The following is a 54,895-nucleotide window of genomic DNA, read 5'->3' on the forward strand; positions in this document are numbered from 1 at the left end:
CGTCGCTCACGTACTACTCCTCTAGTTGAGGTCCCATATTCGCACACTGGAGATCCTTGGCAAGCTGCCTTGCAGCGCCCCCCTGACATCCCTTCAATGGCTTCACTCTGAAGCCGATAGTGGTGGTTGGACCTAACGTTGATCGGTCGCTAGCATGGCTTCCCCGCATCGCGAGAACGCAATGCGAAACAGAAAGAAAGCGGGAGACCTCAATTGAGGCGTTTGCGCAATTTGTTAATAACCTCCCGCAGATCGTTCGCATACTCCTCGATCATCTGCAGAGTCTCACTTAGTCTCGAAGGTTTAGCATTGGCCGCGTCTTGAACAGAGTGGGGCTTCTCTTGGGGCGCTTTCATGCGCTGATAGTTCGGAGTGAACGAAAGAGAAGTGTTGAGCTAAATCAATAGACGAGCACAAATCTATCGGAAAGCGAGCCGGAATACAGTGGTACGTCGCACCGGAAGGTAAGACGATTCGGCTGAACCGCTTGGTGAAAAACGTCAACGCCAGCTCAGACCGACCGGGTCAAGATTCGCGCCCGGCGTCAAGACGTTAGCTCAAGGTGCTGCCCCTATTCTGAAGCGGTGCTCGAAAGCAGATGCGATCCAGAGGGCTCATGTCGATTTGATACCGGACGCTTGACCCCAGTCAGTGATCATCCCTCACACGCTCGGCAGACGGAAGCCTGGCAACTTCCAAAAAGCAAAACCCCCGGCAGTTTCCCGCCGGGGGCCTTGGAGGTCAGGTCGTTAGACCGAACTTACCAGTTGCGCTGAGCGCGGAGGAGCATAACGACCGAGTCTTGGTCCCTCAGCTCATAACTCGCGGCCGGCTTGGCCGCGGGACCGTTGATAGCCGTGGTGGTCACGACGCCAGCGTACTTCTGGTCAAGGCGGGTCCAGGAGACGTCCGCCGAGAACGTCAGGTTCTTGACCGGGGTCCAGCGGGTGATGACGCCCACCGTGCCAAGCGCGAAGTCCGGATTGCAGGACGTCACGCCGGCAACTCCCGAGATGATGCCCGCGGGTCCGCAGAGGAAGCTCTTGGCACCGCTGCCGAACTGAGCCTGAGCGTACGAACCGTAGATCGCCGTGTTCCAATACGCATCCCAGTTATGGGTGTACGCACCACGGAAGCCCCAAGTCTTGATGGTTTCCTGCTGACCGCCCGTGACGAACACGGTGTCCGGAGCACTCGCCGCCGCCAGGCTGGCGTAGGCAATGCCCGAGCTACCGTAAAGCGCGAACGTGCTACCCGCGAGGTTCTGGAAGTTGTAGCGGGTCGCACCATCGGTGTAGACGCCCTGGATGTTGATCACGTCACCCGCACCGGTCGGGATGTTCTTGATCGACAGAGCGAGCTGAGCCGCCCAACCCCACTTGTCGTCGGGATGGCCAGTCGCCTCGGTCGCGCCGTAGTAGGCAACGTGGTTGTCATGCGCAGCCACCGACGCCTGGAAGAGACCCCAAGCCTGGTCGACACGCACCATACCGACGAGGTTCGGAGAACGCGAGCCGCCGATGGCGTTGGAACCATAAGCGGCGCCAGTCACGCCGCTGAGGCCGGCCGCACCGCTCATGTTGAGGTTGCCGGCCTGCATGTAAGCCGTCGCATCTTCAGCCGAGAACGACGCCGTCACGCCCTGGCCGAAGTCAGCAGTGTAGCTGAACTGGTTGATACCGGTGACCGTGCCGCTACCGCCGGCGAGACCGTCGAAGTTGTTGCCGGGATAGTTGGTCCAGGGCGCGTCGAACTGCGACACGGCCTTACCCATCGTGAAGCCAGCGAACTGGATGAAGGCGTAGTACACGCCGAGCGAACCACCCGAGGTACCACCGTCGGTCGGGTTGATGGACGAGCCAACCAGCGTTGGGGTTGCACCCGAGGTGTTGAGAGCCAGCGTGGAGCTGTAGGCGGTCGCGCCGGTCGCGCTGCCGGTGCCGTTGTAGTTACCGGTGGTCCACGAGAACACGCCGTCGAAGAAGGTACGGACAACGCCGTATTCAGTCGCGGTGCGGGTGTCGATGTTCAGGTCTTCACGAGCGCGCATGGTGTAGTAGTTGGTCAGGCGGTTGCGCGCGCCGTTGTTACCGGAGGACTGCCAGTTGATGTCGCTGTTCGTGTTCAGCGCGACTTCAGCGCGCAGATAACCACCCAGCTTGATGCAGGTGTCGGTGCCCGGGATGTAGTAGAAACCCGCGCCGTAGAGCGAACAGATCTTCACGTACTCGACCGCTTTGGCCTTTACGGGAAGATCAGCCGCTTGTGCCCCACCAACAGCGAGCAGACCCGCCGCGGAACCGAGCAAAAGGCTCTTAACCAACTTCATGTTAAACCTCCAAGTTTGCCATAGGGAAGGTTCCGGATCCGCTGGGTGAAGACACCCTAAGGTTGGTTCCCTTGTCCCTTAAATTCACCGCTTAGTCGCTTCGCGCCTTCGGACACACCCGCTGAACGCGAGGGACTTAAGCGAACCACCTAACACGGGACGACCTCGGGATGCCCCCCTCCGTCGCACTCACGATATGAGGCAAAGACCTCCGATCAATCAATGACAGAGTGCCTCGGATGAGGTCTGAATGGCGCGTTTTTGGACGGATGTTGCACAAATATCACTTTTTGCTGAACGGGCGCAGTGCCCTAGTACGTTGTTATTGCTTAGAAATTTGCCTGACGTTCACAAACTCGGTCAGGGAACCATTTCGTACGGATCCGGTTCTCCCCAGCCTTGGTGCTTGGTCTCAACGGATCACGTGGCAGAATCATTCATCCCCAGTTGTCGTGCAAGCATCATGGGTGAATGAGCGAGAGCTTCGGCTTAGTGCACGGTGAGCAGATGCAGTCTGCACAGATTCCGGATCAGCGCTCTTGAGCGATCGCGCGGACGGAGCGTCTGACAGTGCTTGCGTATCCGGCCCGGACTGCTGCCTTTTTTAGGTCTGGGATCGCTGCCGGGTTTTTCCCTTGGACTGGCTACATAGCCAAAGGAACGGATAGACCAAACCCGGACGTACCTGAGTGTACTGGCCAGGAACTTTGTTCGACCCAGCGTTCCATCCCCTCCCCCTCTCTCGCTGAGACGAGCAGACATCCTGTCCGAAGGCGCGCGTGGTCACCAGTTGCACAGATGCTACCACCCATGAGTCGGGGAAGCAGGGTCTTTTCTCGGTTGCGTGTAATGAAGTACTTGGCCAGCCCCTTCGCCAGCCTGCATCGTGCGCCACAGGACGACACCGGTGAAGACAAGCCGTCGCTCAGAACTCGATCATGGGCTCACGATGAATGTCGATCCCGCTTAGGCCCGCTGGATCGTTGAGCAAGTCGCGCGACGTCCGGATTAAAGTCGTAAGGCCGAATACGGCTGCTGTGGACCAAGAGCTGACCCGTTCGCTGCCGCAGGGCGCCCGCAGGTGATTAGCTTGAACAAAGAAACGACGGGCGCCTCGCTATCGGGGCACCCGTCGAACTTAGTCAACCGAAGCTCAATTTACTTGGCGATTGCTGCTTGCGCTGCGGCGATCTTGGCTTTCACAGCCTCAAGATTAAAACTCGCCCCTTTCTGCATTGGCGGAAACTCGATCGCAGTCATCGCCAGCTTTTCAACCTGTTGTTGGACAAATACGAAGCGCCAGAATTCGTATTTGAACCAATCGAAATATTGCTGCGCGCCCTCCTTGGTCCCATTGTTCGGCCAGCCCGTGCGCTCAAACGGATCGAGGCGGAGGTTGGTTATGTAGGGTACATCCGGCTTGGTTTTGTCACCCAGCCAGCCCCCGGGCTGATCGATGAAACGAAACTTGTAGTCATCGATGCGAACCGCGCCGAGTTCGCTTTCGCCGAAGTACCAGATCTCGTGCCTTTTCGACGGCCCTTGGCCCGTGATCATATCCATCTGATTGTAACCATCGAGATGGCACTTGAACGTGGTATCGCCGATCTGTTTGCCCTTCTTCAACTCTTCCGCGACGTTGGGATTGCCCGCGGCAGCAAGAAGTGTCGGGAACCAGTCGAGGCCGGAGATCATGCCATTTTCCACCTTGCCCGCCGGCACCTTGCCCGGCCAGCGGATCATTGCTGGCGCGCGGAAGCCGCCTTCCATCACCGTGCCTTTGCTCTGCGCGAAAGGGGTCTGTCCGCCGTCAGGCCAGGTGAACACTTCGGTGCCGTTGTCAGTCGTAAAGATGACGATGGTGTTGTCGTCGACCCCCATGTCCTTGAGCTTCTTCATGACGATACCGACGTCATCGTCGAGTTGCGCCATACCGGCTTCATGGATAGTCCAGCCGTTCTTGGAGTTGCGTAACGCCTGATATTTCGGCGACAGATGGGTGACGATGTGCATGCGGGTCGGATTGAGCCACAGGAAAAACGGCTTGTTCTCGGCCTTCGCCTTATCGATGAACGCCAGCGAGAAGTCGCGAATTTCGTCGTCCACAGTTTCCATTCGCTTCGGATATAGCGTTCCCGCGTCCTCGATCTTCTGCTTGCCTACCCTGCCCCAGCGCGCATCTACCGTCGCGTCGTCAACGCTGGTGGCATATGAATGAATCATGTTCCGCGGCCCGACGGTGCTCAGCAGATCCTGCGGATAGGCGGGATGAGCTGGATCTTCCATCGCGTCGAGATGATAGAGGTAGCCGAAGAATTCGTCGAAGCCGTGAACGGTTGGCAAGAACTCGTTCTTATCACCGAGATGGTTCTTCCCGAATTGGCCGGTCGCGTAGCCCATTCCTTTTAGCGCCTGAGCGATCGTTACCGCCTGAGCCGGCAGACCAGTGGGAGCGCCGGCTTGGCCAACCGTAGTCATACCGGTGCGGATCGGTAGCTCGCCAGTGATGAAGTTGGCGCGGCCGGCCGTACAACTCGCCTCGGCGTAATAGTCGGTGAACAGCATGCCTTCGGCGGCGATCTTGTCCAGGTTCGGTGTCCGGCCGGCCATCATGCCACGGTGATAAGCGCCAAGATTCCAGATGCCGATGTCGTCGCCCATGATGACGACGATGTTGGGCTTCTGTCCAGCGGACGCAGCTGCGGGCGCTGTTGTCGCCTGCTGCGCCTGCGCAGGGCTCGTCAAACCGACGGCTGCGAGTGCCGAGGCGGCGACGAGAGAGCTGCCGCTCAATAGCAGTTCACGGCGCTTCAATCCTGCGCTGCTCGGTCCGGTAGCGAGCTCTGACTTCTCGAATGCCTTTTTGTCGCTCATGACGAGTCCTTCTCCCTGTTCGCCTGACTAACGGGCTTTAGCTCAACGCAAACGAAACTCACGCACCGCACATGAGATTTTGTGATCCGACCCGCTGATGCCGACGCCGCACTTTGACTGTGTTTCCAACGATCGACTATGCACAAACGGCAGCCGCTTCGAACACGCGCAGTGCGTTTTGGACTCAACCTCGACAGTCGCGGCATGTCAGCTAAGAGCCAAGGACGAATGCGACACCGCACCATTGGCGGCCGAGGGGTCAACCTGAGCGCCGCCACACGCTAAAAACGTTAGCCTCTCTCCAAGGGGAGGCAGCACACTGGAAAATATCTGGACCGAGAAACATTTTGCTCGTCGAGAACGCTAAGATGAACCGACACGAGCGTTGCAATAGTGCTTACGTCGAGAAGCATCTGAGACATGGGCAGATGCAAGCTAGGCGATGGCCTTTTTCATCAGGATTTCGTCCTGGAGATACATCGGAATCCAACATGGCTCGCCGAAGTATCGATCGGCTCGGCATGACGGGCTGCCGGGCGATACCGTCGGCAGTAGTTCGGCGCGCACAGATGCGAGCCTCCCTTGAGCACTCTCCGGGGAATGCTGATGTTTGGGGTACGTGGGTCGTAGCTTTCGCCTTCGGCGCCGCCGCGGGGATTCTGCGGAATGCAACAAGCCTTCGGCGCATCGGCGTCGTGCTTCGGCGAATACCAATCGGCCGTCCACTCCCAGACATTCCCGATCATGTCATAGAGGCCGTACCCATTCGGCGGAAACGCGGTCACCGGCGAGGTACGTTCGAAGCCATCGGCTAAGAGGTTCTCATGCGGGAAGTTACCTTGCCAGGTGTTTGCCATGTGTTTGCCAGCAGGGGTCAGTTCGTCTCCCCACGCGAACTCCGCCTCGCTCAATCCGCCTCTCGCGGCGAATTCCCACTCGGCTTCGCTCGGCAGATCCTTCCCGGCCCATTTTGCGTAGGCTTCTACGTCGCGCAGTGCGACGTGGACGACGGGATGATCGTCGAGGCCACGGATATTGCTGTGGCGTCCGTTGGGCCGCCGCCAGTTGGCCCCGAAGGCGAATGTCCACCACTCGCCCCAGTAACGCAGATCCACGGGCTCTTTGGGCGGAGTGAAGACAAGCGAGCCAGCTTTGAGCATCCGCGGCAATGCATTTGGATAATCCTTCGCGTCGGGAGTTATCTCGGCGAAGGTGACGTAGCCGGTCGCGTTGATAAACTCGCGGAACTGGCGATTGGTTACAGGGGTCCGGTCAATCCAAAAACCGTCCACGGTGACGCGGTGGGCGGGCGCTTCTTCCGGATAATGCCTGTCCGAGCCCATCCGAAACGTACCGCCTGGTACGTGCACCATGTCCGGATGCGGCGAACCTTCAACGGGGCGCCTCAGATCAGATTGGGGGGCGAAATTCATGTGACTTCCGTCTTGCCGGTCACTTCGGTAGCAGAGTGCCAAGCCTGCGCCGTCCGCACTATGCAGATTCGGCAGAATCCTAATTCCGGAAGAGAAGAGAGAGCCTTAGCTACGGACTCGAAAAGCCAAGATTACCAATCCCGCCCCCTGAATGAGGAGTAGCGCACCAAAGACAACCGGCACGGCCAATGCTGCTGCTATCGGAGACCCTAATAGCAGCAGACCAACCAGGCCGTTGATCGCTCCCAGAATAAGCGGCCCGATGCCGCCACCCTTGAGGCCGGCGATGATCTGCAGAGCGCCCATGACAAGTCCTTGGACGCCGAGAATGAGCACCAGCACCGTCGGCACAGTCAGGGCAGCAACGAGCGGGTGCCGCAGAACAAAAAGACCTGCGAGAACGCCAACCACCCCGCTGAGCAACGACCATATCCATGGCGTTGAGCGATCGACAAAAACTTGGACGAATGCAAGCAAGCCCGTTATGAGCCAGTAAAATCCCAAAAACGTTGTAAGCGCGAGGATCGTCGCGCCGGGCTGGGTGACAAGCATAAGGCCCAGGATGATACCGGCAAAACCTTGCAGGAGGAAAACCCACCAGATGCTCGACTGCTGGGGCAGGATGGCGATGTTGGTCATGACCTAACCTCCCGAGACGTTGCTAGTTGTTGGCCGGCGGCAGCCTCAGCTTATCCATCGCCTGTTCGACAGAGAACGAACCCGGACGTTGCCGAGGCGGAAATTGCGCGAAAGTTGCTAGATGCTGCCCTACAATAGCCTGCGCGGGCACGACCACGAACGCATGCTCGATGAACCATCGGACATAGTCGCCGGATTCATGTTGGGCGCGCTCGAACGGATCGGAGCGCAAGTTGAACAACATGGGGAGACGGAGCTGAATCATCGGTTGTTGCCAGACGCTGAAACCTTCGGCCTTCTGCTCGAGAAACACTGCTTTCCACTGCTCGAAGCGAAGCCCGGCGAGGTCGCCGTCATCGGTCCAGTAAAAAAATTCTCGACGTTTGTCGGGGCCCTTTCCTGCCAGCAGGTCGCGCTGATCATAGCCGTCAAGGTGAACCTTGAAGTTCTGGCCCGCCGCGTCATAACCTTGGAGCAACTTTTCCTTGATGGCGGGCTCGCCGGCCGCAGCGACAAGTGTCGTCGCCCAATCTTCGGCGGAGAAAATTTCGTTGATCTCTGTTTTCACCGGGACGAGGCCGGGCCAACGGATCATCGCTGGGACCCGATATCCGCCTTCCCAATTGGTGTTCTTCTCGCCTTTGAACGGCGTGGTCCCGCCATCGGGCCAGCTGAAAGTTTCAGCGCCATTGTCGGTGGTGTAGACAACGATCGTGTTGTTGGAAATACCAAGGTCGTCGAGTTTCTTCAGTAACTGGCCGACCTGCCCGTCGTGCTCGACCATACCATCGGGGTAGATGCCCAAACCCGTCTTGCCTTGGGATTCCTTCTTGAGGCGAGTCCAGATGTGCATGCGGCTGGGATTGAACCAAACGAAGAATGGTTTCTTGTCCCTATTGGCGCGATCGATGAAATCTGTTGATGCCTTGAGAAACTCCTCATCAATCGTTTCCATGCGCTTCTTGGTAAGAGGACCGGTATCTTCACACTGCTGTTTGCCAAGAGGTCCAAAGCGGGGATCATCGCCGGGCATCGCAGTTGCGGTCGCTAGACACTTCATGACTCCGCGCGGACCGAACTGCGCTCGGAACGATGGATTAGTCGGGTAGTCCGCATGCTCGGGTTCATCCTCGGCATTTAGATGATAGAGATTCCCAAAAAACTCATCGAAGCCATGGACGGTGGGCAAAAACTCGTTGCGATCACCCAAATGGTTCTTGCCGAATTGTGCGGTTGCGTAACCCTGCGGTTTCAAGAGCTCCGCAATCGTTGGATCTTTCGCGGAGAGCCCTTCCTTGGCTGCAGGCAGCCCGACTTTCAAAAGGCCCGTGCGCAGCGGACTCTGTCCGGTGATGAAAGCAGCACGACCGGCCGTACAGGACTGTTGTCCATAATAGTCAGTGAAAATCGCGCCCTCGTTGGCGATACGATCAATATTGGGAGTCCGATATCCCATCATGCCCCGGTTGTAAGCACTGATGTTCCAGTAGCCGATGTCATCAGCCATAATCACTAGAATGTTGGGCTTCTGCTGCTGTTGCGCTCGAACAGAAGTGTTGACGGCCGCCAAGGCGGCGAGTCCGAATAGGCTTGGTCGGATGATCTTGCTGAAGCCCATTTTACATCCCTGTGATTCCTGCAATCTATGGAACATGCGGCCGGCCCTTCGCGGCCGGCCGCAAATTGCGATTGAGTCGAGCACGAAACCTCGCTAGTCGCTGCGTCCAGCAGTCTTGGCCTGCTTGAGTTGCTGGATCACTTGGTCGAGGTTGTAGCTTGCAGGATCCTGGAGCGGCGGATATTCGACGTAGGTCTCCAGTTCCTTCAGCCACAGCGTCTGACCGATGGGCAACATGTTCCAGTCGTAAATGTAGGCCGTCGAAGGTGAACCGATCGTGCCGCCTTGGCCCATGAGGGTCTTGAATTGCGACCCGACGGAGGTCTCGAACGGATCTCGTTTGATGTTGACGACCTGCGCCCAGTGGTAGGGAAGCGCGCCGGCAATAAAGCCAGATGGAGCATCCGATACCATCGTGAAGTAGATCTTCCAGTTCTTGTAACGCACCGCCGACGGATCCTTGCCGGAATAGTAGAAGAACGTGTCGCGCGCAGACTTTTCTGAACGTCCAGACAGGTACTCGGTCTGATCGACACCATCCAACGTCGTCTTAACGATGCCGGGATATTGTCCGGCCTCGATGCGCTTCTTCAAGCCGTCGCCCTTGGCGCCGCCCGCGATATCGACAAGCGTCGGCATCCAATCTAGCGACGCAAAAATATCGTTCTTAATGGTGCCTGGCTTGATGACGCCCGGCCAGCGAATGAGCGCAGGAGCGCGCATGCCGCCTTCCCACGTGCTGAGCTTGCCGCCCTTGAAGGGGGTGGTGCCGCCGTCAGGAAAAGTGATCGTCTCGGCGCCGTTGTCGGTCGTAAACACGATGATCGTGTTGTCGAGTTGGCCCATGTCCTCAAGCTTCTTGATGACGTAACCAATATTGTCATCCAGTTGCTTCATGCCGGCCTCGTTGAGGCCCCAGTCCTTCCCGCCAGGTTCGCCAATCATGCCCGCGTACTTATCATTCAGCACGGTCGTGACGTGCATGCGTGCCGGATTGTACCAGGCGAAGAACGGCTTGTTGGTTTTCTTCGGGTCATTGCGATCGAGGAAGTCAACGACCTTCGCCGAGATTTCCTCGTCGACGCTCTTCGAGCGCTCAAGCGTCAGGGGACCCTGGTCGCTGCACGTCATGTTCTTCGCGGTGCCATCGGAGGACTTGCATGACAGCACCGGGCGCGGCGGTGTCAGGCACACCAGTGCCGTTTTCGGGTCAACCGCGCCCGCGACCTCCGGCAGCCCCGGAATTGGCGTGTTCTTGCACGGCGGAGCAATGGTCTGTTGGCTGGCAGACTTGTTGAGGTCAGGGAAGCTCACGCCCTGCATCGCGTCGAGATGATACAAATAGCCCCAGAACTCCTGGAATCCATGAGCCGTCGGCAACGCATCGGTATGATCGCCGAGATGGTTCTTCCCGAACTCGCCGGTGTTGTAGCCGAGATCGAGCAGGAACTTGGCCAGCGCCGGCGTGCCGGGCCGCAGATAGGATGGACTGCCGGGCAATTGCGGAGGAATCATACCGGTGCGCAGCGGGTGCATTCCGGTGAAGAAGGCATTTCGCCCTGCCGTGCAACTTTGCTCGGCATAATAATGGGTGAAGATCGCACCCTCGTTGCCGATGCGATCGATGTTGGGTGTCTCGCCAACCATCAATCCGCGATGATAAATGCTTGGCTGGTATAGTCCAATGTCGTCGCCCATGATGAAGAGGATGTTGGGCTTTCCGGCTGGTGCCTGTGCGAAGGCGGGCTGGGAGATTGCCGGCAGACTGACTGCCGCCAAGGCGGTTGCTGACACCAGCATACGTTTGAAGTTTCTAGTGATCTTCATAACTCCGGCTCCTAGCTGTCACGATACTTGATCGGCAGACTTCTCGAAGTATGGGGGTTCAGAAGCGAAGAGGAGCTGCCCCACTCGCAGAGCTCCGCTCTCCGTGAAGGTTAGTCTGTCCGATCTTTCTTCGATCGCGCTATGCGAATTCGGCACAGCGCTTAAATTACTCCTCCTTGCTGGAGACGCGGCGCAACGTTGATGACGGCGTTTCCCCGAAGACGTCGCGGTAAGCCACCGCGAAGCGCCCGAGTTCGGTGAAGTGATGATTTCGCGCAATCTCTGAAACACTGGCTGATGCCGGATCGGCGCAACGCAACGCTGATCGCGCCCTATTCAATCGCTGCAACAGGTAGTAGCGGCTTGGACTAACGCCCAGAAATTCTGCGCAGCAAAGACGCAAGGTGCGCTCCGGCACCCCGATTGTCGTGCAGAGCTCCGACAGATTCAAATGTGGCTCTCTTTGTCGAGCCAAGCAGTCCTCAAAACTAACCATAATATCCGAGTGGCGTCGCCTGGAGTTCGGGGGCCTGCCCCCATTCTTGATCGACAGGCATTTGACAAGCGCGCTGAGCAACTCGCGCTCGAGCGAGGCGGCGCCCGCTATTGAGAATACATCCCCCATCAGTTCAGCGAGATCGCACAGTTTCGAAATCATGGCCAGAAGCGTTTCGGTGGCGTCGTGTGCAGGCATGACGTCACAGGATTCTGATGGCACTCTGATACTTTCGCCGATCAACCTTTTGCTGCATGCGGCGAGCTCGTCTGGCGGCAGAGATATAAGGCACCACTCGGCTCCTCCGGTGGTGCGCTGGTGTGCTCGCTGTTCAAGGGAATGGAACACCAGGTCGCCGAAGTTCAAGGCCACGCCGCAATAGACCATGCTCCGCGTCCGGCTTGTCGAAAACGAGATATGCACATGGGCCGACGGCAAGGCGAAAAAGGCGATGCGGGGAAGGTTCTCTCTTCCTCTCAGCACGTGCAGGCGTCCAATTTTCAAGTGGGTCAATTGCCCCTTGAACTCTCCATTAGCTGTCACAAAAAGCTCGACCTTTTCTGCTCCAATCGCCGCACCGTAGGCGTCGGGACTAACGAAGATCGCCGTTCCGTTCTGGATCATCCGAATCGTCTCGTTCGAGATGGCCGCCACCGTCGCCAGCCCAGCTGGGCTACAGCATGGTAGATTGGCAACGACCTGCCTATGCAGCTTCGGAAGCCGATTGTGCTCCTTGGCGTCTTTTGCTGCCTGACGACCAGCGCTAGGCAACTCGTGCTTTGCTCCGAGTGTTGCGCCGGTACATCAACTACCCACAGTTTGTGGTTTTTGCCGATTTTGCATAGCTTAAGGCCGAACCGCGGATAGCATATGACAAGCAAGTATCGAGGAGCGGGCAGATGCGGCGTGATCGTTCGATCAGGAACTTTCAGCTCGGCGCCGGTGCGATCTGTGCGATGCTGATCCTCACAATCCAACAGTCCGGCGCCGACGAAAGCGGCATTTCGTTCTGGCTGCCTGGCCAGGTCAGCAGTCTGCCAGCGGTCCCGCAGGGCGCGCCGGGCTGGTCGATGGGAACGGTCTATTACCACACGAGTGTTGCAGCCTCCGGCTCCGTCGCTGCGGCAAGAGAGATTCAGGTTGGCAGGTTCGCGCCGACCGTCAATGTCAGCCTCAACGCCAGCCTGAATGCGCAAGCCGATCTCTTGTTGCTCAACCCGACCTACACTTTCGCCACGCCGGTGCTTGGTGGTCAGTTGGCGATGGGAGTAACCGGCATATTCGGCCGGTCAGCCGCGACCATCGATGGAACACTGACAGCTAACGTCGGAGGATTCGCGGCCACCCGGATGGGAAGTATCGGAGATTCGATCACCTCTGTCGGCGATCTCTACCCGATGATCACCCTTAAATGGAACGCGGGTGTCAACAATTACATGACGTACATCACGGGCGACATTCCGGTCGGCGCTTACGATCCAAGTCGCATCGCTAACCTTGGGATCGGCCACGGTGCAATCGATGCCGGCGGCGGCTACACCTACCTGAACCCGGCTTCCGGCGTGACGATTTCCGGCGTTGCGGGGGTTACCTACAATTTCAAGAACCCCGACACTCAGGTTCAAAGCGGGGTCGACTTCCATTTCGACTGGAGCACGGCGCAATTTCTTACGAAACAGGCGTTCGTGGGCTTCGTTGGTTACGCTTATCAGCAAGTCTCAGATGATACCGGCGGCAATCCACTACTTGGCGGCTTCAGATCCCGCGTTCTTGGCGTGGGCCCCCAGTTCGGATACATTTTTCCCATTGGCGACATGCAGGGATATTTAAACATCAAGGCGTATGGGGAGTTCAATGCGGCCAACCGGCCATCTGGTTGGAATACTTGGCTGACGTTTGCGATTGCCCCGACTGCGGCAACGGATGCCAAGGCCGCTCGGCATCTTGTGACGAAGTAATTGGCGCAAAGCCGCCGAAGCCTCTCAACGCGCCTTCCTACTTTCCTTCTAATTGCTCGATCGAACGAGCTTGCCAGCAATTCCGCACGCATTCAAGCCGGCTAATCACGACCAACGGCTAAGGCCATCGCCACTTGGCACGCGTGGCTGCAACGGCGCCCGGGGACGCCGAACGAAGTGCAGATAGATTGAACCGAAAAGGGCTTCAGCGCGCATCGAAGGGAAAGATCACTTTCCAGTCTTTTTTCATGTCGATCACGGTCCAACCATTTGTGGCGGCCGCGTCCAAAGCAACGTCGAGATGTCCAAAATGCGACTGCCGATCGTAGGCGTACTCGCGTACTGCGTCGGTGTGATGAACGATCGCCCCAAAGCGCAAGCCGTCGCTGATGGTAGTCCATTGGAGCATTTCGAGATCTCCGTCTGAGTTTCCGAATGCAGCAATCGGGCGGCGGCCTATGGCTTCGTTGATGCCGACGGGCTTGCCCGCCTTATCGTCGATGAAGTTCAACTCCGGCAAACGAAACAGCGTAGGAATTCCGTCGCGCATCTCGAATCTGGTCTTGATAGATGAGCCTACGACCTGGTCGGGAGGAACCCCGTAAATCTTATCTGTCCAAGGACGCATGAACTCAACTCCACCGCCCGAGACGATAAAGGTCCTGAAGCCGTTCGCCCGGAGATAAGAGAGCAACTCAAGCATTGGCTGGTAAACCAGATCAGTATAGGGCCGCCGGAAGCGCGTATCGCGCGCCGTGGCGAGCCAATCGATTACTATTTTGGAGAACTCGTCAGTAGTCATCCCGGCATGGGTCTGCATGATCAGATCGAGCAGGCTGCGCTCGCTGAAGCCCGCCAGTGCTTTCATGTCGCCCTCGAGGACCGACTGGAAAGGCTCGGTATATCGCCATTCCGGATGCAAGGGCGCTAAAGTCTTTACCCGCTCAAGCGCGAATGCCAGCTGAACATACATTGGTTGCTCAACCCAAAGCGTACCATCGTTGTCGAAGGTCGCCACACGTGCGGCGGGCGCCACATACTGGGAACTTCCGGATGTCGTAACTCGACGCACGAAATCAACGATAGCTTGTTTCGTCGACGTATCGTTCCATGACGGCAACGGGTCATCTTGAGCAGACGCGCGCGGAAGCCAGCTGAGAGTCAGCGCCAGGCCCAAGATCGCGCCGGCAACGGCGCGCCAAAGTTTGCGCCTCATAGCTCACCTCCAAAAGCTGATCGTTTAGAGCGGCCCGTCTAGTCAAAGCTTGATAGACTTGGATGCTCACCGTCTATGCAGTTTCGGCGGATCTTCGGAGGACACTGTTTACCCAGCCACCAACGAGGGCGCTCGACATTGCTTAATCCTTCCAAAATATGTCCCCCTACCCCGCACGTTCACAAGGAACTGTCGCAAAATCAAATGATCTTGGATTTTCTCCGGAATTGCATAGCGCGCGTGAGCGTTGAACTTCAGACTACGGCAAGCCACTGCCATAAACCACCTCCAGGCACGATCGCTTTGGAGCGCGAGGACAGCAACTACTCCATGTGGCCGACTGCACGATTGTAGGAATTGCTCATGATCACTGCTCGCTCGTTCGCTATCATTCTCATCCTTGAACATTTGCTGCCGTCAGCGGCCATCGCCAAAGACGGGCACGAAGACACCGTGGCGATTCGTGATACCCGGTCCGCTCCGCGGGTGAGATCCAGTATCGTCGCTCGACAGGATTTGTTTGATAGGCGCAACCCAAATAACCTTCGCGTAGACTGGCCCAGCCCTCCTGCTCAACCCGGGCAGTTCTGAGGGAGCAATCTTATTGGTGAACGCATCCATCCGGGAAGTTTAGTGATCTCGTGCCGACCACCGAACTGTCTTATCACTTTCAAAGAGGCCAAGATGCGCAAGATGCTCCTTATCGCGACAACAATGCTTTTGGCGGCAAGCTCGCGTGCCCAGGCACAAACGGACCTCACCGCATACGCGGATGCAAACGGATACATCGACGTCCAAACATTGACCTGCGCCGCGCTTGCGGGCACCTGGCAGGGGGACGCCGATCGGCTCACCACCTGGTATAGCGGCTGGTACAACGGCCTCGCCAAGAAGCATTACTTCAATATAGCGAGATCGAAGGAGCTCGAGCACGAGGTGATCGTCTACTGCAAGGCAAATCCTCAAATACGGATCATCGAGGCCATTGACGTCATGCTCAAGCAAGAGAGACTCTCGACCGGCTTTAAATGATAGTGCCCGCAACTGTTTAGATGCGCTGAGGTGGAGCACGTACTCCTTTCGAAACCGCCTTATCCAGATTCTGCATCAGCATTGGTTGGCGCGAAAATTAGATTCGATCGCCGGAATTGCATAGTCAAACGCGCAATGCTCTTCCATCGTCGCCCGAGCGTCGGGACGCCTTGCGCAAATTCTGGAAGCGAGAACGTCCGAGAACGTCAGGAATAAGGGGGCGATATGACGAGCAAGACCAAGACTGCCGTGCTCGCAGGATTTTTGGGCGTTTCCATCGCGTTCACAGCGATCGCCGGCGCGTTTGGGCAGACTGCTCCAACATCGTCCTCTATGAAAACGATCGGCACTCCTACCGCCGGTGTCAAACCGGAAATCGTCCCGTCGTTATTCGTGATGAACTCCCGCAGCGCGACGCTGCAGGGGGACAATCTTGTTCTGACTGGTGTCACGCCAAGCTCAATCATCTTCGCCGATCGCCCAATACGAGCCGCCGGTCACCAGGCCACCGCCGACGTGATTGCAGAATGGGGCGCAGGCGAGGACAGCTTCGCTAAGAATCCGCCCAACGCGACGGTGTCCGTTTTAGCGAAGGACGGCTCAGTGAAGGATGCAGTCGTGGTGCTGAAGAACCCGAAGCTCGAGAGTGACAAGCTGACTTTCACCGTGCAGACGCTGGAAGGTGATCTCGCCGGCGCCGACGGAGCGGCAGCGATCTTCATCGATATTATCGGGCGACCGCTAACGCCGCTATCGTTTGCCGGAGTTGCCCGCCGTTCAGCATTCCGCGGCGCAATGTACGCGGGTGCTGCAGGGGCTGCCGCATATGGGGCGGCCGCTTATGCCGCGCCTTATTATCGGTCCTATCCGCCCCCTCCGGCCTGCGGCTACTACCCCTACCCGCCCTGCTATTGAAGACGCACCTCCGAGAACAGACCCTCTTGCCTTCGGAGCTCGGCGTCCATTACCGCATGCGCTCGATCCTGCGAACCGCTCGGCTAATGCTCCTCCCGACTCCCGTCCGTAAACTTGGCGACTTCAACTCACAGGGACCAGTCATGTGGCGTTTGGCACGTATCGCTCTCCTCGCCACCACGACCGGCGCTGTTAGCGCATCGGCATCTGCTGCCGACCTCCCCGGCCGAATGGAGCCACTTGCGCCGGTCGCGTATGCGCCTGCGTTTTCCTGGACAGGCTTCTACGTTGGTGGCGAGCTGGGGTGGATACAAACCAACCCCCAATACAAGACCGGCGCCCTATTGCTCGGGGCTCCATTCCTGCTCACATCCGGCTCACGCAAGGATGGCCTGACATATGGAATTCTCACTGGCTATAACTACCAAGCGGGTCAGTTTGTGCTGGGTGTGGAAGGCGATTTTCAGGGATGGACGGTCGGCGCTATTCGCTACACCGCGATCACCGGCGATTTCCTTACGGCGCATAGCAAATGGGGCGGCTCGATACGCGGCCGCCTCGGCTACGCCGCCGACCGGGCCCTGCTCTATGTGACGGGTGGAGCGGCGTTCGCATCCATCGAGACCTCGATACCCTTTACCGGCATTTCAGTCGGCGGCGACGGCACGCGCGTGGGCTGGACGGTCGGCGCCGGGCTGGACTACGCGATCACAAACAACTGGTTCACGGGCCTCGAGTATCGCTACTCGCAGTATCAATCCAGATCCTTGGTGTACCCGATACCGGTTCTCAATCTTGGCATCATCGGCCTTAAGCAAGAGCTGAGCAACAACCAGGTCAGTGCTCGCCTTGGCTATAAGTTCTGAATCGTTTTCGAACCTGGCTAAGCGATCGACTAATTACAGCAACGCGGGATTTCGTCATGCTCAAACATCTAGGCACGCTGTTGCTCGTAGGGCTCGCCACGGTATTTGTATCACCTGCGTTTGCCCAGCAGCCGCCTCCCGGAGTTAGCGTCGGTACTCTCACGTGCAAAATGGCACCTTCCATCGGCTTGATCTTTGGATCCCGCCAGCGGATGGCATGCCGCTTCGCACCCAATGGCCCTTATCCGCCAGAAGCCTATCTTGGTGTAATGGGCACTATTGGTATCGATATCGGGATTACGGCAGGCGGGGCGATGGCGTGGGGCGTCTTTGCACCCACAGCAGGTCCACGGCGCGGAGCGCTATCCGGCACTTATGTGGGTGCGAGTGGCGCCGTTGGCGTAGGCGTCGGGGTCGGCGCCAATCTGCTGTTCGGTGGAACGGGGCGTTCGATCGCCTTGCAGCCGCTCTCCCTCGAGGGCTCGGTCGGCATCAATTTGTCGCTTGGAGTTTCAAGCCTCACGCTTACCCTGGCGCAATGAATTCCAGCCAGAGAACATCCCCAGTTTTCATCACGAACCTGCAGCCAGTTCCAACGACCGCGCGGTTCGGAGCCAGTCATCAGAGGACGTATCGATGAGAATGACAATGAGATCAATTATCATCCTTGGGGCTTTCTCGTTGCTCGCCATTTGCTCGATCGGCAACGCCTCCGCGCAGGCAGACGTCGGAAAGGCGCTTTTGGAAAAGCTGACCGCCAGGGTGGCAAAGCTTGAGAGCGCCTGCGCAAGCGACATCAAGAAGTACTGCAAAACAGTGACGCCTGGTGAAGGGCGCATGATTTATTGCATGCAAGCCCATGAAGACAAGATCAGCCCCAAATGCGCTTTTGAACTCGGGGAAGCCGCCACAAGTGTGCAAACGACCGCAGACGTTCTGAAAGACGCTGTGCTTGCGTGCAAGGCCGAGATAACCGGAACGTGCGGAAAGATAGTGCCCGGCCAAGGTCGAATTGCTGCTTGTCTGCTGTCGAATAAATCGACAGCGTCGGCAGGTTGCGTGGAAGCCATTCAGAAGGTCGAGACCATGTCATCTCAATAGCACATCAAAGCTTTCGAACTTGCCGGGTTCCGCATCGGCCTGCCGGTCTCACGAAAGCCGCTGACCCAAGCGGTGCCGAAGCACTTCCGTGCTGACCAACAACCGGAAGAATGGACCGATGGCGGGACACGAAAGCCACTATCGAGTATCAGACAGGACATTGCTGGTTTGCTCGCAAGAGCGGCTGAGCCTACTCCAGCACACGATCAATTCACGTTTCCAATAACCAGCTTCTTAAGACTCGCCAAGGCCCCGTAACACTCCGCCAATTCCAAAAGCCTCCGTCTTTGCGGTCCATCCTCCATGCTTGCAGCGTCTTGACTGAGGATTTGCGAGAGTTCGTCGCACTCCTTCAAGGTTAGATGTTGATCTTCGATCGAGGGTCTGACGTTTATCGATTTGTTCACGCTGGCTACCCTTCTGGCGGCGCTCGCGATCAAGCCATTAAGGGGAATTTTGCGCTATAACATGGGATAAATCCCGTGATCTTTCTCAATGTCTGTTCCAGCGGAGCAATGTGAGTGATTCCGGAATGCTTGTCCGCTTGTAATGCCGATTTTGCATAGCCTGCGGCGGCCCGTCTCTTCAGAGTGAGCTCGTTCACGAAGCGAAGGGTCCAAACATGTCGTCGCCCCACAAACACATTCTCGCTTCACTCGCATCTAAGCTGGGTCATGCAATCCCGCTGATTCTTTGCGTCGCATTTACCCCCAATGCGGTCTGGGCAGCGCCTCTGACACCGATTGCGCTAACACCGTCTGCGGACATCGAGCAGGTTCGCGCCGCCGTTCACCGCGGCGGCGCGGTGGTCGGCGCTCGGGGCGGCGCCGTGGTTCGCCGCGGGACTGCCGTCGCTGGGCCGCGGGGCAATGTTGCGGTCCGGCGCACCACGGTGGTTCGCCCAGGCGGCCGCTGGGCCCGTCCCGGCTGGTATCGGTGGCCCGTCGGCGGCGCCATAGCTGCCGGGGCGGCTATCGGTTTCGTCACGGCGGCCACAGCCGCAGCCTGGGCGGGAGCTCCACCAACACCTGGAATGTGCTGGTACTATACAGATCCGTCTCGAACGCAGGGTTTCTGGGACTATTGCGCTCAGTAGCCCATGGCTCGGCAACGCCGGTCAGGCGGCGCCGCTGAGGAAAGCTTCTCGAAACATCGAGCTTGCGGCCGGAAACTGTAGCTCACGTCAGGACTTCCGCACGATTGCGGTCGCGCCGCGATCGTGCAGGCAACTGCTTTGATCAGACGAGTCGTCCGACCGTAGTCCACCAAGAGAAAGCTCTTTCAGTTGGACTAGATGCCATAACGCCGGCATATCGCCCGCAGCCTGGAGACGCATCCTGCGCAGGGCGCGCCGCGGGTCTCAACCTCGATACCCGCCACGTATTCCCCGGGACCGCACTGGGTGATTGATTTGCCGGGCTTTGGGCTGGTCCAAGGGCCTTGCGTGGTACCAGGAGGGATCGGCGCCGTCGGGACGGTTGTTTGCGCAAACACGACAGAGTTTGACGCGATCAGGATGACGATGAGGCTCGCGATTTTCATAGAAGAAGCTTCGCATCCGACAGTTCGAAGTAAACACCCAGTCGCTACAGCGCGAACTCGCTGTGCTCTCGCTATCGCCAGGCGGTCTTCCAGCCGAATCCAACACTCATCCAGAGCGCATTGTCCGGGACGAGAGCATCTGCAGCACTCCAGCCGCTGATCTTGAAGACCGGCGGCTCAAGCACGTTCAGTTCTGGCGCAGCGAAAGCGGACGGGACCAGCTGAGTGACGGGCGCAACAGCAAGGCAGGCGGCGCCGGCCATGAAGGTACGGCGATCGACGATCATGTGGTGGCTCCTTCTTCCAAACAGCCAAATTGCAATTCTCGGAACAGCCGCGTATGCCCCCACGCCCTAGTTGCCCTCGCAAAGACCTCGGCGGCCACATCGTCCTGGCCTGCTTCGACGGCAATAGCGTGAGTCTGTTTGAAGGCGCGGAGTGTTGGGCGATTTCTGAGATTTACTTGCGCGAGTTCGAGTGCCCGCAACAGATCGCCTCCGCTCCCGGCATAAAACTCCGCGCCGTGATCGGCAAACGCCAGCAGGTGCTTGTCCAACAGGTTCTCAAACCCTGTTCGCGCAGCCTCCATATGCTGCTCGGCCTCAACGGCTCTTCCGGCAACAAGCAGGACGTCGGCCAGCCGCCACGCTGCTTCGGGATCCCCGCTTGCAACGGCCGGCCTGAGCGTCGCTTCGGCTTCGCCAAGTCGCTCCTCCGCCAAAAGGATCTCCGACAAATGAACGCGGGCCCGGACGTAAGACGGCAGTGTGAGCGTCGCCTTGAAATACCATTGTTCGGCGCGCGACAGCTGTCGGTCTGGAGCCAGCTCGCCCCAGAGCATGCCTAGTTGGAAACAGATCCAGGCCACCGGAAATGGCGAGACATCCTGATAATCTCGCAATGCCTGTCGCAGCGTCCGGTCGGCCTCCTTAAACTCTCCAACATCCGCCAACACTCCTCCGAGTGCGACCATATCCTCCAGGCGCCCGGACGCTGCGACCATCTCGCGCCGCTCATCAAGCACTGCTCCCAGGTTCCTGCCGCAGGCCTGATCCACGGATAGCATGACGCGCTTCACGTCTGCGGCGGGGGCGCCACCAAGGCTCGCCTGAGCCAGATAATGCCGCGCGTCCGAGAAACGATGCGCCGCCGAAGCGACTTGCGCCTGAACCAGCATCGTGCGCGCCGACATACCGTCCAACTCGGCAAGCTGCTCCGCCAAAAATTCCATGTGGGCGAGCGCGGATACGTCGCCGGCGAATTGCGCCGCCAGTTGCTCGTGCTCTAATACGATTTCCGCAGCGCCCCGACGTTGCGGATCCTGATGAAAGCGGCTCCAGGAGCGCTCACGCGCGCTCTTGAGGTTGACGACGGCAATCTCGCCATCGGTCGTCTGGAAAGGCTCGCTATCGAGCACTGCGGCTTCGGTCATGGTCACCTCAGAAGCGTGTCTTGAGACTGTCCAGTCCCGCCTTGAACAATGTCGACACTATGGTCTTCGTGATCAGCGTGCCGGGACCATTCGGCAGATACTGAGCGCGCCATTCCACCGAACAGCCGGCGCCATTGGGCTTGACGGAAAGCGTCCCGGTGTAGTTGGCCACAGGCAAACCCGCGACATTGGCGTAGCGGTACAACCGGCCTGAGTTGTCGACCGCCTCGAGACGCTCGATGATCTGCTTGCCGTCGATTGTTTCAATCGTTCGCAACTGACCCGGGCCGGTCCCGGTTAAGCGAACCTCCGCGATCAGGGGATGCCAAGTCGCGACGCCGAACTGGCCGATCAGCTCCCAGACCTTGTCGGGCGTCGCGCCGACATCGACCGTCTCGGCTACTGTCTGCAGGTCCATGTTCGGCGTGGCAAGGTAGGGGAAGGTCTTGGCTCCGGGCTTCGTTGCCTTCGTTGTCCCACCTTCCATCAGTTCGCGATCGCGGTTCACGATCCAGCTGAACAATATATCGATGACATTGGCATCGACCGTACGGCCGCCGCCAGTCTGATAGGCTTTCCCGTTGAGTGTGCTTTTCTCGATTTCCAGATGACTCGCGTCGCTGATCGGCTTTGCCACGTCGAAAAGCAGAAAATCGTCAAGGAACATGTTTGCATTCGCGGCGAGCGCGGACGGCGTCCAATCCTGCTTGCTGTCCCGCATGTCGTAGTTGGCCAGGCTATCCTTCAACCGCTGAAAGAAGAGAGGTCGAAGCTTTTCATCGATTGCGAATGGCGTCTGCTGGTTCCAGAGGTCGCGAATATCGTCGACACCCTTCAGGCCCGAGTTGTCCAGTCGAACGTTGGTCTGTTCGGGACGGCCTACCCAATCCATCCGTGGCGGGGGATGGCCGACGAATGCCCCGGGGCGCGGAATTGGCAGCGTTTCAGCGATCACTCCGAACAGTGAACCCCTCTCGGGATTGAGCACGCGCGCCGTATCGAATTCGATGACGATGCTGAGCACGTTGTCGTTGAAGAGAAGGTTCTGAAATTTCCGCATGACGCCGCCTTCGTTAAGCCAGGCGAGGATGAACGGATCCGAGCGCATACCGGCAAACACACGGAAATTGCCATCGGGGGTGGATGCTCCTTTTTCGTCGCCGACAAGAAAACGAAGCGTTTGTCCGTCCGGCATCGTACAACTGCCGCGCTGCAGGGGCTTGCCGTCCGCGGCGCCGCGCTCAAGGCCATCGAACCGGCACGAAAAGCGAATTTCCGGGTCGGCCGTCTCGAACATGGCAGCGTCGCCAACTCCGGACACTTTTGCCCTTCGAACGACAATTGAATGATCGATCGCGTTCGAGAAGATCGCGTCGACCCCGCAAGTCGGAAACACGTTTGCGGCGAGTACGGTGCGTGACGGATTCTCCGGACTCGTGAATGCGAACAGGTCCGTCAGATCAGCCGAGGGATCCCCGATCTGTCGCGGCCCATCGATATGATCCGACATAGTCCCACTCCACTCATGCGTCTCGAGCAGTCATCGACACGGGCACGGCCCAATGCCGTCTTCACTATTTCTGTGGAAGTTGGCCTTCCGGAAAACCACCAAAAGGCGTGACGCGCCCGGGTGTCTCAGGAATGGATTTCAAGTACTCCACCAGAGCCCAACGGTCTTGGTCCCGCAGCAGGGGGCCGACGACACCGTCGCCCCGTGGACCGTCCTGGAAGGAATGCCCGCGGTTCGAGTTGCCAAGGAGTGTCGTATCCATGAGGAATGTCCCGGACGTCGCGGTGCTATCAAACCCAACCTTGACGGGGTCGAAGTCCCCGCCGAGATAGAACTTCTTGGTGCGCTCAGCCGCGGGTATCAGCATCTCATAGAGGTTGGGTACTGATCCGTTGTGCAGGAAAGGCGGCGTAGCCCACACGCCGTCTCGCGGGGCCGCCTTGTAGACGTGATCCGCCGGCCGCGGCGTCGGCATTTCGCGATAGCCGTCCAAAGCCAACATCTGCGCATCCGTCGGCTTCAGCTTGCGGATAGCGACTTCCCGCGCCTCGCCACCGAGCACGGTGCTGAATATGAAGGGCTCCAGCAATGGCTTGTCCAGAAACTCCGGAGGCAAGAACTTGGCCAATTCGCCGGTGATGGCCAACGGTCTAAGGGTGAAGAGCTGCGGCTCGGTCCCCACGTAGGATTGCGGCGTCAGTCCCACGAGGACGAATCGTTTCCCGTATTTGTTCGGTTCGGTCCAGCGGTAGGGCCAGGCGTTATGGCAGCTCGCGCAATGCTCCATGAACAAAGCCTTGCCCGCCTTTGCCTTGTCCCGGTCAATTGCTCCGAACACGTTCTCCGGCCAACTCGGTGGCGCCAGGCGCTCGAGTTGGCCCTCGACGCGCGCAAGCTCAGCTATTGCCCCGTTTGATTGGAACAGCCCTTCGGCGGGAGATTTGGAGGTAAGATCAACGGGCAGGAAGACGCCCATGGTCTCACCAAAGTTGCGAGCTATCGGACTCTGAGCGAATGCACTCCACTGCGTCCACAAGCCTTGGGGCGCATTCCAGAGGAACGGCGGTTTGACCGGCGCATTTCCCGTCGACCAATTCTCGCGAATTCCCGACAGCGTTGCCGTCGTGCGATCCACGATCATGGTGAGCGCATCGACTCGTCCAGGCCCCCAAGGGTGCGGCGTGATCGAAGTTCGCGTGACATATTCTTGCACGCGGGCCCGTTCACTCTCTATTTGCTTACGCAACTTGTCCTTTGCGTCTGGAGTCGTTGCTTTGAGCCGCGACGCCAGGCGGTCGAATTTTGCAGTGTCGATCAGATTTTTTTCGAGCGCCTCGCTGATGCCGGCAGCCAGCCCTTGGAAATCAAACGTGTTCGAGATCCCGCCTTCGATCCGAATGAGCTTGCCCTTGTACTTCAGCAGCCCTTGGTGGCAGGCCGCGCAGGTCATTCCCGCGTACTCGCCGGCGGGCCAGCCTTTAATTGCAGTCGCAACATTGGTCTTGCTGATACCGATCGGCAGGCCGTCCGGGTTAGCGGGGCTGACGGACTGAGGGACCAGGCCGTAGCGCGGACCGCTCAAGCCATTGCGAAACAAATCCTGGCTGTCTGCGGCTTCCATGTGCAGATAGAGGTCATATGCGAGGACTGCGGACCCCTGCGAGAAATTGTAGTACCACTCGCGATCCTCCTTGGACCACGCCTGGTCGAGCAGGACAACTGAGTCTGCCGATGGGGCCTGTTGCGCGCTCGCGGGCACCGCCGCCGGCAACGCAAGCAACGAGCTCACACCGAGAATCTGTAGTGCCCTTTTCATGACAGCGCTCCGTTCAAGTTTGACGTGCAAACACTTCCTTTGTCCGGCAGAGATCCGACCGGGCAAAGGAAGGAGTAATCGAGGACTCGGCGCTCGAATATTGAGGTAAATCCAGCAACGCGACTATGCAGTTTCGGCACATTGGCCCGTCGTCCCGGAGCATCCTGAATCTTTTTGCAGTCAGCCGGGAGTCACTTGAGCGAGGCATAATAGGCCGCGAGGTCCTCGATATCCTGGTCGCTGAGCGAAACCGCTAGACCGTGCATCACGGAGTTGACCTTGCCGGATTTGAAGTCCTTCAGCGCCTTGACCAAATCGGCTTCCGGCTTGCCCGCCAACGCGGGATACGGTCCCATCCCCTGACCCATATCGCCGTGGCATCCTCCGCATGTGAAGGCTTTATCCTTGCCCGCTGATGCATTTCCTGCTGCTTGGGCGCCGCTGGCAACAACCCCGAACGATGCGACTATAAATATTGCGGCGAATTTGCGGGACATGTCATCCACCTCTTCAAAGCGCGAGCTAAACTCCACTTGACTGGCAGAGACTTAAACCCGCCATCGGAACGGGAATTGAGAGCTCGCAACATCGGTTATTGCACCGAATCCGCGACAGCGACTATGCAGTTTCGACACGTGCACCACTGTCAGACCGTCGAATGCTTCACCCGCACCGAGCGCCGTAGTCAGCTATCGCACGGCGCTAAGCGGTCGAATGAGCACGGTGTAGTCAATCACGAACTGGAATTCCGGCTGAGGATTGCGTAGGTTACCCTGTTGCCAAACATTGGAATATTGCGCCCTCAGGCGAAATCCCTTTAGGGGTCCCTCGGTCGGGCGGTACTGCATCCAAAAATCCAGTTCGTCCCGGTTGGGTATCGACAAATTATTGCTGGGGTTGATGGCGCCCCAGCCACGGGTATACCAAGTCCCGGCGCCAAGTCCTGGAAGACCAAACGCTCCGAAATCATATGCGACGCTGGCGCCGACGGCCTTCTCGTTGGCCTTGTCGAATGTGAGCTGTTGCATGCTGGCATAATTCGGATTGCCGCCGAATGGCGAGATCGGATTGGCGCCTGAGCCGCTCATCGACCCCATGACGAAAAACGTCCACCCGGCATAGAGCATCTGCGCCTTTGCAGAAGCTTGATAGGTCTCGAAGGGCGCCCCCGTCAGCAGGTTGGCGCCGAGGCTTCGTTGATTGGTGACGTTCGCGCCGACGATCCAGTTCGGAACACCGCTCGGCTGCCTGAAGTCGTATTCCACCTGGGCAAAAGCCCCGTTGATAAAGTCCTGGACGTTGTAGTCCATGGCGACGAGGGAGAGTCCTGGAACCGGCCGGACTCTGAGCATCCCGAACGCTGCTCCGTGGTTGGCAACGTCCCCGCCCGCCACCGCATTCGACATCGGAATAAAGTCGTTCGAATCCCGCTGTTTCATGTTCCAGAGATAACCGGCGGCGTAGTCGTAATTGCGCTGCAGGTCCGGCAGCGACACCACCGTTGCGCCCTCGAACGTATTCGGCAGCATTCGGTTATCCTGCGGGTTGATCAGCGGCGTATCCACCAATTGCCGGCCTCCGCGAAACTCCTGATCACCGAACTGCACGCGGCCATAGATCTGCCCGAGCGTCCCGATCGAACTCTGCGGTGGCGCCAACAGCAGCGTGCCGCCCTGATCCGGAGGCGCGAAGATCGGCTGCGAGGTATAGGCTGCGACCTGGACCCCGAACACGTCGCCGATAAGCCCTGACCGAAATGCCAGCCAGCCTCCCCCTGCCCAGGCCTGCGACCTCGATCCATTGGAATTGTCGCGGGTCAGATCAAAAGTTCGAGCGACGAACTGCACGAGAGACTCGCTGAAGAACTTTGGCGTTTCGGCTGAGGGTCGTGACCAGTAGATTTCGTTCATGTAAGGCTGCGGCGGGATCTTCGCGACGGTCCAGACAAGATACTCCTGATCCGCAACCTCCTTGCGCTGTTCGGGCAGGAGCCGTTGAAACTGCGATTGAGCTTGAGCAGGCGTGATCACACCGATCGATCCGGCCCAGAATGTGATCCAGCCGGCAGCGAGCAGCCACAAGGACATGCGGCCTCGATGAAAAGCTCGATTCCACCTGAACCAACGCATCGCAGCATCCTGGACGCTTGTTCGAATGGCCTGGCCTAAAACTGGCCGCACGAACCAATCGTACTGTCAAAGGGACGGAATTGAAAACCTGAATTCGCCGACCCTCAAATAGCAACCACGAAAACTGATATCAGCCGAATTTGCATAGCGGTCGCGGAATTATGCGATCAATCTCGCTGTCAAACGCGCACGGCTTCGACGATCTCCCGTTATTCCGCGGGCTTCGCGGACGGCGGTCCGATCGGCTGTGGACAACGGGACTACTCACCGAGGACGTCGCCGGGTATGACCACCACGATCAAATTGACCGTCAACGGCAAGGCAGCGGTGCTGACCACTGAAGACCCAAGCATGCCCCTGCTCTACGCGCTGCGCGACCAGCTCGGCCTGCACGGCCTGCATTTCGGTTGCGGACTTGCCCAATGCGGTGCCTGCAGCGTGCACTATTACGGCGAGGCGCTGCGCAGCTGCGTTATGCCGGTGTCGGCGGTTGCCGACGCCGATATCGTGACCCTGGAGGGGCTCGGGACGCCAGAGAAGCCGCATCCGGTTCAACAGGCCTTCATCGACGAGCAGGCGGCGCAGTGCGGCTACTGCATCAACGGAATGATCATGCAGGCCGCCGCATTCCTCGCAACGACCAAACGTCCGACCGAAGATCAAGTCAGACAGGCGCTTGCCGGAAATCTTTGCAAATGCGGCACCCACGTCCGGATCCTGCGCGCCGTGATGCGCGCCGCCGAGAAAATGGCATGAGCGCGCAGATCGCCTCCACGCCGTTGTCCCGCCGCGCCCTTTTGGTGCAGGGAGGAGCGCTCGTGGTGGCGTTTTCCCTTGCGCCACGCGCAGGCCGCACTGAAACCGCGGCCGACAAGAGCGTAGCTGCCGACGACGTTGGCGGGTTCATCGCAATCGACGCGACCGGCAAGGTCACGATCTATTCGGGGAAGGTGGAGCTTGGAACCGGCGCCGTGACGGCGATCGCCCAGATCGCCGCGGAAGAGCTGTGCGTCTCGCTCGATCGCGTCGAAATGATCCAGGGCGATACCCAGCTGACGCCTAACCAGGGGCCGACCTATGCCAGTCTGTCGATCCAGAACGGCGGCATGCAGATCAGGCGAGCCGCGGCCACGGCACGCGAGGCGCTCCTGCAGCGGGCCGCCGACAAGCTCAAGGTGGCGAAGGATACCTTGGTCGCAAAGGACGGAATCGTCGCATCGCGAACCGGCGCCGACAAGCTCTCTTATCCCGAACTGATCGGCCAGCAGAAGCTGTCGATGAAAATCGATCCCGGGGCTCCGCTGAAGGACCCGAAGGACTACACAATCGTGGGCACCTCAGCGCCTCGCCGCGACATTCCAGGCAAGATCTTCGGGACATTCAACTTCATCCAGGACCACAAGCTGCCCGGCATGCTGCATGCACGTGTCGTTCATCCGGGCGGCGTTCGCTCGGCGCTCCAAAGCTTCGACGACACCCCTTGTCGGAAGATCAAGGGCTACGTCCGCGCGGTACGCAAGGGTAATCTCCTGGCGGTGGTGGCAACCAACGAATGGGCCGCGATCAGCGCCTCGAAAGCGATCGTTGCCAAGTGGTCGGACTGGGCAGGACTACCCGTGGAGTCGCAGCTTTACGAGTACGTGCGCAGCTCCAAGGTCGACCGCAATGAGGTGCTGCAAACGGCAGGCGACACCGCCGCCGGCTTCAGGCAAGGCAAACGAACGTTCCAGGCGACGTACGACTTCGCGATTCAAACCCACGGATCGATTGGCCCATCCTGCGCAGTTGCCGATTTCAAGGACGGCCGGTTGACCGTATGGACGCCCTCGCAGGCAAGTCATCTGCTGCAGCTGCAGCTCGCGACAATGCTGAGCTTGAACCCCGAGAACGTGCGCTGCATCTTCGTGGAAGGTGCGGGCTGCTACGGCCGCAACGGCGCCGACGACTGCTCTTCCGAAGCAGCCTTGATCGCCAGGGAAATCGGCAAGCCGGTGCGACTGCAATGGATGCGGCAGGACGAACACGGTTGGGATCCCAAGGGCCCTCCCGTGGCGCTCGACTATCGCGCCAGCATCGATGACCAAGGCCAGATCACTGCTTGGGAAGCTGACATGTTCATGCCCGAGCAACCGTTCAAGCGCTCCGGTGTGACGTTGCTTGCGGCCGAGCTCGCTGGGCTGCCGAAGATGCCATTCCCCGGTTCGGCCACCCCCCACTCGGGACTCGGCATTCCCTATGCGTTGCCGAACAACAAGCTGACGGTACACTGGCTACTCGACACACCGTTGCCTTCGGCGTGGATTCGCGCGCCAGGCAACACACAGAATACGTTCGGTAACGAGACTTTTCTCGATGAAATCGCGGCGGCCACCGGTGTAGATCCGTTTGAGATCCGAGTTCGCCATCTCAAGGATTCGCGCGGACTTGAGGTACTCGAGCGCCTGCGCGCCCTCGCGAAATGGGAGCCGCGCGGCTCGCGCCCGCGCGATGCCGGTCCTGTCGCGCGCGGTCGCGGCGTAACGTACTCGAAGTACGAGAGCGTGCGGACGTATGTGGCGGTGGTCGCCGATGTGACCGTCGACCGCGCGACGGGCCACATAAAGGTCGACCGCGTGTTCGTCGCTCACGATTGCGGCCAGATCATCAATCCCGACGGCCTGCGCAATCAGATCGAAGGCAACGTCGTGCAAACGGTGAGCCGCAGCTTGGTTGAGAAAGTAACGTTCAGCCGCAGCGCCGTCACCAGCCTCAACTGGGGAAGCTATCCGATTCTGACCTTTCCCAATGTCCCCGACGTCGTGATCGACCTGATCGATCGGCCGAACGAGGTGCCTTGGGGAGCAGGTGAACCGACGACCTCTCTCCTACCTTCCGCGATCGCAAACGCCGTTTTCGACGCGACCGGTGCGCGGCTTCGATCGATCCCGTTCAGGCCGGCCCAGGTCCTGGCGGCGATGACCGTTTCAAAGCCGGGATAGCGAGACGTTGCATGCCGAACTCGGATGACCAGGTGGAAGATCACGTCTCGGCAGCCTTTTGCAGGGAGAACGTCGCGTTCAATGGCCGGGACGAAGATGTCCTGGCGATAGCAGCGAATGGCCCTCGTGGTGCTGCATCGCTCGCCGGGCTCTCAGTCCTGGTGCTGCTGGCAATCTGGATTGCCTTCTTCTTCCTCATCTTTGCGCCACGAGGCAATGTCGGATGAGCGTAGTGCCCCCAAACGTCGTCGAGGACTCGGAGCGGTGGTGGGCCTATGTCGTCGCCGGCGTCATCGGGGTCGTGTTCGCCGTCATCATCTACAGCAGCGTGCATTGGGCGGTCCAGCCTCCGTCGAACGTGGAAACGATCGACGCGAGCCGCCTGCATTTGTCGGGCGAGTTCATGGAAGACAATCTCGGATCTGCGGCACAGCCGGACGGCTCCGTGGTGGTGCGCGTCATTGCGCAGCAATACTCATTCATTCCTACCTGCATGATTGTTCCGGCAAACACGCCGGTGATCTTCCGCGTTACCAGCCCCGACGTCGTGCACGGATTTCTCATTACGGACACCAACGTCAACAGCATGGTCGTACCGGGATTCGTTGCCGAGGCACGAACGCAATTCGATAAGACCGGCGAGCACCTGATGCCGTGCCACGAGTATTGCAGCGTCGGTCACGAGGGGATGTGGGCACACGTTAGGGTCGTCGACCGATCACAGTTTGACAAGTCCTTTGGCGGCAAACCACGAGCGTCCTGTGCAGGGTAGCAATCGTATCGTTCTTGCTCATTTCTGGGCCGCGTTCGCGGCCTTCGCTGTGGCAATTCCGCTCGGTACGTGGCAGATGCTCGTACGCAGCCCGTTACATCCATGGGTCCCTCCGGAACTGTACTATCGCGCGGTCACCGGGCACGGCACTATCCTCGCCTATGTCTTTCCGACGCTGGTGGCGATGGGGTTCGGCTACGCGATGTGCGCCGTATCGCTCGGACGGCCAATGCGGGGCTTGCCGCTTGCGTGGCTTTCATTCGGTCTCGTGCTCGCGGGTGCGGCGATGGCGATCACAACGGTCGCCGCGGGAAAGGCCACCGTCCTCTATACTTTCTATCCGCCGCTGCTTGGCAGCCCGTTCTACTACCTCGGCATTCTCATCGCGGTGATCGGCTCGTGGATCTGGATCGGGCTCATGGTCTGGCATTTCAAACAATGGAAGGCAGATCATCCGGGACTGCCCGTACCCCTCGCCATGTTCGCCACCACCGTGGGCGCGCTGCTTTGGGGATGGACGTCGCTCGGGGTGGGGGCCGAGATCGTATTCCTTATACTGCCCAATGCCTTCGGGTGGACAACGACCATCGATCCCGGGCTCGCAAGGCTGCTGTTTTCGTGGACGCTCCACGCGATAGTCTACTTCTGGCTGATACCGACCTACATCTCGTTTTACGTCCTGCTGCCCCAAGCCGCCGGCGGCCGCTTGTACAGCGACAAGATGGGCCGCATTGCGTTTCTGCAACTGCTGATCTTCTCGATGCCGATCGGCATACATCATTTGTTCGTCGACCCCCAGGTCGGGGCAGGATTCAAGTTTTTGCACGCTGTTTTCACCGGGATGGTCGCGGTTCCGACGCTCCTCACGATATTTACGGTTTGCGCTTCCCTCGAAATCGCCGGCCGGCTGCGCGGCGGTCGGGGCCTGTTCGGATGGATTGCCGCCCTGCCTTGGGATCGTCCGTTCGTACTCGCCTCGGGGTTTTCGATGATCATGCTCGGACTTGGCGGGGCAAGCGGCCTCATCAACATGAGTTACGTGCTGAACTCGACCGTTCACAACACGCAATGGGTCACCGGCCATTTCCACCTGATCTACGGCGGCGCTATCGTGATCATGTATTTCGCGATTGCGTATGAACTCTGGCCGCGCCTGACGGGTCGCCCCCTTGCAGCACCGAAACTCGTACGTCTGCAATTGTGGACCTGGTTCATCGGGATGTTGATCGTCACGTTGCCTTGGCATTTGGTCGGCGTCATGGGACAGCCGCGACGCATGGCTTACTATGATTTCGCCAACTCGGCGCTGGCGGCCCAGGGGGTCTGGGTCAGCATATCGGCGCTCGGAGGCTTCGTCCTTCTTTTCTCGGCGGCGCTGTTGATCATTGTGCTGCTCGCTTCACATCGAGTGCCTGCCGCCGCAATCGCGCCGCTTCAATTCTCGCTTGCGCTCTATCCTCCGCGACGCCTTCCGGCGTCCTTGAACAGCTTTGGAATATGGGCGCTGCTGGTGTTGGCGCTGACCGTCGCAAACTATGGCTACCCGTTGGCGCAGTTTGTCTTTCTGAACAGAACTGCCGTGCCGGCGTTTCAGGTTTCCGCCGAATGAGTAAAAACCTGCCATCCCGGAACGATCCGAGGTACGCCATCTGGATTGGCGTGACGGGAGTGCTCTTTCTTTTGGCGCTTGCCGTTGGCTTCGTGTGGCTGCCGTCCGCACAACCGGGGGCCGCAGGGCTCGACCTGTGGAGTGCCATTTGCCGCGCGGTCGGCCTGCCGAGCTCGGCTCCGAAGCTCGGCACGCAAGTCACGGGTCAGCCCGCCTCGGAGGTTGCGTGGACCGTCGAGACTCGACAGAAGCTGGCGCAAGGCGATGCCGTAGCGGGTGCCGCGGCAGCGCCGGCCTGCAACAATTGCCACGGTCAAGACGGAGTCAGCTCCGATGCCATCATTCCGAACCTCGCTGGCCAGAGCGTAGCGGCCATCTACAAGCAACTGGCAGATTTCAAAGGTGGCCGGCGAAACCCCGCCGTGATGGGCGTGTATGTCTCTCCGCTATCGGAGCAGAACCTGCTCGATCTCGCCGCACATTTTGCCCGGCTTCCGCCCCTTGCCCCGCAGAGCTCCGCCAGTCCCACCGCCCGTCGTCTGGTAGAGGTTGGCGATCCGCTGCGAGGCATCGCGCCCTGCGCGTCTTGCCACGGGCCGGTCGGGAGCTCACCCGGCTCCCCTGGACTGAGGGGACAACAACGGGCTTATCTTGAGTTGCAGCTGCAATCCTTCAAGGCTGGACTCCGACGTAACGACATCAGTGAGCAGATGCGAAGTGTTGCACGTCAATTGACCAACGACGAGATCGCGATGCTGGCCGCGTACTATTCTGGCGCAGGAGGAATTGCCGGGCGCTAGAGGTTTGTTGGTAACGCGACGATTCGGCTTCAGCCCCTCGAGAGAACTTTTCAAGCACGTGCCGAAACTGCATAGCCATGTGGATAGCTCTAAAAATACCTTACGTTGTCCGCGGAATGCGAATGGGCGGCTTGATGGTGTCAGTCGCCCCGCCGCAGGCAAGGAGCAAATGCCATGGAAGCCTTGTTGGGTTTTCCGCTTGATTTCTGGGACTATGCAACCTTCCTATCTCTCTTCGTCCTTACTGCCGCCGGTTTGGGCCTCGCAGTTTTTATTCTGGGTCTACCGGGAAGGATCGCGATCGCGCGTAACCATCCTGAAGCCGAAGCTGTTTACTTGATGGGTTGGGTCGGCTTTCTGGCCGTCGTGCCTTGGGTTCAGGCCCTCGCCTGGGCCTTCCGGCCCACGACCGTTATCGATGTGCGTTACATGCCAGAGGAAAGAAGGCTTGAAACAGAACAGACGATTGCAAAGCTGACCGGCAAGGCGTTGCCCGCTATCACGCCGCCGGAAGCTCACGCTGGAGATACGCCGTCATGATGGCTGCTCTTCTCGTTCTGACGGTTGCCTGCTTTGTGTTCTGGATTGTCTTCTTCAGGTTCAAGCTCATCAAGCTGACGCCTGGCTGGGGGGTCATTTTCGGATTCTTCGTTGTCCACCTGATGCTAGTCTTCTTGATAGGCTTGCGTTTCATCACGCCGTTCTCCGCCAATGCAACCGTCGTTCAACGAACGATACAATTGGTTCCGCGCCTGCCCGAGCCTACGCTGGTCGAAGCCGTGCTGGTCGACGAAGATATTCCGGTCAAGAAGGGACAGCCTCTATTCCAGTTCGACCGCCGCCCCTACCAGTTTAAGGTCGACCAAATCGCAGCCCAGCTCGCCGCAGCCAAGCAAAATGTCAACGTGTTGAAAGCGGACGTCGACGCAGCGTCACAAGGAACGAAGAAAGCGAAAGCGGAACTCGATTATGCACAATATCAGAAGCGCATGTTCGACCAGCTGGCACAGGAGCAGGCCGTACGCCAAGAGGACGTGGAGCAATCGCTAACCCGTGTCGAAGCGGCCCAAGCGACCAACAACGCGGCCATTGCCCAGCTTGAACGTGCCACACTGCAATACAAATCCGAGATCGGCGGCGTCAACACTACCGTCGCCAATATGGACGCGCAGCTACAGTTGGCGCGCTACTATCTGGACAACACGACACTGACCGCTCCTGAAGACGGTCACATGTTCAACCTTCAGGTCCGCCCCGGAATGGTCGCCGGCACTTATCGCGTTGGCGGAATTGCGGCATTCATTGCGGATGCGGATCGTTATTTGCTGGCGACGTTCTTCCAGGAAAATCTCAAATACGTGAAGGATGGCCAGCGCGTCGAAGTTGCTCTTGATCTTTATCCAGGGCAGATCTTTGGCGGCGTGGTCGACCGCGTTTGGCGCGGCAACGGCATTGGTCAGTACCTGCCAAGCGACGATGTCCCCAAATTCCAGCAAGCGCCCTTAAATGTGCCTCAGGGACAATATGCCGTGAAAATACGGCTTGATCATGCTGATCAATCTAAGTTCCCGATTGGCGCGCAGGGCGGCGCCGCGATCTATACAAGCGGAGAGCACGGAGCTTGGGCCGTCCTACGAAAGATCTCCATCCGTGCACATTCGTGGTTCAACTGGCTCTACCCGCTCAACATCTGAGTTGAATGCGAGACTAACATGATCAGACTCTCAAAACATCTGAGTCTGGCACTGCTTGGCTCGACCATTCGTCATCCTATACCTGTCGATTCTAGGATGATGACGCGGAGCTAGGTGCACCGTCGTCTCGGCCAACGAATTGTCGGACACAGGCGGTCGCGCTTCGGATCGACAGAGATTCGGCAAATCTGGTCTGCCGATATGCGGCCATTTCCATTCTTGGAGACACCTCGAATGTTGCAATCCTCGATCGGCGGGATCCTAGTTATCTCCGGAATTCCAACGGCTGCTGCTGGGCTGGCGGCACTCCTGTTCCCACGCCCGGTTCTCGGACTGCTATTCCGGTCGTCCGACCCCGGCTCCGTCATGATATTCTTCGTGCGTCATTGGGGAGCGCTGCTATTCGTTATCTGCGCTCTGACGGTTTACGCTGGGTTCTTTCCCGCTTCGCGCGGGCCAATCTTGACGGCAGCGGCAATCGAAAAGGTCATAATTTTTGCCTTGATCTTCTTCAGTGAGCTCAAGCGTACCCCGCCCATGGCGGCTATCGCCATAATGGATGGTCTGCTCGCAATCGTGTTCACGCTGTATCTCCTCGGAGTAGAAGCGTGAATCATCTGAATGCGGCATATCTGAGCTCAAGCCGCCACTCGCGGCGGCCCATGAAGCACCAACGTCAGCGAAAGGAGATGCCTCATTGATGAAATCGACAATCGCGCTAGGTCTGGCTCTGTCTGCATTCTCGGGAGTACCGGCAATCGCCTCCGATGACTTTAAATGCCCCTTTCCCTCCAAACCAAATGACCCAGCCAAACTCGAACAGATCAGGCGGCTGTTACCTGACGTAAACACGATGATGGATGTCGAAACGCTGAAAGCCGCGATCGCCAGCTTCCAACGCGAGGGCATGAGCAAAAGCTTGATGGTCGAGCATCTCATCGGCGCGTACTGTCCGATGGTGGCTACAGAACTGCCGCTTACGGATAATGAGAAGGTGGCCCTCGTCCAGCGCTTCACCGGCCAAGTGACCCGGTTGGTGTATAGCCTTGAGAGTGGCCTGGACGTCATCATTAACGTCCCCTTGACGCCAGACGTTGCCGATTCCGTCAACCTGGCTGCAAAGAGGCAAGGTCTTTCCGGACTGGGCTGGATCGCCATGACAATAGACAACGCTCTCAGTCAGCAAAGTATTGCTGGTCATCAGTAAGTTCGAGCCGGCTCCCTCCTATGGAGCCTGAACGGTTCGACCAAGGAAAGTAAGCAGACGCGAGGCTGGATAGGATGAGACCACGGCTCACAAGCAATCCACGCCCTTATCTATGGCTGCTTGCGGCAATTATTTTGGCATATGTCTTCGTTAGCTATCTCGTCTTGCCGGCCACGTGGTCGCGGATAGAGCACGAGCCCGGATTGTCAAAGAGGACGATGGTCACACACAATGCCGATGGGATACCGGGAGGACCAATAAACATCGGTCTCATCGGAAGCCGTGAGCAGGTTGTTTTAGCATTTCACGCCGCAGGATGGGATCCGGCAGATCCGATCACTCTTCGGACGAGCCTGAAGATCGTGGGAAGTGTGATTCTCGATCGCCCATATAGGGATGCCCCGGTAAGTCCGTTGTATTTCCAAGGACGCCACGAAGATCTCGCGTTTGAGAAGCCGGTGGGCAGGAGTGCGGATCGTCGGCAGCACGTCCGTCTCTGGCTGGTCCTCGATAGCGGCGCCCAAGGGCACCCGGTTTGGCTCGGGTCAGCAAGCTTTGACAGTGGCGTCACTCTGAGCCGGGATACTGGACAGATCACGCACAAGATTGCACCAAACATCGATCAGGAGCGTGACGAATTGATTCGCGCCCTCGATCAGGCTCGCACTTTGTCCAACGTGGTCCAAAACAAGGGAATCGGCCCAACCTTTCGTGGCCGGAATGGCGAAGGCGATCCCTACTACACGGACGGAGAGATCTGGGTTGCGACACTCGTCCCGCAAGGCGAAAGAGCTGCCGTGCCCGCAAAATTCGAACCTCCCCCCGCTCTCATTCAGCTGAAGGACAAGATATTTCTTGGAGCCGGCGGAGAGTCGCCTTAACACGCGGTCCCTGCTCTGAGGCTCCTGTCCGAACGAACTCGTCGGTAAGGTGGCTTCACGGTACAGGCACGACAGAACATCGACCGACTTGCGACCAAAGCAAGTAACTCGATGACGTGAGTTCGCTGCCGCGCACGTATTTTCGTTGAGCGGGCTTCTGTGTAGCGACTATGTCCTACCCCTGACCTAAGCCGGCGCGAATGCACTCGTCCCTCACCGACGATCGACCATAGCTGCCACTCTCATGGCTTTTCAGCAGCGGCCGCCGCCCAGACCGCCGCCGATCTTAACCCGGTGGTGACGGTGCGCTATACTCATCAACCCGGACTATAAGAGGCCTACTTGGCCCATTGGTTCATCTGCAGGCACACTTGCAAGCTGACGTAGCTAGGAGTGCCCCCGATCGACTCCTGGGGGATGCACTCCGCTTTGCTCGCGGCCGGGAACGTCGACCATCGCTGGACTAACTGCTTTCGCGCCCCCTGTTCATCCTTGATGCACGCCCGGAGCGATTGGGTGTCGGACAGTCCGGATGTCGCAGCCAAGTCGAGCTTGCAGCTTCTTGCCATGTCAAACGCCGGCACACCGTCCGATACCGCCACAACCAATTGGGTGCTTAGAGCGATCACAGCCACTGAAATAGGCATGTCGTATTCTCCTAAAGGTAGCGCTTTTTTTTTGCCAAAGGGCCGCCCTCTGCGAAGGCGCCAGCGGCAGTCTCGGTCGCTAACAATCACTCATGTGGGTGCTCACTTTTCCCTTCGTAACAGGCAGGCCCTGCGAAGCGCGTCAGAAAACTTCCGGACCGCTGTGCCAGTTAGCCAAGCTCTGCGTACGGCGTCTATGCAAGTTCGGCAGACTATTACGCGATGACACAGGCTGGATTGACGGCTGGGCTTCTCGGGCGGAAGGCGCCTCCTGAGGTTCTGCCAACCCAGGAAGCACTATGCCAATTTTCTGCGAGCGGCCGATTCTGCATAGCCCCTAGCTGCAGCAACGGCGATCCTCCTGCCCAGCGGACATTCATTCAAGCACTCGGCCCGCATGATTACTACTCTTGCTGATGGGGGGAGCAAAATGACGCGTCTCGTGCTCGGATTGCTCCGACCTTATCGCGGCTGGCTCGCTATTGTTTTCGCAGCGATGCTGCTCGAGATTGCGGCCAGTCTGGCGGCGCCTTGGCCCCTCAAGCTTGTGCTCGACGACGCACTCGGAAAGCATAGGTTACCCGACTGGCTGGCTTGGGCACATGACTATGGCTTCGGACGCCACACGCTTGGAGTGGCCATGTTCGCGGGCGCCGCGACGCTGGTCATCGCAATCATAAGTGCGGTCGCCACATACATCGACAATTACTACACCACCAGCATCGGCCAGTGGGTTGCCAACGATCTGCGGATCCGGATCTACGAACACTTGCACCGATTGTCGCTCCGCTTTTACGATACCGCAAAGACCGGCACGCTGATGTCAACCATCACAAGTGACGTCGCGACTATCCAGAGCTTCGCGTCGTCATCAACGCTAAGCATCGTCGTTGACATCATCACCATCATTTTCATGGTGGGATTGATGTTTTGGCTAAACTGGGACTTCACCTTGATCGCACTTGCCGTGACGCCGTTCCTCCTGATGGCCGTGATGCATTTCAAGAAGGCGGTTAAGGAGGTCACGCGAACCGTCCGCATCAAACAGAGCGAGGTTGTTGCGGTTGTTCAAGAGGGGCTCGGATCGGTCCGTGCTGTGAAGGCATTCGGACGACAGGACCTTGAGGCCGCGCATCTTGAGGCTGCCAGCCACGCTACCGTCGAGGCCGCCCTAAAGGCACGCCAGGTAAAATCACTGCTGTCGCCTATGGTCAGCATCGTAGTTGCGTTCTGCACTGCAATCGTACTGTGGAGAGGCACGGGCTTGATTGTCGCTGGGGTGATGACAACCGGCGCGCTTACTGTTTACCTCGCCTATCTGGCAAAGTTCTTCAAGCCTGTGAAAGATCTCGCCAGCATGACGAGCGCGATTGCGCAGACAACTGTCGCGCTCGAACGTATCCAAAAAATCCTACTGGCAGACGCCGTCATTGGCGAACATCCCAAGGCGGTGGATCCCGGCCGCGTCAAGGGCGCCATTTCCTTCGAGAATATCGCATTCGGCTATAGCGACGAAGTTCAGGTACTTCGGGACGTTTCGTTCAACATCGAAGCCGGCCAAGTCATCGGCATTGTCGGCCCTACCGGGTCTGGAAAATCGACCATCCTGAGCTTGCTGCCGCGGTTTTATGATCCCAGCGCCGGCCGCATTCTCATCGATGGAAACGACGTTTCTACTTTCAAGCTGGCTGCACTGCGAACCCAGGTCGGATTCGTGTTGCAGGAGACGGTCCTGTTCCGCGGGACTATTCGCGAAAATATTGCGTACGGACGTCCCGGAGCAACCGACGAAGAAATCATTGCCGCCGCGAAAATTGCCAACGAGATACTCTTTCCGGCGGCCAGCGGCAACGTATCGGCATTGCTCGCGCCGTGATCCGGAACAGTCCGATCATGATCCTGGACGAGCCGACTGCCGCGCTCGATACCGAATCCGAACGCCTCGTGATCGAGGGGCTACGCCAATTGATGAAGGGCCGCACCGTCATCATGATTGCTCATCGCCTCAGCACGATAAGCCAGGCAGACAAGATCGTCGTTCTAAAGGATGGCGTTGTAGCCGAGGAAGGTTCTCACAGCGAACTTCTGGCGCGCAACGGCGTCTATGCCGAACTGCACCGAATTCAATACGAACCGGCCTCGGCATCAGCAGACGCAGCCTAGCTATCGAGCAGGCCTCAAGCACGGAGCAACAGCATGTCTCACAGACTTATCGTTCTTCCGGACGATACCATCTCCGCAATATTGGATCCGATCAATGCCGCCAAGCGCTCGCTGAACATCCGGATGTTTCTGTTCACCGAACCAACCCTATTGAAAGCCGTAATCGCAGCCAAGGAACGCGGCGTCAATGTCCGCGTCATGTTGAATCCCGCTCGGCGCAACGGGAAAAGTGAAAATGCGAAAGCTAGAAAAGCACTCTTGGCGGCTGGGGTCGAAGTGCGGGACAGCAGCGCGGCGTTTGCACTGACGCATCAAAAATCGATGGTCATCGACGACAAGATCGGATTTGTCGAATCGTTGAATTGGGAACCTCGTGATCTCACGGAAACCAGGGACTACGCGGTTACGACGACCAAGAAGAGCGAAGTACGGGAAATGATACGCTGTTTCGACGCTGATTGGGACCGCAAACTATTCAAACCGGACCCCAAGTCGCACCTAATTTGGTGCCCCAATAACGGGCGCGAGCGGATCGCGGATATGATTGATAAAGCAAAAGAGACACTCTGGCTGCAAAATGAACGCTATCAGGACACCGTGATCGTGGAAAGGCTGGTACGTGCAGTGAACCGCGGCGTCCGCGTCAAGATCATGGCTCGAGCTCCACACAAGCTCGACGGGAAGAAGCTTGCCGAAGGGATCGGCGGCTTACGCATCATGCACGACGTTGGAGCGAAAGTGCACCTGTTGAAGAGGCTGAAGCTTCACGGCAAGATTTTGATAGCCGACGGGAAAGAAGCAATCGTCGGATCGATCAATTTGAGCCCGGGGAGTTTCGACTCGCGACGCGAGTTGGCTATCGCGACCAAATCGAAAACTGTTGTCAAAAGGCTGGTCCAGGTCTCGCGGCGGGACTGGAAGCATTCGCATCGGCTTGATTTGTCCGACCTCGGCATCTTGGCCGACCTGAAAAAACATGGACAGGACGGAGCGGCGTTGGTTCTAGGCCACGGTGATGGGAGCCGCAAGAAATAGCGGGCCGCGCTTTTCCAAAGCCCTGCCCCGCGTGCTTCGACATGGTCAGGCATTCCAAGAGGAACGGTCGTGCGAAACACTGGCTGACGATCAAGGCGTGCCGCCACTATCAAGCGGCGCTCACTTCGTTGGTGACTACTGCTTCAAGCCGCCCGTGTTGGCGCGACGTGAGCCGGCCAGCCTGCAGGCACGCTGCACATAGGTGCAAAACCGGAAATGGCCGGATTTGCATAGCGTTTCCCACCATCGGTTCAGACTGGAATTGTTAAATTGGCCATCACTGCGGTGTATCTGACCATCTGGACCAAAGGCGGTCTTTGAGATCGGACGCATCCGGCAAGGCTGCGATCAGTAAGAGCTTACTCCTTCCAGGATGACAATTTTTGAAATTTTAGGGATGCCAAGATGCAGGTAACCCAATCGGCGGTTAGCCTGGTCATACTGATAACGATAGTCGGGCCAAGCTATGCCGCAGGCCAGCAATTTTTGTGCAAGGGCCAAATCGTTCAACAGATGTCTGATCCGGCCATTCAACAAAAAGCAATCGACTTGAACGTCACTCTGGGCGGCAACAATAGGATGTCGGCGATCATCGGGGATGATAAACTGGCTCCTCGTATTACCAGCAACAACAAGATCCAGCTCAAGTTTGTCACAAAGGAATTCGTTGGAGAATACTTCCACTATGCGGGCGACATGTTTCTCATCTACATTCCGGACCTCTCGCGCGGCTCAGTTGCTCACCATCCTGATTTCCAATGAACTCTTTTCATGAAACGCTTGATGAATCTGGACGCCGCGCAAGCAGTCAATCCAGGTGCTAACGCCGGCCGCCCATGAGGCGCAGCATCATCATGAATAGGTTGATGAAGTTTAGATATAGCGACAGGGCGCCAATCACCGCCTTGCGGCCTGTCGACGTTCCATCGTCACCCCCGTCGTACATCTCTTTGATCCGTTGGATATCGTAAGCTGTCAGGCCTGCGAAGACGCCGACGCCGATGATGGAGATCATCCAATCTAGTCCGCTAGATCTCAGAAACAGATTTGCCAAGCTCGCAACAATGATGCCAATCAAGCCCATGAAAAGAAAGGTGCCGGCGCCGGACAAGTTTCGTCGAGTCGTGTAACCCCAAATGCTAAGCGCTCCAAAGGCAGCCGCCGAGACAAAGAACACCCGTGTAATCGACGACTCCGTGTAGATGTGGAAAATGGTCGACAGAGAGATTCCGACCAGCGCCGCATAGAGGAAAAACAATCCTCTCGCGGCTTCCACCGACATCGTGCTGATTCGTGCACTGATGAAGAACACCAGCGCCAGGGGAGCGAGCATCAGCACCCACATCAGCGGACTTTGAAGTAATTCCGGGCCGGTAAACTGATAGGTCAGAAGCGCAGTGATGCCAGTCAACGCAACCCCGGCAGCCATGTAGTTATAGACGCGTAACATGAAAGCGCGAAGCCCGACGTCAGTCGCGGTGGCGTTAGGGGAAAGGGAAGCAGCGGGTGCATTTCCGTCGTAGTTCGACATGGGTCGCATCCTTGTTGATCCACTTGCGCCGGAGTTCGGCGGTGGCCTCTGGCGGAGTCTTCCTCAATCTCACGACACCAGATCGCTCGTCTTAGCATTTCTGCAAATGTGCCGAGGACCGTTGACCAATCAGAATAGAGCGGGAGGTGCGCGTTACTATGCGAATTCGGCAGACGAAGCGATTGTCATTGCAGTGGCGACGGCCATCGCAAGTCATTTGAAATTCCCCGCTCAGAATTGTTGCTGAACGAGCACAGACAATTGAAATCGCGCGCAGGATGATGCGATGCGCATGGGCCTCGAGCTCCGTTTGTGAGAACGTTGGTGCTTGAAGCGAACCAGATAAGGGGCGCAAATGCGTAATCTTCTCATCGCGATTGCTGCCGGCCTCAACCTGTTCGGCCCCCCCGCTGTTGCGTCCGACCTGCCACTGAAGTCATCGGCGTACAAGGCGCCGATCTCGGCGCCATCTTATAATTGGACAGGCTTCTACATCGGTGCCTACTTCGGCGGGACCTGGGCGAACGGCAGCCTCAATGTTCCCGGCAATAACCTGTATGGAGGGCTCACCGAATTCATCGGTGGTGTACAGGCCGGCGCAAACTTCCAGGCTGGTCACCTTCTGTTGGGCGTTGAAAGCGAATTCGGCGGCGCTGGCTTTGGTCATCAGGCCCTCGCCACTCCAACCTTGGGATATGTCGATCAGCGCTGGACCGGCACCGTGGCCGGCCGTTTCGGCCTTGTGGATGATCGCTGGCTCGTGTTCGCCAAGCTAGGCGGCGGCTGGGTGCATAGCAATGCTGCCTTGAACCTCCCCGCCATGGTCTGGAATGGATCTAACACAAGCTTCGGTTGGTTGGCCGGCGGCGGTATCGAGTACGGCTTCAAGCCGCATTGGACGGTCAAGCTCGAATACGACTATCTCGGACTGTCAAACTGGAATTCTCCTACCGCCCCTTCGATCGCATTGAACCGCGATCTCCAAATGATCAAGGCCGGGATCAATTATAAATTCCAGAGTGGGGTTTCCACCGCGGCGGAGCCATCGGCTGCTGGCGGCTCTCGCGAGCCCTCGGAAGATCTACAAAAAGCGTCCCAGAACCCGATCGCGGACCTGGTCAGCGTGCCATTTCAGAGCAACACCAACTTCAATGCCGGCCCATTCAATCGGGCGCAGGAAGTGTTCAACATCCAACCAGTTGTGCCGATGCATCTGAGCGAAGAATGGAATCTGATCTCACGTACCATTATTCCACTGATCAGCCAGCCAAGTCCGCTGTTCGACAGTGACGCGAATGGCGTTGGGGACATCACGCAGTCCTTGTTCTTCTCTCCCACCAACCCGGGCAAACTAATCTGGGGCGCTGGTCCGGTCTTCACCATTCCATCTGCCAACGATCCAATCCTTGGGACCGGCAAGCTCCTGTTCGGTCCAACGGCTGTCTTCTTGGTTACGCCGGGACACTGGGTGATCGGTGTCTTGCTCAACAACCAATGGTCGGTCGGTGGCAATCCCTTGCGACCGCCCGTCAATTCTTTCCTCGCCCAGCCATTCCTCAACTACAACCTTGCGCATGGTTGGTACCTGACCACTGGACCGATCATCACCGCGAATTGGCTTGCAGCATCCGGCGAGCAATGGACCGTGCCCGTCGGGGGGGGCTTCGGTCGCGTTTTCAGAGTGGCGGATCAGCCGGTGAACGCGTCGATTTCTGGTTATTATAACGCAATACGCCCGACTGGCACCCCGACTTGGCAATTGCGGGCATCCGTCGCATTCCTCTTTCCCGTGAAATAGGGATATGACTGATTGATCATCAGCGCCTGTCGGCTCCAAGGCATTTGGAGAAGGTAAAATACCTACCTCTACCGACGTCGGCATCAATCAAGCGGAAGGGCCTGTTGAATCGGCACCGTCCGTCATTGAATACGGCTGCGCCTCCAACTTACGACACAAGCGGCAAGGGACGGCTTACTTTTTTCCGCCGAGAGTCCGGTGTCTTTCGGAGGGTTGTAAGTGGCGATTCATCGAACATCTGCCGATAAGCTACTGCAAACCGCCCCAACTCACAAAATCCGTGCGCGGTGGCCACTTGGGTCACAGTCTTTGCATCAGGGGCAGCTTGCCGCAAGGCATGGTGGACAAGATGCATTCTCCGCAGCGTCAGATATCGAATGGGTCCCATGCCGAGATGCTCCTCGCAGGCGGCGCGAAGCGTCCGCTCTGCAACCCCAATGGCTGCGCAAACTTCGCTCAAATGAAGCGGCGTATTTGGATTCGCTTCCAGATACTCCTCGAAACGTCCGAGGATGATCCCGTGGCGCAGCAAGCCAGTCCCGATGTTTGAGGCCTCACAATCAGCTAAACAAGTGATCAGCGCGTGCAGCAGGTGCTGCTCTATGGCGTGAGCCACTTCTGGCTGCGTGAAAAGATCGGGTGCCGCCTTTGCCAAACCACCGGCGATCGCATGAAGGTTCAGGAAACGGCTCATTAATCCTGGATTCGGCCGGATAAATCGAGCGCCCTTCTGTGGATTGAATTCGGAGCCGACCAACGCCCTCCAGGCAGCAGCCAGCGCCTCTGGTCTTAACGAGACTCCCCCAAACCTATAATGGCCGCACGTTTTGACATGTTGCACGTCATAGTCGTGAACACACATCTCGCCCAGCGATAGCAGTCGCCCTCGGTTGTAGACCTCGGGCTGTTCGCTTGTCAGAAAAGTGTAGACCTGCCGGCCTGGGTTAATCGTACCGCGGTGCACGCGTGGCAAGTATTCCTTGAAGCGCTGCATCCACAGTTCGTTTAATGTAACCTGAGTCAACTCGGCCCGAAAATCCCCTTTGGTCGTTGGGAAAATCTGTATCTCCGCGGATCGTACGCTGGTCGCGTATTGAGCCGGATCGTTGAATACAAGGACTTTGCTCCAAGGCATTTTGCCCCCCCACAAACGCCACACGCGAAGGCTGTAGAGCAGACTATCCTCGTGGCTAACTCGTAGAGTGTCTATGCATATTCGGCAGGATTGGGAATTAGCAGCAAACTGCCGTAGTCGCATAGTTCATGTGACTGAACCGTGACATAACGCTTCAAATCGGAACGGAATTGTCCAGGAAAAGCGCCATCAATCAACGAAATGACCGCGAGGCTTTGATGCACCCGCATGAGCAACGCTTGACTGCTGATCAGTGCGACAACTTGGCGCAAGAGCTGCTACAGGAAGCTGCGTGCATGTCAAGCGGATCTCGGAGGGAGCGCCTGTTAGAGCTCGCGGAAGCTTACGGAGTCCTTGGTCAAATGAAGCGAATGGTCCTGCGCAAGACCAATTAGCTTCGACGCGCATGTTGTTCGGCTTAGACGGGGAGGCTGATCATTCCGTCCATCGGGTCCGGCTCTGCTTCTACACCATGATCGACTCATCGTTCGAACCCCTTCCCGCCTTCACTGGGAGCTGCGGGCCCTCGTCCCCGCGCCGCCCATCTGCGCCCTGCGGTGCAACCAACTATGGCGTGGGTACGCAACGATCGTATGGCGGGTAGTAGTAATAGCCGTATCCACAGGCCATTGGCGCGGCAGCGCCATAGTAGCCGGGAGCGTAGTATCCCGGCCTGTAGTAAGCACCTGCGGCGGCGGCACCCACCGCCGCAGCGCCAACCGCAGCAGCACCGATACCTACTGCCGGGCGGTAGATGCCACCCCGATAAACGCCGCCGCGGTAGACGCCACCCCGGTAGACGCCGCCACGAACCCCAACGGCGCGCACGCCGCCTGCACGAAATCCGCCTGCGTGAAAACCACCAGCTCGAAAACCGCCGGCGTGAAAACCACCACCGCGAAATGCCGATGCTTCGCCTGAAAAGGCCAACAAAACGCCTATGCCGACAATGGCAGATGCGGCGAGTGCTCCAACAGTTCGAGCCGACATTTTGCTACTCCTCATGCTGATAAGATCCGGCCGCGGCGCCTAATTCGGCCCTCCTCGAGGCAAGCGTACGCCGTGGCCAAAGCGGCGCCTATGCAGAAACGGCGACATGATCTCAACACGAACGGCTTCTGACTAGCCTTGCAAATGTCATAACTGCTCTCTGAGCTTCTGCCAAGAAAGCGAGAGTGCCGTCTTGGTTTCTGGGATGATAAATCCAGTCGGGCTGTTGAAGCATTCAGGACTGCCACAATGTGCGCAGAAGGCGTCTCGCCCACCCGACCAGAGACTTGAGCGAAAAGAGCACCAGCAGGATGAGAAGCAACAGAAGGCAAATAGCGGCGAAGGCATAAACCGCGCGAGGCGCAAACGCACAAGTGTTCTTCATCACAGTCGCACCGCTATGTTAGGTGCGCATGTATATACGGCGATTACTGGAGCTACGCCTTAGGCCGGCGCCACCGCCTTTTCGTGCCGTTTCTGCATAGTCAACGTCTTTCGCCAGCTTTAACTTGTCCGCACGTTTTGCGTGTAGGCAAAGATAGCTTGCCGAACTCTCGCGTAAAGCGAAGCCTCGTCTCAGCCGCTAACAAATTTAGGAAGAAACATCAAACACTTCGCAGGAGCGCAAATTAGATCTCCGCACGTATTTTAGCAATGAACGGTGTTGAGCAGCCTATGGCCTGGAGTCGTGTTTTCAATTTTGACGATCCATTCCCTTTCCAGCAGTCCATCCGAGGGTCGGACAACAAGCTGCTGCTAACAAAAAAGGGGGACTTCCGCGCCGAACTGACCCAGGTAACATTCAATCGACTAATGATGCAGCGCTTCGACGTCTCGCTGCCGCAAATCTACACGAGCCAGATCACCTCCGGTCGAAGGGTTATTGCCTTTCTTACCGGCGAGCAGCCGACGTTCCTCCACCGCGGCAGAGACCTTTCACTCAATGAAATTGTCGTCTGCAATTATGACGTAGTGCATCACAGAAGCGAGGGTGACTGCCGCTTTGGAGCGATGTCACTGACCCCTGACGATTTCGAAGCCACGTGCAGGGCTATCGCTGGTGAAGAGTTTTCGGGCGTGGAGTTGGAATATATTGTCCGACCAAGTTCGGCTCTTATGCTGCAACTGCAACAACAGCACGCGTTGATTGGCAAGATGGCCATCGCGACACCAGACCTTCTAGAACTTCCAGAGGTGGCTCGAGCCTTAGAGCACAACATGACCTACACTATGATCAAGTGCCTCACTGAGGGCCTCGCTTCGCAAGTAGAAGGCGTCAATCATCGTCATGGCCGGATTATTGCGCGGTTCGAAGCGTTTCTCGAAGCAAATCCCGAACAGCCCTTTTACTTGGCTGACATCTGCACTGCGATCGGCGTAGCCGAGCGGACACTTCGAGTAGCTTGCGAAGAACATCTGGGGATGGGACCCATCCGCTATTTGACTCTGCGGAGATTGCATCTGGTCCGTCGCGCGCTACTCCGGGCTGACCCTTCATGCTCGACAGTCACAAAGATCGCTACAGATCATGGCTTCTGGGAACTGGGGCGATTTGCGGCCACTTACCGAGCGATGTTCGGGGAACCCCCGTCCATCACGTTGCGCCGGATCGCGGACGACAACCATCGTGTCCCTGCCCGTCCGACCTCCCTAGCAACCATATTCACCGTCAACTGAGGTCAGTTAACGGCTGCACTGCTTCGTGTTCAGGAGCGAAAGAATTTTGCCGCAGGGATATCCGCTGCATCCAAAGCAAACGGGGATCTGTTCAAATATGATGTTCTTATTGAAACGTCATACTCGCACACTATAATGTTAAGGCGGAGATAGCGCAGTCGCCTGCGACTGTAGCGACTGTGCGGGATGGCAGTGCGTAGAGTTCTGTTGCAATTATTTTCTGCTACGGCTTCTTTCGTGCTGATGCTGCCCGCAGAGGCCCAGCAATCCACGGCGCCTTCGCCCGACCAGCTGCCTCCGGTCACCGTCACTTCGCCCAAGCGCGTGCCGAAGCCTGCGCGAAATCGGGACGCACGAAACACAGCCGTTGTCGAGCAACCACAATCTGCTTCGCAATGCTCCAGGTGCGCCTCACCCGAGGGCTCCGGTAATTTGCAGCCCTCTGCCGCCAGCGCGATCCGCTTCACCGGCCCCGAGGTCAATGCGGTGCCCTTCACGCGGCCCGGCGAGGCGCTGGAAATCGTTCCGGGCCTGATCGTCACCCAACACTCCGGCGAGGGCAAGGCCAACCAATACTTTCTGCGCGGCTTCAACCTCGATCACGGCACTGATCTTGCCATCACATTGGACGGTATGCCTGTCAACATGCCCACTCACGGCCACGGACAAGGCTATGCTGACATCAATTTTCTCATCCCCGAACTGATCCGGTCGGTGAATATCCGCAAGGGGCCGTACTACGCCGACGTCGGCGACTTCGGCTCTGCCGGTGCGGTCGAGATCGACTACATTAGCAAACTGCCCAAGAACATTGCAGAAATGAGCTTCGGCAGTTTCGGATATCGCCGCGGCCTTGTAGCCGGATCCACCGGTGTCGGCGACGGCACGCTCCTCACGGCGATCGAAGGCACGAAGTACGACGGCCCATGGGATGTGCCGGACGATGTCCGGAAGATAAATAGCGTTATGCGGTACAACCAGGGCACTGGCACCAATGGCTTCACGCTTACCGGCATGGCCTATTCTAATGCCTGGAATTCGACCGACCAAGTCGCCCAACGTGCGATCGATCAAGGTATTATCGGGCGCCTTGGTTCGCTCGATGTTACCGACGGCGGCGTCTCCAGCCGCTTTGGCCTGTCCGGGAATTTTGCGCATTCCAGCGAGTACGGCCAGACCAAGGTCAGCGCGTACGCCATTCGTTCGGACCTGCAACTCTACAACAATTTCACCTATTTTCTCGACAACCCCGTCAATGGCGATCAGTTCAATCAGCTTGATCGCCGTACCATCGGTGGCTTCGACGCGCGGCACACCTTTGATTGGCGATTTGCAGGGTTGGAGACGCAAACCCGCATCGGCTTGCAGAGCCGATACGACGATATTCAGGTGGGGCTTTTCAAGACCGAACAGCGCAATTGGCTTTCGACTGTCCGCGACGATCGTGTGCAGGAAGGGAATGCCGGGATCTGGACTGACACCACCACCCGTTGGACCGACTGGCTGCGGACCAACTTCGGTATCCGCGAAGATTTCTTTGGCGGACGTGTGCTGAGCGATACGCCGGAGAATTCCGGTAGTGCGTGGGCGTCAATGGTGAGTCCGAAGGGCGGTATCGTGCTTGGGCCCTGGTTCAAGACCGAGTTCTACGGCAACGCCGGCTCTGGCCTGCACAGTAATGACATCCGGGGCGCCACCATTACCGTTGATCCCAATGACAAGGTGACCCCGCTCGATCGCGTGCCGCTGCTGGTGCGCTCGCGTGGCGCGGAAGTCGGTGTCCGCACCACAGCAATTGAGGGTCTCACTAGTTCGGTTGCGCTTTTTGTGCTCGATTTCGACTCCGAACTCCTGTTTGTCGGCGATGCTGGCACTACCGAGCCGAGCCGACCGAGCCGGCGCATCGGCGTCGAATGGGTAAACCAGTACAAGCCGGTGCCCTGGTTGTCGTTTGATCTCGACGTCGCCTACACGAAGGCGCGTTTCACCGATTTCGATCTCGGGGGCGACCGCATACCTGGCGCACCGGCGTGGGTGGGAAGCGCCTCCATTGTCCTCGGCAACGAAACCGGCTGGTTCGGCGCCCTGAAGGCACGCTATTTCGGCCCGCGGCCTCTCATCGAGGACGACAGCGTTCGCTCGCTCTCCTCGCTCATTTTCAACGCACGCGCTGGCTACCGGTTCGACAACCGCCTGCGGCTGCAACTCGATCTGCTCAATCTCTTCAACATGCAAACCAATCAGATCGAATATTATTATCTGTCACGCCTGCCGGGCGAGTCTATCGACGGTATCGCCGACCGCCACGTGCACCCCGCCGAGCCGCTTGCGGTGCGGTTGACTATCGCGGGTCGGTTCTGACGTAGCTTTATGAAGCCTCCGCTTTCACTGATGCGCTTTTTCGATGGCTGCGTGCATGTCCTCGGCGCCCGGAAACGCGAAGAACGCATCGTGAGCATATTGACGCAGCGACGCCTATGTGGGCGGACGGTCGTGGAGCTGGCGCCACTCGCCGCGAAGAACCGATCGGATGCAGGCGGCCTCATGCTCCTGAAGACGTATCGAGCATCGAACTTCGTAGCCATGCTCTGAGTGGCGCCATCGGCTTCCCAATTTTCGGCCGGTGCACCTCATTGTGAGCAAACTCTTCGTAGGACCTCGGAAAGCCAGGTTCGAGGTGCGACCGGACAGCTAGGCGTGCATATTCCCCGCTGTCGATCTGGACCTCAAGCGGATGCCGCTCGGACCCTCGAGCTTGGACGCGCGCGCGATCGTGGAAGCTGACCAGTCTCCGGATGCCGTGTGTCTCATCCACCGGGTTGAGCCTGCTTGAAACAGCGAACGCTTGCCGCCTCGGTAAGACCCCCACTGCACAACTCGGCACCCGATGCCTAATCGAAACATGCTCGGTAGATTGGATGGCATGGCCGCAAACAAGGCGACGCCGGTACGTTGGGCCCGGGAGGCATTCAACAGTCGGAGCCTACCAAGCCGCAGAGCCCAACCGGCGGCTTCTTTCTTTGATCAGGAAGCGTTCGCCCTCGCTCGCTCCCGCGCCTCGCGACAATGTTTGCGGCGTTCACACCGCCGCTGTCACGATGGGCAGGCTGCCGCAGCTGAAGAACATGCGTTGAGCGATTATCGCAACTTTAGCCCCCTCGAGTAAAGGGGCCCAGATCGGTGCGGGCGCAGCGGCGCGGGCTTCGTGAACGCGAGCACTGCCCGCCCCTCGCCGGAACTTGCCGTTTGCCGCTGATGCGCTCGACCAGCCCGTGGGAAAAGATGTCGAGATTGAGCACCTGCGGGTTGAGGCCCTTAGTCCGGTCTGCCCATTCGCGGCCACTGCTTGCGAGGATGACCATGTCGTGTTCGAGGTCTCCATGACGGCGACTCCATTCGGACAGCTCACCAGGACTTAGGGACCCGTCACCTAGAAGTTCAGGACCCGCGTGGATGTTTTATCACTCCTTAAATGTCGGCTCCGCACATCCGCCGCACACCCAGGGGAAGGTCCAATCGGCGGTCAGTCTCGCGCTCTCGGGAATATATCGGCTCCAAACCGAGGCTTTGATCGGGTTGATGGAGCGCCAAACAACGTCGAATGTCCCAGCGGAATTGATCCGGCCGATCATCGCGGGCTTCGATAGATGGTGATTGGTATTCATCACGACCTCAAAGCCGCTCGGTGCCTTGATTCTCTGACCGTACATCGCCTGCCGGACAGCGTTGACGTCGGTCGTGCCGGCTTGTCTCACTGCCTGTGTCCACATCCGAAAGCCGATGAAGGTTGCTTCCATCGGGTCATTCGTCGTTTTGTCGCGTTGCTCGCTGAACTCCATCCACATTTTCACGAATGCATCGTTTTCTGGCGACGTGACGGATTGAAAATAACTCCATGCTGCGAGCTGACCAGCCAAGCCACTGGCGCCGACCTGGAGCAATTCGCGGTCCCCAACCGATAGCGCCATCACGGGAAGGGAGCTGGCGTTCACGTGTTGCGCGATCAGCTCTCGGTAGAAATCGATATTGGCTTCTCCGTTGATGGTCGATATCACCGCAGTCCGTTTTCCTTCCGAACCAAAGGCCTTGATCCTTGTGAGGATCTCCGCGCCAGTCGGAGTGCCCGAACGGCGTGTAGATCGTTGTAATATCCTCGGGTGCGACCCCTTCGTTAGCGAGATAGGCGCTCAGGATCTTGTTAGTGGTCCGGGGATAGACATAGTCGGTGCCGAGCAGAACCCACCGGCGAACCTGACCCCCGTCCTTGCTCATCAGGTAGCGGACAGCAGGGATCGCCTGTTGGCTTGGCGCGGCTCCGGTGTAGAAGATGTTTCTTGAGCTCTCTTCACCCTCATGCTGTACCGGATAAAAAAGAAGCCCATTCAAGTCTTCAAAGATCGGAAGAACGGACTTCCGGGATACCGACGTCCAGCAGCCGAATACGACCGCCACCTTTTCCTTCTCGAGCAACTCGCGGGCTTTTTCAGCAAAGAGATCCCAGTCTGACGCGGGGTCCACGGTAATCGGCTCCAGCCTCTTGCCAAGCAGCCCGCCCTTTTTGTTTTGATCCGCGATCATCATCAGCACCGTGTCCTTTAGGACGGCTTCGCTGATTGCCATGGTGCCGGATAGGGAATGCAAAATACCAACCTTGATGGTATCTTCAGCGACGCAAGCGGTCGAAGCCGCGGAGTACAGGCAAAGCGCGAACAACGCCGACGCTATTCCGCGAGAGATCGGCCTCGTCTTCATGTCGATGCTCCCGTGAGTTCAAAGATAATGGTTTCCTTGGTCATGCCCTTGGCAACGACGGCATCAAGAGCCCTGAACTTGAACAGATCGCGGACCCGGCGGTGGACTTCCTCGCTGACGAGGATCGTTGTCCCAGTTTCCTTATTCAAGCCCTCCAGCCGCGCGGCAAGATTAACCGTGTTCCCTAGAGCCGTATAATTCATGCGCTCGGTCGATCCGACATTACCAACAACGGCTTCGCCGACATGAATGCCGAACCTGGTCGTGAAGGGCTTCAGTCCCTCGGTCGCGAAGTCGATGTTCAGCCGCTCGCCTGCGGACTTGGCTGCGAGCGCCGCTCGACAGGCGCGCGCCACGTGGTCACTTTGCGGATGCGGGGCATTCCAGAAAACCATGACGGCGTCACCGATAAACTTGTCCACAGTTCCCCCCTCAGCGAGGAAAGCCGCCGTCAGCACCGAGAAGTACCGCGAGGTCTGCCGCATGAGCACGTCAGGATCGGCTGCCTCCGCAATGGTGGTAAAGCCTTGGACGTCAGTGAAAACCAGCGTGATGTCCTGCTTCGCGCCGCCGAGCTTGGTCGATATGGAATTATCGATTAGCCCCCGAACAATCTCCTTGGGGACGAAATGAGCGAACGACCATATCGCCCGCTGCGCGAGATTCATCGTACTCCCGAGCGCGTGGATTTCCTTGATGTAAGAAGTCACCGGCGCGAGTTTGGGTTCGGCCAGTGTCTGCAATTGGCGCGCCTGCATGGTAATGCACTGGATGGACCGAGACATCTGGCTACCGAACATCCAAACGATCGGAAAGAACGCCGCGCCAACCATGATTGCGAGGACGAGCCCATTGAATTGGAGTCTGCGAACGTTCTGGACGAAGTCGTCTTGGGCTGCCAGCAGCAGAATGCTTCCAGTATAGCGCTCGCCCAGTGCGAACTTCGTCACCCTGAATAGGAAGCCTTTTCCGGTTTCGTCCTCGATGATGCCTTCATGATTGTCCTTGTTGTATGAACCACGGATGACGGAAGCTAAAATTCCGGTATTAATCTCATCGATGCTGGGCAATGATGATCGGGCTGGTTGCGTCATTGCGCTCATAACCAGATCCGAATATTCCGGGTGGGCAATCAGCGATCCCGTCTGGTCGAAGATAACGACCGCACCATGTTGGCCGGGTCGCTGCGCGTGGACGAACTCGCTGAACGTATCGAGCTTAAGATCGGCAGCAATCACGCCCGCAACCTTGCCGCGCAGTGGGGCGCTGACGGTGATAACCGGCGCGCCTATGAAGGAGAGATATGGTTCTGAAACGTACGGTCGGTCTGCCTGCATTGTGGCCCAGTACCAGGGCCGTCTGCGGGCATCGTAGCCGTATGCCCACAAATCGATCTCACCGATCTCGTCGCCTTGCTTATCCTGAAATATCCGCCTTAACGGCAATTCGCCAGCCGCAGTCGGCCGAATGAGATTGATCGCGATGTCGGCATTCGCCGGTGCCCGCAAACGCTCGCGCTGCTCGTCCGTGAGGTCATTAATGCGCCGTGCCTGTAACCAGGCGCCATTCTCGAAGCCGGCATAGATGCTGTCCATCTGCGGCATTTCTTGCAGTGCGGCCTTGAACAACGGGATGGCGCGGCCGGTCTCGCTTCGTTCATCTGAATCAGCCACGCTCGAACTGGTGGCCAATACATGAACCAGAGATCTGATCGTGGAAAGCTCACCTTGAAGCCGGCCAAGCACTTTTGCATTGGTTGCATCCATGTAGGCTGATGCTGCTTCCCGGGTGGCCGAGCGAAGGGACCTGAGCTGAACGGCGATGAGCAGCGCGGTCAAGGCGATAATAAACGCTGTTACGACAAATGTGATGGAAGTTCGGAATGTGAGCATTCGCATCGCTTCCCCATCTTTTGGTCTAGCATATAGGGTTGCCAGTTTCGGCACACCGCAACTAACGGCAAGAGCGCGAGTCGCGGCCTTGATATTCGCCGAAAGATCACAATCGGAGAGCAAGTATTGCAGGCGGAGCGCAATCGGTATAGGCGCGAGCTCTCTTCATTAGGTCCAGACGTCCTCCAGCGCTATCTCACACTGTTGCCGTCGACTTCATTCGGGACTTCTTTTGTTCACGCCAGAATGACAAGCCGAACGCACGCGAAGACACGACCGACCCGCAACCCACTGCAATTAAGGAAGATTTAGCACGTCACAGGGCGATCTTTGAAGGATCTGCGAAGCCTCTTCATCCAGCTCCGGCATCTAGATTGGAGGCTTTTTCGTTTCGGTGCGTTTGCGAACCGCTTTGTTTCTTGGGCGAAGCAGCTGAAGATCGTTCGTTTATTGCTGAACCGCCGTGGACGCAGGGTCATCAATTTAGGGGTCGTCGCAGCGCTCTCCGCAAGCCGCCTTGCCAAGTATCTTCATTATGCGAGTATGTGGGCGCAAAGCCCAGTCTGAATTTGAGCAAATCGGGGGGAGTGCGTGAGCGACC

General features: G+C 58.1%; 42 protein-coding genes and 2 pseudogenes. 24 read left to right on the forward strand and 20 right to left on the reverse strand.

Features of this window, described 5'->3' with window-relative positions:
- Nucleotides 1-760: 760 nt before the first annotated feature.
- From AC0L23_RS31615 to AC0L23_RS31645, 7 genes are all read right to left on the reverse strand, one after another.
- The gene (locus AC0L23_RS31615; RefSeq protein ID WP_473357799.1) at nt 761-2,329 is read right to left on the reverse strand and encodes a porin; all 1,569 of its coding nucleotides are present in this window, start codon (nt 2,327-2,329) and stop codon (nt 761-763) included.
- Nucleotides 2,330-3,487: 1,158 nt separating this feature from the next.
- Nucleotides 3,488-5,203, reverse strand: a complete 1,716-nt coding sequence (locus AC0L23_RS31620) for an arylsulfatase (RefSeq protein ID WP_473357800.1) — start codon at nt 5,201-5,203, stop codon at nt 3,488-3,490.
- A gap of 455 nt (nt 5,204-5,658) precedes the next feature.
- A complete protein-coding gene (locus AC0L23_RS31625) occupies nt 5,659-6,636 on the reverse strand; it encodes a formylglycine-generating enzyme family protein (protein ID WP_473357801.1) in 978 nt (325 codons plus the stop codon).
- A gap of 105 nt (nt 6,637-6,741) precedes the next feature.
- Entirely contained in the window at nt 6,742-7,275 is a 534-nt protein-coding gene (locus AC0L23_RS31630; protein ID WP_473357802.1) for an HdeD family acid-resistance protein, read from the reverse strand.
- A 22-nt stretch (nt 7,276-7,297) separates the two neighbouring features.
- Nucleotides 7,298-8,893: an arylsulfatase gene (locus AC0L23_RS31635; RefSeq protein ID WP_473357804.1), complete on the reverse strand. Its 1,596-nt coding sequence runs from the start codon at nt 8,891-8,893 to the stop codon at nt 7,298-7,300.
- Nucleotides 8,894-8,986: 93 nt separating this feature from the next.
- The gene (locus tag AC0L23_RS31640; RefSeq protein ID WP_473357805.1) at nt 8,987-10,720 is read right to left on the reverse strand and encodes an arylsulfatase; all 1,734 of its coding nucleotides are present in this window, start codon (nt 10,718-10,720) and stop codon (nt 8,987-8,989) included.
- Nucleotides 10,721-10,886: 166 nt separating this feature from the next.
- Entirely contained in the window at nt 10,887-11,840 is a 954-nt protein-coding gene (locus tag AC0L23_RS31645) for a helix-turn-helix domain-containing protein (RefSeq protein WP_473357806.1), read from the reverse strand.
- Between the two features lie 275 nt (nt 11,841-12,115).
- Between AC0L23_RS31645 and AC0L23_RS31650 the strand changes: the two genes are divergently transcribed.
- Nucleotides 12,116-13,174 (forward strand): SphA family protein, encoded by a 1,059-nt coding sequence (locus AC0L23_RS31650; RefSeq protein WP_473357807.1) that lies wholly within the window; start codon nt 12,116-12,118, stop codon nt 13,172-13,174.
- 205 nt (nt 13,175-13,379) lie between these two features.
- Here AC0L23_RS31650 and AC0L23_RS31655 read toward each other — a convergent pair whose 3' ends face one another.
- On the reverse strand, nt 13,380-14,390 hold the full coding sequence (locus AC0L23_RS31655) for an HAD family hydrolase (protein ID WP_473357809.1): 1,011 nt from the start codon (nt 14,388-14,390) through the stop codon (nt 13,380-13,382).
- 684 nt (nt 14,391-15,074) lie between these two features.
- On the opposite strand from AC0L23_RS31655, the gene AC0L23_RS31660 reads away from it, so the two are divergent.
- The 5 genes from AC0L23_RS31660 to AC0L23_RS31680 all read left to right on the forward strand — a co-directional run bounded on the left by AC0L23_RS31660 (nt 15,075) and on the right by AC0L23_RS31680 (nt 18,304).
- Complete coding sequence (locus tag AC0L23_RS31660; protein ID WP_473357810.1) at nt 15,075-15,422, forward strand: HdeA/HdeB family chaperone; 348 nt, start codon at nt 15,075-15,077, stop codon at nt 15,420-15,422.
- 225 nt (nt 15,423-15,647) lie between these two features.
- A complete protein-coding gene (locus AC0L23_RS31665; RefSeq protein ID WP_473357812.1) occupies nt 15,648-16,337 on the forward strand; it encodes a hypothetical protein in 690 nt (229 codons plus the stop codon).
- Nucleotides 16,338-16,480: 143 nt separating this feature from the next.
- Nucleotides 16,481-17,203, forward strand: a complete 723-nt coding sequence (locus tag AC0L23_RS31670) for an outer membrane protein (protein ID WP_473357813.1) — start codon at nt 16,481-16,483, stop codon at nt 17,201-17,203.
- Between the two features lie 56 nt (nt 17,204-17,259).
- A complete protein-coding gene (locus tag AC0L23_RS31675) occupies nt 17,260-17,745 on the forward strand; it encodes a DUF992 domain-containing protein (protein WP_473357814.1) in 486 nt (161 codons plus the stop codon).
- Between the two features lie 106 nt (nt 17,746-17,851).
- The gene (locus AC0L23_RS31680; protein ID WP_473357816.1) at nt 17,852-18,304 is read left to right on the forward strand and encodes a cysteine rich repeat-containing protein; all 453 of its coding nucleotides are present in this window, start codon (nt 17,852-17,854) and stop codon (nt 18,302-18,304) included.
- Between the two features lie 1,613 nt (nt 18,305-19,917).
- On the opposite strand, the gene AC0L23_RS31685 is transcribed toward AC0L23_RS31680, so the two are convergent.
- The 6 genes from AC0L23_RS31685 to AC0L23_RS31710 form a co-directional block, all read right to left on the reverse strand.
- Nucleotides 19,918-20,133 (reverse strand): hypothetical protein, encoded by a 216-nt coding sequence (locus AC0L23_RS31685; protein ID WP_473357817.1) that lies wholly within the window; start codon nt 20,131-20,133, stop codon nt 19,918-19,920.
- Nucleotides 20,130-21,278, reverse strand: a complete 1,149-nt coding sequence (locus tag AC0L23_RS31690) for a hypothetical protein (protein ID WP_473357819.1) — start codon at nt 21,276-21,278, stop codon at nt 20,130-20,132. The genes AC0L23_RS31685 and AC0L23_RS31690 overlap by 4 nt, the downstream gene beginning before the upstream one ends.
- A gap of 7 nt (nt 21,279-21,285) precedes the next feature.
- Nucleotides 21,286-22,788, reverse strand: a complete 1,503-nt coding sequence (locus AC0L23_RS31695; protein ID WP_473357821.1) for an SRPBCC family protein — start codon at nt 22,786-22,788, stop codon at nt 21,286-21,288.
- A 64-nt stretch (nt 22,789-22,852) separates the two neighbouring features.
- Nucleotides 22,853-24,604, reverse strand: coding sequence for a di-heme-cytochrome C peroxidase (locus tag AC0L23_RS31700; protein WP_473357822.1), 1,752 nt, complete (start codon nt 24,602-24,604; stop codon nt 22,853-22,855).
- Between the two features lie 191 nt (nt 24,605-24,795).
- Nucleotides 24,796-25,101: a c-type cytochrome gene (locus tag AC0L23_RS31705; protein WP_473357823.1), complete on the reverse strand. Its 306-nt coding sequence runs from the start codon at nt 25,099-25,101 to the stop codon at nt 24,796-24,798.
- Nucleotides 25,102-25,293: 192 nt separating this feature from the next.
- Entirely contained in the window at nt 25,294-26,691 is a 1,398-nt protein-coding gene (locus AC0L23_RS31710) for an OprD family outer membrane porin (protein ID WP_473357825.1), read from the reverse strand.
- 327 nt (nt 26,692-27,018) lie between these two features.
- On the opposite strand from AC0L23_RS31710, the gene AC0L23_RS31715 reads away from it, so the two are divergent.
- From AC0L23_RS31715 to AC0L23_RS31765, 11 genes are all read left to right on the forward strand, one after another.
- Complete coding sequence (locus AC0L23_RS31715; protein ID WP_473357829.1) at nt 27,019-27,489, forward strand: (2Fe-2S)-binding protein; 471 nt, start codon at nt 27,019-27,021, stop codon at nt 27,487-27,489.
- Entirely contained in the window at nt 27,486-29,711 is a 2,226-nt protein-coding gene (locus AC0L23_RS31720; RefSeq protein ID WP_473357830.1) for a xanthine dehydrogenase family protein molybdopterin-binding subunit, read from the forward strand. The genes AC0L23_RS31715 and AC0L23_RS31720 overlap by 4 nt, the downstream gene beginning before the upstream one ends.
- An 11-nt stretch (nt 29,712-29,722) precedes the next feature.
- A complete protein-coding gene (locus AC0L23_RS31725; protein ID WP_473357832.1) occupies nt 29,723-29,938 on the forward strand; it encodes a hypothetical protein in 216 nt (71 codons plus the stop codon).
- The gene (locus AC0L23_RS31730; protein WP_473357833.1) at nt 29,935-30,483 is read left to right on the forward strand and encodes a cupredoxin domain-containing protein; all 549 of its coding nucleotides are present in this window, start codon (nt 29,935-29,937) and stop codon (nt 30,481-30,483) included. Before AC0L23_RS31725 ends, AC0L23_RS31730 begins: the two co-directional genes overlap by 4 nt.
- Nucleotides 30,473-32,092, forward strand: coding sequence for a cbb3-type cytochrome c oxidase subunit I (locus tag AC0L23_RS31735; RefSeq protein WP_473357835.1), 1,620 nt, complete (start codon nt 30,473-30,475; stop codon nt 32,090-32,092). Before AC0L23_RS31730 ends, AC0L23_RS31735 begins: the two co-directional genes overlap by 11 nt.
- Nucleotides 32,089-32,892: a c-type cytochrome gene (locus AC0L23_RS31740; protein ID WP_473357836.1), complete on the forward strand. Its 804-nt coding sequence runs from the start codon at nt 32,089-32,091 to the stop codon at nt 32,890-32,892. Before AC0L23_RS31735 ends, AC0L23_RS31740 begins: the two co-directional genes overlap by 4 nt.
- A 174-nt stretch (nt 32,893-33,066) precedes the next feature.
- Nucleotides 33,067-33,432: a DUF3302 domain-containing protein gene (locus AC0L23_RS31745; RefSeq protein ID WP_473357838.1), complete on the forward strand. Its 366-nt coding sequence runs from the start codon at nt 33,067-33,069 to the stop codon at nt 33,430-33,432.
- Complete coding sequence (locus AC0L23_RS31750) at nt 33,429-34,586, forward strand: HlyD family secretion protein (RefSeq protein ID WP_473357839.1); 1,158 nt, start codon at nt 33,429-33,431, stop codon at nt 34,584-34,586. Before AC0L23_RS31745 ends, AC0L23_RS31750 begins: the two co-directional genes overlap by 4 nt.
- 234 nt (nt 34,587-34,820) lie before the next feature.
- Nucleotides 34,821-35,198 (forward strand): hypothetical protein, encoded by a 378-nt coding sequence (locus AC0L23_RS31755; protein ID WP_473357841.1) that lies wholly within the window; start codon nt 34,821-34,823, stop codon nt 35,196-35,198.
- 88 nt (nt 35,199-35,286) lie between these two features.
- Nucleotides 35,287-35,793, forward strand: a complete 507-nt coding sequence (locus AC0L23_RS31760) for a hypothetical protein (RefSeq protein WP_473357843.1) — start codon at nt 35,287-35,289, stop codon at nt 35,791-35,793.
- A gap of 218 nt (nt 35,794-36,011) precedes the next feature.
- Entirely contained in the window at nt 36,012-36,674 is a 663-nt protein-coding gene (locus AC0L23_RS31765) for an LssY C-terminal domain-containing protein (protein WP_473357844.1), read from the forward strand.
- Nucleotides 36,675-37,012: 338 nt separating this feature from the next.
- Here the strand turns inward: AC0L23_RS31765 and AC0L23_RS31770 are convergent, their stop codons facing one another.
- Nucleotides 37,013-37,321, reverse strand: coding sequence for a hypothetical protein (locus tag AC0L23_RS31770; protein WP_473357846.1), 309 nt, complete (start codon nt 37,319-37,321; stop codon nt 37,013-37,015).
- 496 nt (nt 37,322-37,817) lie between these two features.
- Here AC0L23_RS31770 and AC0L23_RS31775 point away from each other — a divergent pair.
- The 4 genes and pseudogenes from AC0L23_RS31775 to AC0L23_RS31790 form a co-directional block, all read left to right on the forward strand.
- Nucleotides 37,818-39,178 (forward strand): annotated as a pseudogene (locus tag AC0L23_RS31775) (ABC transporter ATP-binding protein); the annotation flags it as partial.
- A gap of 36 nt (nt 39,179-39,214) precedes the next feature.
- Nucleotides 39,215-39,484 (forward strand): hypothetical protein, encoded by a 270-nt coding sequence (locus AC0L23_RS31780; protein WP_473357857.1) that lies wholly within the window; start codon nt 39,215-39,217, stop codon nt 39,482-39,484.
- A 33-nt stretch (nt 39,485-39,517) separates the two neighbouring features.
- The gene (locus AC0L23_RS31785; protein ID WP_473357848.1) at nt 39,518-40,519 is read left to right on the forward strand and encodes a phospholipase D-like domain-containing protein; all 1,002 of its coding nucleotides are present in this window, start codon (nt 39,518-39,520) and stop codon (nt 40,517-40,519) included.
- 405 nt (nt 40,520-40,924) lie between these two features.
- Nucleotides 40,925-41,281 carry a hypothetical protein gene (locus tag AC0L23_RS31790; protein WP_473357849.1) on the forward strand — a complete coding sequence of 119 codons (357 nt, stop codon included), beginning with the start codon at nt 40,925-40,927 and terminating at the stop codon, nt 41,279-41,281.
- A gap of 58 nt (nt 41,282-41,339) precedes the next feature.
- Here the strand turns inward: AC0L23_RS31790 and AC0L23_RS31795 are convergent, their stop codons facing one another.
- Complete coding sequence (locus AC0L23_RS31795) at nt 41,340-42,050, reverse strand: Bax inhibitor-1/YccA family protein (protein ID WP_473357850.1); 711 nt, start codon at nt 42,048-42,050, stop codon at nt 41,340-41,342.
- A gap of 355 nt (nt 42,051-42,405) precedes the next feature.
- On the opposite strand from AC0L23_RS31795, the gene AC0L23_RS31800 reads away from it, so the two are divergent.
- Nucleotides 42,406-43,848, forward strand: a complete 1,443-nt coding sequence (locus tag AC0L23_RS31800) for an outer membrane protein (protein ID WP_473357851.1) — start codon at nt 42,406-42,408, stop codon at nt 43,846-43,848.
- A 148-nt stretch (nt 43,849-43,996) separates the two neighbouring features.
- On the opposite strand, the gene AC0L23_RS31805 is transcribed toward AC0L23_RS31800, so the two are convergent.
- Together AC0L23_RS31805 and AC0L23_RS31810 are read right to left on the reverse strand one after the other, a co-directional pair.
- The gene (locus AC0L23_RS31805; protein WP_473357852.1) at nt 43,997-44,983 is read right to left on the reverse strand and encodes an AraC family transcriptional regulator; all 987 of its coding nucleotides are present in this window, start codon (nt 44,981-44,983) and stop codon (nt 43,997-43,999) included.
- 567 nt (nt 44,984-45,550) lie between these two features.
- Nucleotides 45,551-45,973, reverse strand: coding sequence for a hypothetical protein (locus AC0L23_RS31810; RefSeq protein ID WP_473357853.1), 423 nt, complete (start codon nt 45,971-45,973; stop codon nt 45,551-45,553).
- 654 nt (nt 45,974-46,627) lie between these two features.
- Between AC0L23_RS31810 and AC0L23_RS31815 the strand changes: the two genes are divergently transcribed.
- Both AC0L23_RS31815 and AC0L23_RS31820 read left to right on the forward strand, forming a co-directional pair.
- Nucleotides 46,628-47,650, forward strand: a complete 1,023-nt coding sequence (locus tag AC0L23_RS31815) for a helix-turn-helix domain-containing protein (protein WP_473357854.1) — start codon at nt 46,628-46,630, stop codon at nt 47,648-47,650.
- 243 nt (nt 47,651-47,893) lie between these two features.
- Nucleotides 47,894-50,011, forward strand: a complete 2,118-nt coding sequence (locus tag AC0L23_RS31820) for a TonB-dependent receptor (RefSeq protein WP_473357856.1) — start codon at nt 47,894-47,896, stop codon at nt 50,009-50,011.
- Between the two features lie 1,100 nt (nt 50,012-51,111).
- Here the strand turns inward: AC0L23_RS31820 and urtA are convergent.
- Together urtA and AC0L23_RS31830 are read right to left on the reverse strand one after the other, a co-directional pair.
- Nucleotides 51,112-52,402, reverse strand: a pseudogene (gene urtA, locus AC0L23_RS31825) (urea ABC transporter substrate-binding protein).
- Entirely contained in the window at nt 52,399-54,294 is a 1,896-nt protein-coding gene (locus AC0L23_RS31830) for an adenylate/guanylate cyclase domain-containing protein (protein ID WP_473357855.1), read from the reverse strand. Before AC0L23_RS31830 ends, urtA begins: the two are co-directional and overlap by 4 nt.
- Between the last annotated feature and the right edge of the window lie 601 nt (nt 54,295-54,895).

The sequence above is a fragment of the Bradyrhizobium sp. MI1.4 genome (assembly GCF_055811315.1).

Bases quoted from the DNA above. Each gene is read 5' to 3' on its own strand.
- AC0L23_RS31615 (WP_473357799.1), bottom strand. From the start codon at position 2,329: ATGAAGTTGGTTAAGAGCCTTTTGCTCGGTTCCGCGGCGGGTCTGCTC.
- AC0L23_RS31620 (WP_473357800.1), bottom strand. From the start codon at position 5,203: ATGAGCGACAAAAAGGCATTCGAGAAGTCAGAGCTCGCTACCGGACCG.
- AC0L23_RS31625 (WP_473357801.1), bottom strand. From the start codon at position 6,636: ATGAATTTCGCCCCCCAATCTGATCTGAGGCGCCCCGTTGAAGGTTCG.
- AC0L23_RS31630 (WP_473357802.1), bottom strand. From the start codon at position 7,275: ATGACCAACATCGCCATCCTGCCCCAGCAGTCGAGCATCTGGTGGGTT.
- AC0L23_RS31635 (WP_473357804.1), bottom strand. From the start codon at position 8,893: ATGGGCTTCAGCAAGATCATCCGACCAAGCCTATTCGGACTCGCCGCC.
- AC0L23_RS31640 (WP_473357805.1), bottom strand. From the start codon at position 10,720: ATGAAGATCACTAGAAACTTCAAACGTATGCTGGTGTCAGCAACCGCC.
- AC0L23_RS31645 (WP_473357806.1), bottom strand. From the start codon at position 11,840: ATGATCCAGAACGGAACGGCGATCTTCGTTAGTCCCGACGCCTACGGT.
- AC0L23_RS31650 (WP_473357807.1), top strand. From the start codon at position 12,116: ATGCGGCGTGATCGTTCGATCAGGAACTTTCAGCTCGGCGCCGGTGCG.
- AC0L23_RS31655 (WP_473357809.1), bottom strand. From the start codon at position 14,390: ATGAGGCGCAAACTTTGGCGCGCCGTTGCCGGCGCGATCTTGGGCCTG.
- AC0L23_RS31660 (WP_473357810.1), top strand. From the start codon at position 15,075: ATGCGCAAGATGCTCCTTATCGCGACAACAATGCTTTTGGCGGCAAGC.
- AC0L23_RS31665 (WP_473357812.1), top strand. From the start codon at position 15,648: ATGACGAGCAAGACCAAGACTGCCGTGCTCGCAGGATTTTTGGGCGTT.
- AC0L23_RS31670 (WP_473357813.1), top strand. From the start codon at position 16,481: ATGTGGCGTTTGGCACGTATCGCTCTCCTCGCCACCACGACCGGCGCT.
- AC0L23_RS31675 (WP_473357814.1), top strand. From the start codon at position 17,260: ATGCTCAAACATCTAGGCACGCTGTTGCTCGTAGGGCTCGCCACGGTA.
- AC0L23_RS31680 (WP_473357816.1), top strand. From the start codon at position 17,852: ATGAGATCAATTATCATCCTTGGGGCTTTCTCGTTGCTCGCCATTTGC.
- AC0L23_RS31685 (WP_473357817.1), bottom strand. From the start codon at position 20,133: ATGATCGTCGATCGCCGTACCTTCATGGCCGGCGCCGCCTGCCTTGCT.
- AC0L23_RS31690 (WP_473357819.1), bottom strand. From the start codon at position 21,278: ATGACCGAAGCCGCAGTGCTCGATAGCGAGCCTTTCCAGACGACCGAT.
- AC0L23_RS31695 (WP_473357821.1), bottom strand. From the start codon at position 22,788: ATGTCGGATCATATCGATGGGCCGCGACAGATCGGGGATCCCTCGGCT.
- AC0L23_RS31700 (WP_473357822.1), bottom strand. From the start codon at position 24,604: ATGAAAAGGGCACTACAGATTCTCGGTGTGAGCTCGTTGCTTGCGTTG.
- AC0L23_RS31705 (WP_473357823.1), bottom strand. From the start codon at position 25,101: ATGTCCCGCAAATTCGCCGCAATATTTATAGTCGCATCGTTCGGGGTT.
- AC0L23_RS31710 (WP_473357825.1), bottom strand. From the start codon at position 26,691: ATGTCCTTGTGGCTGCTCGCTGCCGGCTGGATCACATTCTGGGCCGGA.
- AC0L23_RS31715 (WP_473357829.1), top strand. From the start codon at position 27,019: ATGACCACCACGATCAAATTGACCGTCAACGGCAAGGCAGCGGTGCTG.
- AC0L23_RS31720 (WP_473357830.1), top strand. From the start codon at position 27,486: ATGAGCGCGCAGATCGCCTCCACGCCGTTGTCCCGCCGCGCCCTTTTG.
- AC0L23_RS31725 (WP_473357832.1), top strand. From the start codon at position 29,723: ATGCCGAACTCGGATGACCAGGTGGAAGATCACGTCTCGGCAGCCTTT.
- AC0L23_RS31730 (WP_473357833.1), top strand. From the start codon at position 29,935: ATGAGCGTAGTGCCCCCAAACGTCGTCGAGGACTCGGAGCGGTGGTGG.
- AC0L23_RS31740 (WP_473357836.1), top strand. From the start codon at position 32,089: ATGAGTAAAAACCTGCCATCCCGGAACGATCCGAGGTACGCCATCTGG.
- AC0L23_RS31745 (WP_473357838.1), top strand. From the start codon at position 33,067: ATGGAAGCCTTGTTGGGTTTTCCGCTTGATTTCTGGGACTATGCAACC.
- AC0L23_RS31750 (WP_473357839.1), top strand. From the start codon at position 33,429: ATGATGGCTGCTCTTCTCGTTCTGACGGTTGCCTGCTTTGTGTTCTGG.
- AC0L23_RS31755 (WP_473357841.1), top strand. From the start codon at position 34,821: ATGTTGCAATCCTCGATCGGCGGGATCCTAGTTATCTCCGGAATTCCA.
- AC0L23_RS31760 (WP_473357843.1), top strand. From the start codon at position 35,287: ATGAAATCGACAATCGCGCTAGGTCTGGCTCTGTCTGCATTCTCGGGA.
- AC0L23_RS31765 (WP_473357844.1), top strand. From the start codon at position 36,012: ATGGTCACACACAATGCCGATGGGATACCGGGAGGACCAATAAACATC.
- AC0L23_RS31770 (WP_473357846.1), bottom strand. From the start codon at position 37,321: ATGCCTATTTCAGTGGCTGTGATCGCTCTAAGCACCCAATTGGTTGTG.
- AC0L23_RS31780 (WP_473357857.1), top strand. From the start codon at position 39,215: ATGATCCTGGACGAGCCGACTGCCGCGCTCGATACCGAATCCGAACGC.
- AC0L23_RS31785 (WP_473357848.1), top strand. From the start codon at position 39,518: ATGTCTCACAGACTTATCGTTCTTCCGGACGATACCATCTCCGCAATA.
- AC0L23_RS31790 (WP_473357849.1), top strand. From the start codon at position 40,925: ATGCAGGTAACCCAATCGGCGGTTAGCCTGGTCATACTGATAACGATA.
- AC0L23_RS31795 (WP_473357850.1), bottom strand. From the start codon at position 42,050: ATGTCGAACTACGACGGAAATGCACCCGCTGCTTCCCTTTCCCCTAAC.
- AC0L23_RS31800 (WP_473357851.1), top strand. From the start codon at position 42,406: ATGCGTAATCTTCTCATCGCGATTGCTGCCGGCCTCAACCTGTTCGGC.
- AC0L23_RS31805 (WP_473357852.1), bottom strand. From the start codon at position 44,983: ATGCCTTGGAGCAAAGTCCTTGTATTCAACGATCCGGCTCAATACGCG.
- AC0L23_RS31810 (WP_473357853.1), bottom strand. From the start codon at position 45,973: ATGTCGGCTCGAACTGTTGGAGCACTCGCCGCATCTGCCATTGTCGGC.
- AC0L23_RS31815 (WP_473357854.1), top strand. From the start codon at position 46,628: ATGAACGGTGTTGAGCAGCCTATGGCCTGGAGTCGTGTTTTCAATTTT.
- AC0L23_RS31820 (WP_473357856.1), top strand. From the start codon at position 47,894: ATGCTGCCCGCAGAGGCCCAGCAATCCACGGCGCCTTCGCCCGACCAG.
- AC0L23_RS31830 (WP_473357855.1), bottom strand. From the start codon at position 54,294: ATGCTCACATTCCGAACTTCCATCACATTTGTCGTAACAGCGTTTATT.